Origin of the sequence: Lysinibacillus sp. NPDC093692 (assembly GCF_050280125.1) — a bacterium.
Taxonomy (GTDB): domain Bacteria; phylum Bacillota; class Bacilli; order Bacillales_A; family Planococcaceae; genus Lysinibacillus.
On record NZ_JBNNUW010000007.1, the window covers coordinates 148,036 to 205,706 of the forward strand.

Annotated in this window: 54 protein-coding genes and 1 pseudogene; 40 read left to right on the forward strand and 15 right to left on the reverse strand. The window is 36.9% G+C overall.

What is annotated here, in order from left to right:
• The 8 genes from ACQKN4_RS10160 to ACQKN4_RS10195 form a co-directional block, all read left to right on the forward strand.
• Positions 1-1,199, forward strand: a 1,199-nt coding sequence (locus ACQKN4_RS10160; protein WP_427483590.1) for a BC_2427 family protein, incomplete at its 5' end; no start/stop codon positions are given.
• 145 nt (positions 1,200-1,344) lie between these two features.
• Positions 1,345-2,112: a CsxC family protein gene (locus ACQKN4_RS10165; RefSeq protein WP_170939055.1), complete on the forward strand. Its 768-nt coding sequence runs from the start codon at positions 1,345-1,347 to the stop codon at positions 2,110-2,112.
• Between the two features lie 366 nt (positions 2,113-2,478).
• Entirely contained in the window at positions 2,479-3,828 is a 1,350-nt protein-coding gene (gene mtaB / locus ACQKN4_RS10170) for a tRNA (N(6)-L-threonylcarbamoyladenosine(37)-C(2))-methylthiotransferase MtaB (RefSeq protein ID WP_427483591.1), read from the forward strand.
• 286 nt (positions 3,829-4,114) lie between these two features.
• Complete coding sequence (deoC, locus tag ACQKN4_RS10175) at positions 4,115-4,786, forward strand: deoxyribose-phosphate aldolase (RefSeq protein ID WP_079563484.1); 672 nt, start codon at positions 4,115-4,117, stop codon at positions 4,784-4,786.
• A 596-nt stretch (positions 4,787-5,382) separates the two neighbouring features.
• The gene (locus tag ACQKN4_RS10180; protein WP_079563483.1) at positions 5,383-5,868 is read left to right on the forward strand and encodes a DedA family protein; all 486 of its coding nucleotides are present in this window, start codon (positions 5,383-5,385) and stop codon (positions 5,866-5,868) included.
• A 352-nt stretch (positions 5,869-6,220) separates the two neighbouring features.
• Complete coding sequence (locus tag ACQKN4_RS10185) at positions 6,221-6,448, forward strand: spore coat associated protein CotJA (protein ID WP_079563482.1); 228 nt, start codon at positions 6,221-6,223, stop codon at positions 6,446-6,448.
• Positions 6,441-6,704: a spore coat protein CotJB gene (locus tag ACQKN4_RS10190; RefSeq protein ID WP_079563481.1), complete on the forward strand. Its 264-nt coding sequence runs from the start codon at positions 6,441-6,443 to the stop codon at positions 6,702-6,704. Before ACQKN4_RS10185 ends, ACQKN4_RS10190 begins: the two co-directional genes overlap by 8 nt.
• A gap of 103 nt (positions 6,705-6,807) precedes the next feature.
• On the forward strand, positions 6,808-7,377 hold the full coding sequence (locus ACQKN4_RS10195) for a manganese catalase family protein (protein ID WP_079563480.1): 570 nt from the start codon (positions 6,808-6,810) through the stop codon (positions 7,375-7,377).
• 68 nt (positions 7,378-7,445) lie between these two features.
• Here ACQKN4_RS10195 and ACQKN4_RS10200 read toward each other — a convergent pair whose 3' ends face one another.
• Positions 7,446-8,102 carry a potassium channel family protein gene (locus ACQKN4_RS10200; RefSeq protein ID WP_427483592.1) on the reverse strand — a complete coding sequence of 219 codons (657 nt, stop codon included), beginning with the start codon at positions 8,100-8,102 and terminating at the stop codon, positions 7,446-7,448.
• Between the two features lie 25 nt (positions 8,103-8,127).
• Positions 8,128-9,465 carry a TrkH family potassium uptake protein gene (locus ACQKN4_RS10205; RefSeq protein ID WP_427483593.1) on the reverse strand — a complete coding sequence of 446 codons (1,338 nt, stop codon included), beginning with the start codon at positions 9,463-9,465 and terminating at the stop codon, positions 8,128-8,130.
• Positions 9,466-9,688: 223 nt separating this feature from the next.
• Between ACQKN4_RS10205 and rpsU the strand changes: the two genes are divergently transcribed.
• The 14 genes from rpsU to ACQKN4_RS10275 all read left to right on the forward strand — a co-directional run bounded on the left by rpsU (position 9,689) and on the right by ACQKN4_RS10275 (position 24,067).
• Positions 9,689-9,862 carry a 30S ribosomal protein S21 gene (gene rpsU / locus ACQKN4_RS10210; protein ID WP_004227078.1) on the forward strand — a complete coding sequence of 58 codons (174 nt, stop codon included), beginning with the start codon at positions 9,689-9,691 and terminating at the stop codon, positions 9,860-9,862.
• Positions 9,863-10,193: 331 nt separating this feature from the next.
• On the forward strand, positions 10,194-11,522 hold the full coding sequence (locus ACQKN4_RS10215) for an NfeD family protein (RefSeq protein ID WP_079563478.1): 1,329 nt from the start codon (positions 10,194-10,196) through the stop codon (positions 11,520-11,522).
• Between the two features lie 3 nt (positions 11,523-11,525).
• Positions 11,526-12,530, forward strand: coding sequence for a flotillin-like protein FloA (floA, locus tag ACQKN4_RS10220; RefSeq protein ID WP_079563477.1), 1,005 nt, complete (start codon positions 11,526-11,528; stop codon positions 12,528-12,530).
• A gap of 27 nt (positions 12,531-12,557) precedes the next feature.
• Positions 12,558-13,040 carry a hypothetical protein gene (locus ACQKN4_RS10225; RefSeq protein ID WP_079563476.1) on the forward strand — a complete coding sequence of 161 codons (483 nt, stop codon included), beginning with the start codon at positions 12,558-12,560 and terminating at the stop codon, positions 13,038-13,040.
• Between the two features lie 55 nt (positions 13,041-13,095).
• Positions 13,096-13,356 carry a hypothetical protein gene (locus tag ACQKN4_RS10230; RefSeq protein WP_079563475.1) on the forward strand — a complete coding sequence of 87 codons (261 nt, stop codon included), beginning with the start codon at positions 13,096-13,098 and terminating at the stop codon, positions 13,354-13,356.
• Complete coding sequence (locus ACQKN4_RS10235) at positions 13,346-14,464, forward strand: sporulation protein YqfD (RefSeq protein ID WP_079563474.1); 1,119 nt, start codon at positions 13,346-13,348, stop codon at positions 14,462-14,464. Before ACQKN4_RS10230 ends, ACQKN4_RS10235 begins: the two co-directional genes overlap by 11 nt.
• Positions 14,465-14,466: 2 nt before the next feature.
• Positions 14,467-15,423 carry a PhoH family protein gene (locus tag ACQKN4_RS10240; protein WP_079563473.1) on the forward strand — a complete coding sequence of 319 codons (957 nt, stop codon included), beginning with the start codon at positions 14,467-14,469 and terminating at the stop codon, positions 15,421-15,423.
• 314 nt (positions 15,424-15,737) lie between these two features.
• Positions 15,738-17,858: an HD family phosphohydrolase gene (locus ACQKN4_RS10245; RefSeq protein ID WP_427483594.1), complete on the forward strand. Its 2,121-nt coding sequence runs from the start codon at positions 15,738-15,740 to the stop codon at positions 17,856-17,858.
• Between the two features lie 8 nt (positions 17,859-17,866).
• A complete protein-coding gene (ybeY, locus tag ACQKN4_RS10250; protein WP_079563471.1) occupies positions 17,867-18,340 on the forward strand; it encodes an rRNA maturation RNase YbeY in 474 nt (157 codons plus the stop codon).
• Positions 18,341-18,691 carry a diacylglycerol kinase family protein gene (locus ACQKN4_RS10255; RefSeq protein ID WP_349660389.1) on the forward strand — a complete coding sequence of 117 codons (351 nt, stop codon included), beginning with the start codon at positions 18,341-18,343 and terminating at the stop codon, positions 18,689-18,691.
• 584 nt (positions 18,692-19,275) lie between these two features.
• Entirely contained in the window at positions 19,276-19,689 is a 414-nt protein-coding gene (locus tag ACQKN4_RS10260) for a cytidine deaminase (RefSeq protein WP_079563886.1), read from the forward strand.
• A complete protein-coding gene (gene era, locus ACQKN4_RS10265; RefSeq protein WP_079563883.1) occupies positions 19,676-20,593 on the forward strand; it encodes a GTPase Era in 918 nt (305 codons plus the stop codon). The genes ACQKN4_RS10260 and era overlap by 14 nt, the downstream gene beginning before the upstream one ends.
• 134 nt (positions 20,594-20,727) lie before the next feature.
• Entirely contained in the window at positions 20,728-21,522 is a 795-nt protein-coding gene (recO, locus tag ACQKN4_RS10270) for a DNA repair protein RecO (protein ID WP_079563881.1), read from the forward strand.
• 814 nt (positions 21,523-22,336) lie between these two features.
• Positions 22,337-24,067 (forward strand): HD-GYP domain-containing protein, encoded by a 1,731-nt coding sequence (locus ACQKN4_RS10275; RefSeq protein ID WP_427483595.1) that lies wholly within the window; start codon positions 22,337-22,339, stop codon positions 24,065-24,067.
• 219 nt (positions 24,068-24,286) lie between these two features.
• Here the strand turns inward: ACQKN4_RS10275 and ACQKN4_RS10280 are convergent, their stop codons facing one another.
• The gene (locus ACQKN4_RS10280) at positions 24,287-25,672 is read right to left on the reverse strand and encodes a glycine--tRNA ligase (RefSeq protein WP_427483596.1); all 1,386 of its coding nucleotides are present in this window, start codon (positions 25,670-25,672) and stop codon (positions 24,287-24,289) included.
• Positions 25,673-26,128: 456 nt separating this feature from the next.
• On the opposite strand from ACQKN4_RS10280, the gene ACQKN4_RS10285 reads away from it, so the two are divergent.
• From ACQKN4_RS10285 to ACQKN4_RS10340, 12 genes and pseudogenes are all read left to right on the forward strand, one after another.
• Entirely contained in the window at positions 26,129-26,761 is a 633-nt protein-coding gene (locus tag ACQKN4_RS10285) for a helix-turn-helix transcriptional regulator (RefSeq protein ID WP_079563877.1), read from the forward strand.
• 19 nt (positions 26,762-26,780) lie between these two features.
• Complete coding sequence (locus ACQKN4_RS10290) at positions 26,781-27,593, forward strand: pyruvate, water dikinase regulatory protein (protein WP_079563874.1); 813 nt, start codon at positions 26,781-26,783, stop codon at positions 27,591-27,593.
• Positions 27,594-27,800: 207 nt separating this feature from the next.
• Entirely contained in the window at positions 27,801-29,633 is a 1,833-nt protein-coding gene (gene dnaG, locus ACQKN4_RS10295) for a DNA primase (RefSeq protein ID WP_427483597.1), read from the forward strand.
• A 32-nt stretch (positions 29,634-29,665) separates the two neighbouring features.
• Positions 29,666-30,793 (forward strand): RNA polymerase sigma factor RpoD, encoded by a 1,128-nt coding sequence (rpoD, locus tag ACQKN4_RS10300; RefSeq protein WP_079563872.1) that lies wholly within the window; start codon positions 29,666-29,668, stop codon positions 30,791-30,793.
• A gap of 249 nt (positions 30,794-31,042) precedes the next feature.
• Positions 31,043-31,606, forward strand: coding sequence for a hypothetical protein (locus ACQKN4_RS10305; RefSeq protein WP_079563870.1), 564 nt, complete (start codon positions 31,043-31,045; stop codon positions 31,604-31,606).
• 451 nt (positions 31,607-32,057) lie between these two features.
• On the forward strand, positions 32,058-32,369 hold the full coding sequence (locus tag ACQKN4_RS10310; protein ID WP_427483598.1) for a hypothetical protein: 312 nt from the start codon (positions 32,058-32,060) through the stop codon (positions 32,367-32,369).
• A gap of 325 nt (positions 32,370-32,694) precedes the next feature.
• Positions 32,695-33,045 carry a c-type cytochrome gene (locus ACQKN4_RS10315; RefSeq protein ID WP_079563868.1) on the forward strand — a complete coding sequence of 117 codons (351 nt, stop codon included), beginning with the start codon at positions 32,695-32,697 and terminating at the stop codon, positions 33,043-33,045.
• Positions 33,046-33,386: 341 nt separating this feature from the next.
• Positions 33,387-34,079 (forward strand): tRNA (adenine(22)-N(1))-methyltransferase, encoded by a 693-nt coding sequence (locus ACQKN4_RS10320; RefSeq protein WP_427483599.1) that lies wholly within the window; start codon positions 33,387-33,389, stop codon positions 34,077-34,079.
• Position 34,080: 1 nt separating this feature from the next.
• Positions 34,081-35,202: a Nif3-like dinuclear metal center hexameric protein gene (locus ACQKN4_RS10325; RefSeq protein ID WP_079563864.1), complete on the forward strand. Its 1,122-nt coding sequence runs from the start codon at positions 34,081-34,083 to the stop codon at positions 35,200-35,202.
• A 15-nt stretch (positions 35,203-35,217) separates the two neighbouring features.
• Positions 35,218-35,442 (forward strand): hypothetical protein, encoded by a 225-nt coding sequence (locus ACQKN4_RS10330; RefSeq protein WP_079563862.1) that lies wholly within the window; start codon positions 35,218-35,220, stop codon positions 35,440-35,442.
• 330 nt (positions 35,443-35,772) lie between these two features.
• Positions 35,773-36,022 (forward strand): annotated as a pseudogene (locus tag ACQKN4_RS10335) (DUF2164 domain-containing protein).
• 213 nt (positions 36,023-36,235) lie between these two features.
• Positions 36,236-36,772: an NADPH-dependent FMN reductase gene (locus ACQKN4_RS10340; RefSeq protein ID WP_079563857.1), complete on the forward strand. Its 537-nt coding sequence runs from the start codon at positions 36,236-36,238 to the stop codon at positions 36,770-36,772.
• 144 nt (positions 36,773-36,916) lie between these two features.
• Here the strand turns inward: ACQKN4_RS10340 and ACQKN4_RS10345 are convergent, their stop codons facing one another.
• Positions 36,917-37,108 carry a hypothetical protein gene (locus tag ACQKN4_RS10345; protein ID WP_427483600.1) on the reverse strand — a complete coding sequence of 64 codons (192 nt, stop codon included), beginning with the start codon at positions 37,106-37,108 and terminating at the stop codon, positions 36,917-36,919.
• A gap of 144 nt (positions 37,109-37,252) precedes the next feature.
• Here ACQKN4_RS10345 and lepB point away from each other — a divergent pair, with 144 nt between their 5' ends.
• Together lepB and ACQKN4_RS10355 are read left to right on the forward strand one after the other, a co-directional pair.
• Entirely contained in the window at positions 37,253-37,819 is a 567-nt protein-coding gene (lepB, locus tag ACQKN4_RS10350; protein ID WP_079563855.1) for a signal peptidase I, read from the forward strand.
• 39 nt (positions 37,820-37,858) lie between these two features.
• The gene (locus tag ACQKN4_RS10355) at positions 37,859-38,752 is read left to right on the forward strand and encodes a PhzF family phenazine biosynthesis isomerase (protein WP_427483601.1); all 894 of its coding nucleotides are present in this window, start codon (positions 37,859-37,861) and stop codon (positions 38,750-38,752) included.
• Positions 38,753-38,818: 66 nt separating this feature from the next.
• On the opposite strand, the gene ACQKN4_RS10360 is transcribed toward ACQKN4_RS10355, so the two are convergent.
• The 4 genes from ACQKN4_RS10360 to ACQKN4_RS10375 all read right to left on the reverse strand — a co-directional run bounded on the left by ACQKN4_RS10360 (position 38,819) and on the right by ACQKN4_RS10375 (position 42,752).
• Positions 38,819-38,998: a hypothetical protein gene (locus ACQKN4_RS10360; RefSeq protein WP_079563850.1), complete on the reverse strand. Its 180-nt coding sequence runs from the start codon at positions 38,996-38,998 to the stop codon at positions 38,819-38,821.
• 382 nt (positions 38,999-39,380) lie between these two features.
• The gene (locus tag ACQKN4_RS10365) at positions 39,381-39,920 is read right to left on the reverse strand and encodes a tubby C-terminal domain-like protein (protein ID WP_079563848.1); all 540 of its coding nucleotides are present in this window, start codon (positions 39,918-39,920) and stop codon (positions 39,381-39,383) included.
• 203 nt (positions 39,921-40,123) lie between these two features.
• Positions 40,124-41,386: a dicarboxylate/amino acid:cation symporter gene (locus ACQKN4_RS10370; protein ID WP_427483602.1), complete on the reverse strand. Its 1,263-nt coding sequence runs from the start codon at positions 41,384-41,386 to the stop codon at positions 40,124-40,126.
• Between the two features lie 316 nt (positions 41,387-41,702).
• The gene (locus ACQKN4_RS10375) at positions 41,703-42,752 is read right to left on the reverse strand and encodes a TRAP transporter substrate-binding protein (RefSeq protein ID WP_079563843.1); all 1,050 of its coding nucleotides are present in this window, start codon (positions 42,750-42,752) and stop codon (positions 41,703-41,705) included.
• Between the two features lie 111 nt (positions 42,753-42,863).
• Between ACQKN4_RS10375 and ACQKN4_RS10380 the strand changes: the two genes are divergently transcribed.
• Both ACQKN4_RS10380 and ACQKN4_RS10385 read left to right on the forward strand, forming a co-directional pair.
• Positions 42,864-44,444, forward strand: a complete 1,581-nt coding sequence (locus ACQKN4_RS10380) for an ATP-binding protein (RefSeq protein WP_427483614.1) — start codon at positions 42,864-42,866, stop codon at positions 44,442-44,444.
• Positions 44,445-44,573: 129 nt separating this feature from the next.
• Complete coding sequence (locus ACQKN4_RS10385) at positions 44,574-45,275, forward strand: response regulator (protein ID WP_079563838.1); 702 nt, start codon at positions 44,574-44,576, stop codon at positions 45,273-45,275.
• Positions 45,276-45,318: 43 nt separating this feature from the next.
• On the opposite strand, the gene ACQKN4_RS10390 is transcribed toward ACQKN4_RS10385, so the two are convergent.
• Together ACQKN4_RS10390 and vrrA are read right to left on the reverse strand one after the other, a co-directional pair.
• Positions 45,319-46,287: a 4-hydroxy-3-methylbut-2-enyl diphosphate reductase gene (locus tag ACQKN4_RS10390; protein WP_079563836.1), complete on the reverse strand. Its 969-nt coding sequence runs from the start codon at positions 46,285-46,287 to the stop codon at positions 45,319-45,321.
• Between the two features lie 73 nt (positions 46,288-46,360).
• Complete coding sequence (gene vrrA / locus ACQKN4_RS10395) at positions 46,361-46,903, reverse strand: VrrA/YqfQ family protein (RefSeq protein WP_427483603.1); 543 nt, start codon at positions 46,901-46,903, stop codon at positions 46,361-46,363.
• A gap of 309 nt (positions 46,904-47,212) precedes the next feature.
• Here vrrA and ACQKN4_RS10400 point away from each other — a divergent pair, with 309 nt between their 5' ends.
• Entirely contained in the window at positions 47,213-48,901 is a 1,689-nt protein-coding gene (locus ACQKN4_RS10400) for a methyl-accepting chemotaxis protein (RefSeq protein ID WP_079563832.1), read from the forward strand.
• A gap of 288 nt (positions 48,902-49,189) precedes the next feature.
• Here ACQKN4_RS10400 and ACQKN4_RS10405 read toward each other — a convergent pair whose 3' ends face one another.
• From ACQKN4_RS10405 to ACQKN4_RS10425, 5 genes are all read right to left on the reverse strand, one after another.
• Positions 49,190-49,369, reverse strand: coding sequence for a FeoB-associated Cys-rich membrane protein (locus ACQKN4_RS10405; RefSeq protein WP_079563830.1), 180 nt, complete (start codon positions 49,367-49,369; stop codon positions 49,190-49,192).
• Between the two features lie 10 nt (positions 49,370-49,379).
• On the reverse strand, positions 49,380-51,359 hold the full coding sequence (gene feoB, locus ACQKN4_RS10410) for a ferrous iron transport protein B (protein ID WP_079563827.1): 1,980 nt from the start codon (positions 51,357-51,359) through the stop codon (positions 49,380-49,382).
• On the reverse strand, positions 51,356-51,583 hold the full coding sequence (locus ACQKN4_RS10415; protein WP_079563825.1) for a FeoA family protein: 228 nt from the start codon (positions 51,581-51,583) through the stop codon (positions 51,356-51,358). The genes feoB and ACQKN4_RS10415 overlap by 4 nt, the downstream gene beginning before the upstream one ends.
• Before the next feature lie 121 nt (positions 51,584-51,704).
• Positions 51,705-52,406: a response regulator transcription factor gene (locus ACQKN4_RS10420; RefSeq protein WP_079563822.1), complete on the reverse strand. Its 702-nt coding sequence runs from the start codon at positions 52,404-52,406 to the stop codon at positions 51,705-51,707.
• A gap of 132 nt (positions 52,407-52,538) precedes the next feature.
• Positions 52,539-55,256, reverse strand: a complete 2,718-nt coding sequence (locus tag ACQKN4_RS10425; protein WP_079563819.1) for a sensor histidine kinase — start codon at positions 55,254-55,256, stop codon at positions 52,539-52,541.
• Positions 55,257-55,899: 643 nt separating this feature from the next.
• Between ACQKN4_RS10425 and kdpA the strand changes: the two genes are divergently transcribed.
• Positions 55,900-57,603, forward strand: coding sequence for a potassium-transporting ATPase subunit KdpA (kdpA, locus tag ACQKN4_RS10430; RefSeq protein ID WP_079563815.1), 1,704 nt, complete (start codon positions 55,900-55,902; stop codon positions 57,601-57,603).
• The last annotated feature ends 68 nt before the right edge of the window (positions 57,604-57,671 follow it).

Sequence of the window (57,671 nt, forward strand, 5' to 3'; positions counted from 1 at the left end):
AAATGAATGATCTCCGTAATAAAGAAAAGGCGAATGAAACCAGTCTTGTAGAAGAAAAGGATCTTGCAACACATTTAGATTCTAATGGCGAGCTACACGGCACTTCTGAAGTTGATATAGAGAATGAAATGAATGATCTCCGTAATAAAGAAAAGGCGAATGAAACCAGTCTTGTAGAAGAAAAGGATCTTGCAACACATTTAGATTCTAATGGCGAGCTACATAGCCCTTCTGAAGTTGATGTAGAGGATGAAATGAATGATCTCCGTAATAATGAAGAGGCGGATGAAACCGGTCCTGTAGAAGAAGAGGATCTTGCAGTGCGTTTAGATCCTAATAGCGAGCTACACAGCCCTTCTAAAGTTGATGGAGATATTGATACAGAAGAGATGGAGAAAAACAATTCTACAGGTGATATTAGTGTATCTATTAGTTCAGCGCAAGGACAAATATGTTCTATAACCAAAAAAAGTCTAATCTCTACTCATATAGAAATTGATGATTTTCTTCATGCTCCTATTTGTGGAGAGGTTGTTAAAAATACATTTGATTTTCTTGATTTAAACAATCAACTTACCCCTCAACTTGAAACTAAACTATTTAATACTTCAACCGATTATCCTGAACAGCCCGATTGTCGTTTAGTTCACTCAAAAATTAATGAAATAATATTTTTAATGAAAAATGATACTTATGAAAAAAATAATCAGACGAGTAATCCGTCTAAATCAGTTGTAGTTCCTTTACATAACACACAATCAATTAAAAAAGGAGAAACAAATAATCACTCTTACGCTTCCGATGATGTTATGCATATTAGAGTTCCGGTTGTTGTAGGGGAATATAAGATAGAAATATGTCTTGAAGAATTTATTCAAATTGACAAAGGAATTGTGGGAGTAAAAGATATCTCGAATGAGGTAGTACTAACCAACTGTAGATTCGTACCTAGTCAGTTTTCCCAATCATTAAATAATGGGACATGTACAGCGTTAAAGGGAAAATTATTTATTGAAGGCTTTATAAATCAAAATATTGAATATACTACATTTCAGACTACGGATGCAGTACCTGCACAAGATGAATCAATTATTCATTCAAACCAATTGTGCCAAAATATGGTATTAGAATTGATCATTCATATGCTACAAGTACAGAAAATTCGAGTCCGTTATGACAGTCAAGAGTCTAGAGGGTAATAAAACTTATCTCTCAACTCAAAAATCCCTTTTGTAATATCAGAAAAAAACTAGTATATACGTCCATGTATAGATTTAATAGCTACATATTCTAGCAATATAGAGAGCGCTCTCTAATGACTAAAAAATGAAAAGAGGGAATTTTTTGAGTGAACAATTAGAAAATCAAATGCTACCTTGCCCTGTAGCATCAACTGAACAAATACCTTTAAATAGTGAGGCTACTCCACTAATCGCTACACCAGTTACAGCCCCAACTATTAAAGTTCCAGTTGTACTTGCAGAACCAACACTTCAAATAGTTGTGGAGTCAGATATTACGCTTACTCCTGCAGCAACTGAAATCAAAAGAGTGAAAAAAAATGTATTCCTAAATCAAGTTAAATTAGTGCCGGTTAGATTTGCACGTATTGATAACACTGACTTTTTTAGAGTAACAAGAGCTAAATTATTTGTAGCAGGACATATTCGTAAAAATATTGAATATGCTTCATCAGCATGTAATGGCGCACTTCGTGATAGAATTGCAGACGTTCCGTTTTCTGGTTTTACAGAACTTATTTTCCCACAAACACCTGGAGGCACTACTCCAATCTTAGGGATTTCTGAGTTTGCCGAAGCGAACTTCCTGAATGAAGTTACTCAAATGGATGCTCGATTGGATAAGGCTTTCTTCCAAAATCTCGTGAAGTACAATGAGCAACCATTTGGCGAGTTAGTTGCTGCAAACTTCTTTGAACTAGATTTTTCACCAATTATGGCAGCACCAGAAGGTACTTTCTGCACATTACGTGAAAAAATTGTTCTTGATCTTACAGTAAAAGTACTGCAAGTTCAACAAGTTCGCCTTGGAGCGGGTAGCACTGTAGTAACTCCTGTTCTTTTAGGACTTACTCCTCCAGTTAGTCCTTGATCTAGTTTTTAGAGGAGTAGAACAAATAGTACAAATTAAAGGGCTGTTCTAAGAAAATGTAATTGAAAAAACTGCCCAAAACTATTTAACGGCACTGATAAAAATTTACTATTTGAGTGGGCAGTTGAAAGTTAGAGTGAATCTAATTTTCAACTGCCTTTTTGCAATTTATTTTGAGATTGGACTTTTTTTCTTTTATATTATTTGTATTTTTAGTAGAGCAACTCTTATTAGTAAACAATTTTCATTTATATATTTTTTGAAGCCTAGCCAAAAAGCTAGGCTCATTTTATTTATTTGTGCTATTATAAGACACGTTGATAATTTAATTTATTGTAGTGTACTCTTGAAAGGATGATATATATTATGAGTAACGAGCGATCAAAAATCGTGAGTTTCCATACTCTAGGTTGTAAAGTAAATCATTATGAAACAGAAGCAATTTGGCAGTTATTTAAAGAAGAAGGTTATGATCGTACGGAGTTTGATCGTCAAGCAGACGTCTATGTCATTAATACATGTACAGTAACAAATACAGGGGATAAAAAATCACGTCAAGTTATCCGTCGAGCTATTCGTCAAAATCCAGACGCTGTCATTTGTGTTACAGGATGTTACGCTCAAACATCCCCAGCTGAAATTATGGCGATTCCTGGTGTTGACATTGTTGTAGGAACACAGGATCGTACAAAATTACTTGGCTACATAGATCAATATCTTACTGAACGCCAACCAATTAATGCTGTGCGTAACATTATGAAAAATCGTGTGTATGAGGAATTAGACGTGCCTGCATTTACAGACCGTACACGCGCATCTTTAAAAATACAAGAAGGCTGTAATAACTTCTGTACGTTTTGTATTATTCCATGGGCACGTGGGTTAATGCGTTCTCGAGATCCTCAAGAAGTATTAAGCCAAGCCCAACAACTAGTGGATGCAGGGTATCTTGAAATTGTACTAACTGGTATTCATACAGGTGGCTATGGACAAGACTTAAAAGATTACAATTTAGCCCAGCTTCTACGTGATTTAGAGGCAAATGTGAAAGGTTTAAAACGCCTTCGTATTTCTTCGATTGAGGCAAGTCAATTAACAGATGAAGTGATTGAAGTTTTACGTGAATCAAAAATCGTTGTTAACCACTTACACATTCCAATCCAATCTGGCTCTGATACAGTTTTAAAACGTATGCGTCGTAAGTATACAATGGAGTTCTTCGGTGAACGTTTAACTAAACTACATGAAGCTTTACCAGACTTGGCGGTCACTTCTGATGTAATCGTAGGTTTCCCAGGTGAAACTGAGAAAGAGTTCATGGAAACATATAACTTTATTCGTGACCATAAGTTTTCTGAATTACACGTATTCCCGTTCTCTCCACGTACAGGTACACCAGCTGCGCGCATGGAGGACCAAATTGACGAAAACATTAAAAACGAACGTGTTCACCGATTAATCGCTTTAAATGATCAATTAGCGAAGGAATATTCTTCTCGCTTTGAAGATCAAGTGCTAGAGGTAATTCCTGAAGAATTCGTGCATGATGAAAGCGTTGAGGCAGGGCTTTTAACAGGCTATACTGATAATTACTTAAAAGTAGTATTTGAAGGTCCAGAAAGCCTAATCGGTCAACTTGTAAAAGTGAAAATTACGCAAGCTGGATATCCTCATTCTAAAGGACAATTCGTTCGTGTATTAGAAACTATAAAATAAAAAAAGAGTACCTATGAATAGAAACACCGTTCAAACTTTGAACGGTGTTTTGCTATATTTTAATTTCTTTCAGTGGGTGTCTAAATGCCCGCGAAAGCGGAGTCTTGGAGTCGAATGTGCAAGCACAAACTTGATTCCGGATGCAATTATGCCGAGGCATAATGGATTTGTTTCTAAAATAATTTGAATTCATCTAATTTCATTCAAAATTAGACGGAAACGTTAAAAAATGTTATGATTCCAGAGAGGTACGTACAACTTGTTGATAGAAGGAGAGTCTAATAAAATGGAACAAAATTTCGCACGTATGATTGATCACACATTATTAAAGGCTGAAGCTACAAAAGAGCAAATCGAAAAATTGTGTGCAGAGGCAAAACAATTTAACTTTGCGTCTGTTTGTGTAAATCCAACTTGGGTGAAATATAGCAGCGAGCTTTTACAAGGCTCAGATGTTTTAGTTTGTACAGTAATTGGCTTCCCTTTAGGTGCTAACACACCAGCTGTTAAAGCATTCGAAGCGAAAGATGCGATTGCTAACGGTGCAAAAGAGGTAGACATGGTTATCAATATCGGTGCATTAAAGGATAAAAACTATGACCTTGTGCAAGCAGATATTGCTGCAGTTGTTGAAGCGGCAAAAGGTAGCGCACTTGTAAAAGTAATTATTGAATCTTGCCTTCTAACTGATGAAGAAAAAGTAAAAGCATGTGAGCTAGCTGTGGCAGCAGGTACTGACTATGTGAAAACATCAACAGGTTTCTCTACTGGTGGCGCAACTGCAGAAGATATTGCCTTAATGCGTAAAACAGTAGGCCCAGATTTAGGTGTAAAAGCTTCTGGCGGTGTACGAAGCTTAGAAGATATGCAAAAGATGGTTGAGGCTGGAGCTACTCGTATTGGAGCAAGTTCTGGTGTTGCTATTATGAACGGATTAATTGCAGATTCTAATTATTAATAGTAATGAAAACCCTTATATAGTAAGGGATAAGGGGCTGTTCGTTAAGAACTAGCCCCGTTTTTATTGAAAATTTGATTGATAGTCTAATAATGGAAAATATTCATTTCCTGAAATGATATTTCTATACATAAAAAAATGAGCAAATTGATAAATTCCATTACTTTTTTTGGATGATTATTATCAAAATTTAACCTATTGAACGATTGTTGGTGTTTCATTCACAATACACCTCTTTTTAACTCGTAGTAGATGTTGTATTATGAAGAGTACTTGTAAAAATGTACAGAGAGGAATATTATCATTTTTATGGGTTTGCTTCGAGAATCTTATAATAATCTTGATGATTGGATCATTTTACAAGAACTTTGTATAGATACGAACCGAATTCTTACATAACTTAGTAACATCGATAACATAGGGTATTGAAGATTGAACGCGTAGATTATAATTAGGTCAATCAAATACTATTATTTAATCTTAATTCCCTCGCCGTTTTTAATATTTCCTTCGAGTGTTTTAAATGAAAAAATAGGGGAATATATGATGTTTAATGATATAGGTAACGATTTGTATTAAAAAAGGAGAAGCTATTCGTGGAATTCATAAGCAGTTTTATAAGTCAATATGGATATCTAGCTATATTTTTAATCTTATCTTTAGGAATAATTGGCTTACCCATTCCCGATGAGATCTTAATGACGTTTGTAGGATTTTTGTGTCATGAGGGACATTTAAACTTTCTATTGAGTATTATCTTAAGTTTTTTAGGCACATCCACTGGTATGGTATTTAGTTATGCAATTGGAAGTAAATTAGGAACACCGTTAATAATAAAATATGGAAAGTGGTTTGGACTAAATAATAGACGGTTTACTAAAGTTGAACGATGGTTTCATCGTTTTGGACCGTGGACAATAATTATAGGATATTTTGTTCCGGGGATTAGACACGTTACAAGTTACATGTCTGGAATCACACAGATGAAGTTTAGTACTTTTCTGGCTTTTGCTTGTTTTGGCGCTATGGTATGGGTAATTATTTTTATTTCTATAGGATATTTTCTTGGAGTAACATTTTAAAAAATAATACGGTGTAATTTTTATCTGTGCGTATGATGGGGAAAGAGACCTTGCCAAACTAAACACGTAATAAAGCTCGCATTAAATGCGAGTTTTATTACGTGTTTGTACTTATACATGATGCGCGAATTATTTCCTACGATAATAAAGGGCTACAGATAAAACAGTTTTCTAACATCCTTTACTTTAGATTAGATCAAGTTTTTAATTGCTATGTAAGGGAGGTTTGAAAACGGATTCGATACATAGTTCCGTAACAATGTGACTTTCTCCAGATCGTAACACGTCTGAATAAACATTAAATGTACCTCATATACTCCACTGATGTAATTGATACAGAAGGGAGGATACAATGTTTACTCAATATAAGTATTGGAAGCCTTTTGTTAGTCCGTTCGATCCATGTCCACCTATAAGGGTTAAAAGTTTTTCAACACCGCCCCAATTATATATGGGTTTTCAACCGCCTGGGCTACCGCAATACCCAACCCCTAGAGAAGCTCTCAAATCTGGTACGTTATGGCCTCAATTATTTAGCCCCTATCCAAATCCCCAACAAGGGGGGATAAAGAATGAGTAAGGAGATGCCACCCGAATTTTATACGCTACTTGAAGAAATACAAGCCATTGATTTTGTAATAGTGGAATTAAATCTTTATTTAGATACTCATCCTCACGATTTTGATGCTATTCAGCAATTTAACGAAAACACTGAAATCAGTATGCGACTTAAGGTTGAATTTGAACAGAAATTTGGTCCGCTTATGAATTTTGGGAGAAGTTATTCAAATTATCCGTTTAATTGGATAGATACACCTTGGCCATGGCAAGTTTAACTTTTTAATGTATTAGGAGTTTTTTTGTGCACGCCCAAAGCCGATTCTGAATGCGATTATGATCAAGGCATAATTGATTATGAGTAACTAGGAGGAACTATTTTTGTGGTATTATGAAAAAAAGCTCCAGTATCCAGTAAGGGTGAGTACATGCAACCCTATGCTGGCTAAGTATTTAATTGAGCAGTATGGTGGTGCAGACGGGGAATTAGCAGCAGCACTTCGATATATGAATCAGCGCTATACGATTCCTGATAAAGTAGTTGGTCTGTTAACCGATATAGCGACAGAGGAGTTTTCTCACTTAGAAATGATAGCCACGATGATTTACAAACTGACGAAGGATGCTACTCCAGAGATGCTAAAAGAGGCGGGTCTAGGAGAACACTATGTCAATCATGACAGGGCATTATTTTATCAGAATGCAGCTGGATCACCGTTTACGGCAACTTACATTCAGGCTAAAGGGGATCCGATTGCTGATTTGTATGAGGATATTGCAGCTGAAGAAAAAGCAAGGGCGACATATCAGTGGATTATTGATTTATCAGATGACACTGATTTAAATGATAGCTTAAAATTTTTACGTGAACGAGAAGTTGTTCATTCTCAACGTTTCAGAGAAGCTGTAGAGATTTTAAAAGACGATAGGGATAGCAAGAAAATCTTCTAAAACATATCGAAGGCTGTTTCAAGGGGGAAATCATCTTAGGACACAACCTTCGATATTTTGCCTTTTATCTATTCAACATTTGAAAAAATAGTAAGATCCTTTCTATGGCCAATCATAACTAATAGATCGCTTTCTTCAATAATCTGATCAGGAGAGGGTAAGATGGTAATATTACCATCGCGAACTATGGCAATAACACTGACATTATATTTCGAACGAATGTCTAAATCCCGTAAACTTTGTCCGACCATTTTAGACGGAATCATAATTTCCTCTATACTGTATTCCTTTGATAATTCAATATAATTCAGCATGTTTGGTGAAAGAAGCTGATTAGCTACTCGCTCACCCATATCTCTTTCAGGGTAAATAACCCAATCAGCACCAACCTTTTCTAAAACCTGTCCATGTCTTTTGCCGAGAGCCTTTGCAATTATTTTTTTTATGCCTATTTCCTTTAATAATGAGACCGTTAAAATACTTGATTGCATATCAATACCTATAGCGACGATGACACAATCGAAATTTCTGATTCCGATGGAGTTAAGTGCTTTTTCTTCTGTCGTATCAGCAACTACTGCATGTGTAACATAAGGTTCAGCATCTTCGACTTTTTCCTCATTAATATCGATTCCTAAAACTTCATTCCCAGCTTCATATAATTTGCGGGCTACGCTTACACCAAACCTACCTAGACCTATAACAGCATATTGTTTGATTGTCATTGTATGCATCGCTCCTTTATTATGGTTAGCCAATCATAATCTTACCTTTTGGATGATGGAAAGCCTCCGTTTTTCGACGATTTGTAATGGCAAAAGCAATTGTTAAGGGGCCTAATCTTCCTACAAACATTGTTAATATAATCAGAAGACGGCCACCGGTTGATAGCTCAGGAGTTAGCCCCATTGTAAGTCCGGCTGTTCCGAATGCAGAAGTAGCCTCAAATAAATACATCATAAAACTATGACGTTGTTCAATAAGACTTAAGACGATGGTAACAAGTACGACAATCATCATCCCACACATTGTAACTGTTAAAGCTTTCAAAATCGTTTCATTAACAATTCTACGCCTAAAAAGCACTACATCTTCTTTCCCTTTCATTTGACACCACATCGTAGCAACTAAAACAGCAAAAGTTGTTATTTTAATACCTCCAGCAGTTGATCCAGAACCTCCTCCGATGAACATTAACCAAATGATTAAAAATAATGTTGAATGTGTTAAATCACCAATAGGGAGGGTATTAGAGCCAGCAGTTCTAGGTGTCACAGCTTGGTATAATGAACCAAGAATTTTGCCCCATTCAGATAGTGGGCCAATGGTTTTACTATTGTTGTATTCAAATAAGAAAATTAATAGCGTCGAGCCAATTGTTAAAATAAACGTTGTAGTTAAAACAATTTTTGTATGCACTGAAATTCGCTTCGTCCCGCGGTATTCATATAGTTCATTAATAACAATAAATCCTAAGCCCCCAATCGTAATAAGTGCACAAATAGTGAATACGACGAAAGGATCATCTACATATTCTGTTAAGCTTTTAAAGTCACCCATTATATCGAACCCAGCATTATTAAAATTCGAGATGGCATGGAAAAATCCGAAGTAAAAGGCTTTACCTACAGGCATATCGAACGAAAAACGAATAGATAAAATGAAGCCACCTATCATTTCAATGATTGCAGTAAATAACAGGATCCTTTTAACTAATTTAACTAAACCGGCTATTGTAACGTTATTAAATGCCTCTTTTAACAAAAGTCGTTCTTTTAAAGAAATTTTTTTTCCTAATAGTAAAAATAATAACGTCGCAAATGTCATAAAGCCCAGTCCGCCAATTTGGATAAGAAAAAGAATAACTAATTCTCCAAATAACGAAAATGTATCGCCGGTATCTACAACAATCAGTCCTGTTACACAAGTAGCAGAGGTAGCGGTAAATAGAGCATCTAAAAAGGAAAGACCATTAGTATCGACCGTTGCAATGGGGAGCGTTAAGAAAAATGTTCCGATTAAAATGATGATGGCGAAGCCCAAAACAAGCGCTTTTGGAGGACTTAATTTATTGATAAATGTTTTCATTTTATTCTCCTCATTGAACCTATAATTAATAAAATTTGTATGTTTATTGTTGTCCAAAAGTGAGCTGAAAATTCTTAAGGGAATAAAACCAAAAATTCACCAGATTAATTCGTACACTTTCTATTGACCATTTTTAGACAATACGTTATAATTCTTTAGTACACAGCAAATGGTTAATAGCCTATTTGTGTATTGACGTGTGTTCGGAGGGAGGGAAAGAGAGATGTCAAAAACTGTCGTTCGCAAAAACGAATCGCTTGAAGATGCTCTTCGCCGCTTCAAACGTACTGTATCAAAAAGTGGTACAATTCAAGAAGTTAGAAAGCGCGAGTTCTACGAAAAACCTAGCGTAAAACGTAAAAAGAAATCAGAAGCTGCACGTAAACGTAAGTGGTAATTTAATTTCCCATTAAAAATCCCTACGTTCATAACACGCAATTGTATGATTCACTGAGCAGACAAAAATATACCTGAAATTAATCGCATGTTGATTAATTTCAGGTATTTTACATTAGCTCATTTTTACGTACATATTGGAGAAGCCGAATGTAATCTTTGTGATTCATTCGGCTTTTTTGTTACATACTTAATTGTAGAAGCTATATCCGGTTATTAGGGCTACATAAGTTAATAATTCACTGTATAATAAAATTATTAGGATTTATGAAACTTTTTGCATAGTCAGTCGTATATACAGGAGAGAAGCATGTTAGAAGGGAGGGAAAAAGATGCGAAGACGAAGAATCCTCAGCTATTTAATAGTTATTTGGATGACATTTTTGTTAGCGTTTCCATTAACGTCTGCTTTTGCAAGTAGCAAGGTCTTCCATATACCAATTCATAATGAAGTAGAAAGAGGACTTCACGCATTTTTAGAACGAGCTTTTAAAGAGGCGGAAGAAAACAATGCAGAAGCGATTATTTTAGACATTCATACACCTGGTGGTTTTGTGAATGCAGCAGGTGATATTGCAATGCTTATGGATGCAACGGATATACGTAAAATTGCGTACATTAACAAAGATGCTCATTCTGCAGGTGCCTTTTTAGCCTTACATGCGGATGAAATCTACATGGTGCCAAATGGAACGATCGGGGCGGCTGCAGTTATTGATTCAGCAGGAAATGCAGCAGATTTAAAGGCTCATAGTGCATGGGTTGCTCAAATGGAGGCAGCTGCAGAATCAAAAAATCGCGATCCAAAATATGCACGAGCAATGGCTGATGTATCTGTTGATTTACCAGAATTTCGAGCAGGAGAAGGGAATTTATTAACGTTATCTGCTTCAGAGGCAAAAAAAGTTGGTTATTCAGATGAAACGGTTTCGAATTTCCAGGATCTTTTAAAAGCAACTCAAATAGATGAGCGTGATATCGTTCCGATTGAACCTACTTTTGCTGAAAAACTCGCTCGTTTTATTACAAATCCAATTATCGTTCCGATTTTATTGTCGATTGCAAGCTTAGGGCTTGTAGTTGAGCTATATTCGCCAGGTTTTGGTGTTCCGGGTATAATGGGATTGTCAGCGCTAGGATTATTTTTCTTCGGTCATATGGTGGCGGGCTTGGCAGGTTATGAGACATTACTTTTATTTATTGTAGGTTTAGCGCTTGTTATAGCGGAGTTTTTTGTCCCCGGTGGTATTGTAGGTATTTTAGGTGGTGCGCTAATATTACTAAGTCTAATACTGGCAGGTGCAAACATGATGCAAATGATTATAGCGATTTTCATTGCATTTGTTGTAGCGATAATAGGAATGGTGATCTTGATGAAATTTTTCGGTAAAAAATTGCATGTTTTAAACAAGCTTGTCTTGATGGATGCGACAACGACGGAAGAAGGCTATGTATCTAACGTGAATCGCACAGAGCTGCTTGGAAAAGTGGGTAAAGCGATTACACCACTTCGTCCGGCGGGTACAATGTTATTTGGAAGTGAGCGCATTGACGTAGTATCAGAAGGTGGCTATGTTGATGTTGGGAAACATGTAGAAATTATTAAAGTAGAGGGCTCACGTATTGTTGTGAGACGAACAGAAAAAGAGATGGAGGAATAGCAAATGGGTTTTGATTTAGCTTTATTAGGTCCGATTGCAGGGCTAGTCTTATTATTCATTGTAGTCGCGGTATTCTTTACTTTTGTACCAGTGGCGCTATGGATTTCTGCACTTGCTGCAGGTGTCCGTGTTAGTATTTTCACATTAATCGGTATGCGTTTACGTCGTGTAATCCCATCACGAATCGTGAACCCATTAATAAAAGCACATAAAGCAGGATTACCTGTTACGATCAATCAACTTGAAAGTCACTATTTAGCAGGTGGTAATGTTGACCGTGTAGTAAATGCGTTAATCGCGGCTCATCGTGCAAATATTGAATTATCATTTGAACGTTGTGCAGCTATTGATTTAGCGGGACGTGATGTATTAGAAGCGGTACAAATGTCTGTTAACCCGAAAGTCATTGAAACACCATTTATTTCAGGCGTTGCGATGAACGGGATTGAAGTAAAAGCGAAGGCGCGTATTACTGTACGAGCAAACATTGAGCGTTTAGTCGGTGGTGCTGGTGAAGAAACGGTTATTGCTCGTGTAGGTGAGGGGATCGTTTCGACAATTGGTTCGGCTGAGCATCATACAGAAGTTTTAGAACACCCTGATATGATTTCTCAAACTGTTTTATCAAAAGGTCTAGATTCAGGTACAGCATTTGAAATCTTATCGATCGATATTGCTGATGTTGATATCGGCAAAAACATCGGTGCTGAATTACAAATTGAACAAGCACAGGCTGATAAAAACATTGCACAAGCGAAGGCTGAAGAACGTCGTGCGATGGCTGTAGCGAACGAGCAAGAAATGATTGCACGCGTACAAGAGATGAAGGCAAAAGTAGTAGAAGCTGAAGCTGAAGTACCACAGGCTATGGCAGAGGCTCTACGTTCTGGTAATCTGGGGATTATGGATTACATGAACTACCGTAATATTCAAGCAGATACAGCGATGCGAGACTCCATTTCTAAAGTAGGCTCAGATAAATCAGAAACTAATGAATCTAACCAATAAAAAAACTGAAAGGAGCGGTACTAATAAATGGAACAATTAATTATATTTGTGATAATTGCCATAGTCAGCTCTATTTTCGGTAAATCAAAAAAGAAAGAACAAAAACCAATGCCTCCTTTTAACAAGGATTCACAAGTAGAGCCTCCTGTTATAAAAAAAGCAGAGGTGACGCAACAGCAACAATCTAAACCACAGAGTTTTGAGGATTTTGCACGTGGATTTTTAGGTGAATGGGAAAATGAACAGCCTCAATTCGAAGAGCCGAAAAAAAATGTCGAAAAAACAGTAATTGAAAAAACACCGAGCTATGTAGCTCCCTCTTTAGTCCCGACTGAGAAAATGGGTCGTACTTCGAATAGAGAAAGTATTGGCCGTTTGGCAGCTGGAAAAAAAGTCGAGGGAGTAGCTGAGTCACAATCGGCTTTTCAATTACCGACATCAAAAAAATCATTCATGCAGGCTGTTGTAATGGCAGAAGTTTTAGGCCCTCCAAAAGCAAAAAGAAAATAACTAGCATGTCCTCCTTTTTCGATGCATATATTGCCGAAGAAGGAGGCATTTTTTTATGAGAAAACTATTTCAATTAACGCCACTACTTGAATTATTACAATATGAAACACTAAAAATCATTGGCCCGTATCGTTTTCTACATGCTGATGCTTCATCGTGCTCTTTTATCTATGCAGATTATCATATTACTGTGCGTGGAAAATCAGTGGAAATTAATGCTCTTAAAGAAGATATGCTGCATCTTTCTGTAGAGGATTTACAGGAGCTTCAGATGAAAATGACAAAGAATATGGGTGTGAGCGATAATGTGGAATAATCGGCCAATTATCATACGTATAAAGCGCCATGAAAATGTTCATCCTTTTATTCAAGCATTGCATGCGCAACATGTGCCATTAAAGCGTGTTGTTTTTCGTGAACAAGAGGTTGTCTTTGAAACAACTATGCATTATCTACCAAAGATTCGCCGTGTGCGTAGCCGTTACCGACTTAAAATGGCAATCTATTATGCAGATGAACTTCAAGTTTTTCGAGCGCAGCTTTGGACTTTGCTTGGCCTAGCGTTGATGATATTAATACCATTACTATGTGCGCAGGTTATTTGGCGGATTGATATTAAAGCGGCAACACCGGAGTTAGAGGCACGTCTAGGGAAGACCTTTCAAGATACATTTCAATTAGAAACACCCATTTCTAAAAAAAACTTACCCTCAGATGCAGTTATGCGACAGAAGCTATTAGAAGGGCATCGAGACCTTTCGTGGGTGCATATTGAAAAGTACGGTGGACGAGTGATTTTACGACCTCAGGAGTCACCGAAACAAACTAAACAAACGAATGAAAAGCTAGCGGAACATTTAGTAGCAACAAAAAGTGGTGTAATTACTCACTTTAATATTCAAAATGGAGAACGGAAAATTTCAGTTAACGATACGGCTTACGAAGGTGATGTTCTCGTAAGTGGTGTAATTGAAAGTGGTGAAGATCAAGTCTTTGTTGGAGCAAAGGGAGAAGTTTACGCAGATTATTGGCTTGAATGTTCATTTAAAATTCCAACAAAACTAACGATGGAAACGCTACAACAAAAGCAGTGGCGCGTATTAGTGAAAGGTATTCATGAAGAAAAAGATAAAGTTGACTATGTGCAAAAGAAAGATTTACCTGATTGGCTCGATCCATATGTTTCGGTTGTTGAGGAGCAGTACACAAAAAAAGTGCAAGTAGAGCTTAATGAATCCAAAATAGATTCATTGCTCATACCATTGCTTCATGAAAAGGTACTTCGTTCACTACCTGCGAAAACGGTTATAAAAAAAGAAAACCTTTTACAGGTAAAGTGGGGGAATGGTACAGTTGAAGGGAAAGTTCTATTTTTAGTCAATGAAAACATTGCCAGTCCAATACAAGGCCTACAAGGAGAATGATTATGTCAGAACATTTAACTGTATTACAAGTGGATAATCCAAACGAAGCGGTCATGCTACTCGGAATTTCCGATGCAAATATGAAATTAATCGAAGAGGCTCTAAAAGTCCATATTATTACACGTGGTGAACAAATTCAGCTTGCTGGTGAAGAGGATGCAAAGGAACAAGCAACATTCCTTTTACATGCTCTTTTAAAGGTCATTCGTAAAGGAATTAATATTGATCAACGTGATGTTGCAACAGCAATTGAAATGACACAAAAAGGAACGATTGAATACTTTGCAGAACTTTATGATGAAGAAATAGCTCGCACGACGAAAGGCAAGCCTATTCGTGCAAAGACAATAGGTCAACGAGAATACATACAAGCAATCCGTCATAAGGACGTTGTTTTTGGTATCGGACCAGCCGGTACTGGGAAAACGTATTTAGCGGTAGTCATGGCAACACAGGCGCTAAAAAACGGGCACGTTAAGCGTATTATTTTAACACGTCCTGCAGTAGAGGCAGGAGAGTCTCTAGGCTTTCTTCCGGGGGATTTGAAGGAAAAGGTAGATCCTTATTTACGCCCTCTTTATGACGCTTTAAACGATATTTACGGATCAGAACAAACACAAAGGCTTATTGAAAGAGGCACAATAGAAATTGCGCCTTTAGCATATATGCGTGGCCGCACATTAGATGATGCCTTTGTTATTTTAGATGAAGCTCAAAATACGACACATCAGCAAATGAAAATGTTTTTAACGCGACTAGGATTTGGCTCAAAAATGGTCATTACAGGCGACAAAACACAAATTGACCTACCGAAAAATATGGAATCTGGATTAATCGTAGCAGAACGAACATTAAAGTACGTAAAATCTATACATTTCCAAATTTTAGAACAAGGTGATGTAGTACGCCACCCAATCGTAGCAAAAATCATCCAAGCCTACGAAGAGCAGCAACTTTAGAATTGCGCAAAGCGCAATTCTAAAGTCTGCACCGAAAGTGTAGTGAAACGAAACGGCAGGTGCAACGAGGTTTTAGAAAGTCTGCACCGAAAGTGTAGTGAAACGAAACGGCAGGTGCAACGGCCTTTAAAAAGTCTGCATTAAAATGCTTAGCCACGGATATAAAAGATAGAACAAATAGAAAATGGTTTAAAAATGGAAAAAATTGTGACGGCTATACGATGTGTATAGCTGTTTTTTTACTTTCTTATACATTTTTCGGGAAAAATGTTTTTTGAATTGGTATGATAGAAGGTAGATAGAGGAGGTGCAAGATGGAGAAACAATTAAAAAAAATAACAGAACTTATTGGCTTTCGCTACTTTTTAATTGTCATTCTCATCTTAACAGGAGCCCTACAATTTACTTTTATGTATGGCAATGTTAAAGGTGTTACATATGATTTTAAACCATTACAGCTAGCGCCTGAAACAGTACGATCTACTAAAACGATAGAAGATACTTATAAAACGCAACAGGAACGAGAAAAAGCAACAAATGCAGTTGCACCAGTCTATCAATTTTCTGCAGATGTTGCTAAACAGCGAGCTTCGATTGTAACGTCTTTATTCGACTATGTTCTTGAGGTAAAGGCAGATGTTGAGAGTAGCAAAGAACCTATTTCTGTTGTCGATCAAGTGGCGCAGCTTCGTAAAAAACTTGAATCTATAGATTCAGAGCAAATGCCTATTGTCTTCACTGATTCACAACTAGAAGGATTGTTAGTACAAAGTGAAGCGGATCTAAAAAGAACAAGTACGCAACTATCAAAACTCGTGCAGGAATATTTACAAAAATCCATTCGATCGGAAAATGTGTTTGCGTCTCAAAATGATTTTGAGACAAAAATTCGTGGACAACGAGGCTATCCTGATAAAATATTTAATACGGTAGTTTTAATTGGTCGTACGAGTATTATTGAAAACGAGACGATAAACGAGGAACAAACGAAAATTCGAAAGGAACAAGTGAAGGAATCAGTTGAACCGACTCGAATTCTTCAAGGTCAAATCATCGTACAGGAAGGGCAAATTATTGATAATGAGGCGTTCCGTCAATTAGAGCTTCTAGGTATGGTAAGTAATAAGGCATCCATGAAACCGATTGCAGGGTTGATTATTTTAATACTTCTTGAAATGATGTTCATGTTTGTTTTATTCGAACGCTGGCATATAGATGAGTACAAGAAACGTAATGCCCTGTTGGTAACAGTAATTGTTTATAGTTTATCAATCCTGCTGATGAAATTTATTAGTCTAGTCTCAGGAAGTTTCGATGTTACGATTGCCTTCCTTTTCCCAACAGCATTGGCAACGATGCTAGTACGGTTATTAGCAGATGACCGTGCTGCAGTTCTTATTACGGTTATGACAGCAGCATCTGCGGGTGTTATATTCCAAGAGGGTTATTCATCTGTTATGCAGATGGAAATTACACTGTATATAATTTTTGGAGGATTTGCGAGTTTATTCTTTTTACAAAGTATGGAAAAGCGTTCGCATATTCTACATACTGTAGGTATTATAGGGCTCGTAAATATGTTATTTATTGCATTTTATTTACTGATGACACAATCTACCTACGGCTTGTCAGAGTTAGTGTTTTACTTTATCGCGGCAATGATATCAGCTTTATTATCAGGAGCTCTTACAATGGGTCTCTTACCATTCTTTGAATCAGCATTTAGCTTATTGTCATCGTTGCGTTTAATTGAATTATCGAACCCGAACCATCCATTGCTGAAAAAATTACTAATGGAGGCTCCGGGAACATATCATCATAGTGTTATGGTGGCGAACTTAGCGGAGGCTGCGTGTGAGGAAATTGGTGCGGATGGATTACTAGCTCGTGTAGGATGCTATTATCATGATATTGGTAAAACGAAGCGACCTGCTTTTTTCATCGAGAATCAAATGTCTGGTATTAATCCCCATGATTCATTGTCTCCGGAAAAAAGCGCGGAAATTATAATTGCGCATACTACTGATGGGGCTGAAATGCTAAAACGATATAAGATGCCACAGGAAATTATTGATATTGCTTTGCAGCATCACGGATCTAGTCTGTTAAAATACTTCTACTTTAAAGCGAAGGAAGAAGGAAAATGCTTAGATGATACAACGTACAGATATCCAGGTCCGAAACCACAAACGAAGGAAGCAGCAGTTATTAGTGTTGCAGATAGCGTTGAGGCAGCGGTTCGATCGATGAAGGAACCGAATGCAGAGAAAATTCAAAAGTTGGTACGAGCAATCATTGATGATCGAGTACAAGACAGTCAGTTTGATGAATGCGATATTTCGATAAAAGAGTTAAAATGTATAGAGAGAGTACTTTGTGAAACGTTGAATGGAATTTTCCACTCACGAATTGAATATCCAAAGGCAGATAAGTAGGAGGATCTATGATTTTAACAATTGATTTTACAGATGAAACAAATGAAGTGGCTACTGAGCATATGGAGCTTGTTGAAAAGCTTTTGCAGCTAGCTGCGAAACTAGAGAATATTGAGCCGGAAACGGAAGTGTCAGTGACGTTCGTTACAAATGAAGCGATTCAAGAAATAAACCGAGAATATCGTGACAAAGATCAACCGACAGATGTTATCTCATTTGCCCTGGAGGAATTAGGTGAGGGAGAAATGGAAGTAACATTTGAAGGGATGCCTCGTATATTAGGAGATATTATTATTTCAACAGATCGTACAAAAGAACAGGCAGCGGAATATGGGCATACATTTGAGCGAGAATTAGGCTTTTTAGCAGTCCATGGTTTCTTACATTTACTTGGCTATGATCATATGGTGCCAGAAGATGAAAAGGTGATGTTCGGTAAGCAGGATGAGATTTTACAATCTTTCGGCTTAGGACGAGAATAAATGAATGTTCGCAAATTTGTACGCTCTTTTGGGTATGCCTTTAAAGGTATTATTACAGCCTGTGCGGAGCAAAATTTTAAATCCCACTTACTAAGTGCGGGAATAGTTTTGATTGCTGGCTATTTTACGGGTTTATCACGTATAGAATGGTATATTGTATTGTTATTAATTGCTCTAATGTTTGCACTTGAAATGATTAATACAGCAATTGAACGAGTAGTGGATTTAGCTTCACCTACGATTCATCCGCTTGCTAAGCAGGCGAAAGATCTTGCTGCAGGTGCAGTACTTGTATTTGCGATATTCAGTGCTATAATCGGATTACTCATATTTATACCGAAATGGTTTTAAAAATTATTACTCGGTCATGAAGTGGTAACAAATGTGCTGGAGAATTATGATTATTGGGCTCGTCACCAAAAGTTAAGTGAGGACATTTGTTAATCCATGCAATAAGTTGATGAAGTGGAGGCTGAGCGACTCCTTAGGGATCAGCGTCATAGAGGAACGAAGGCTAAAAGCATCACGTCCTGTGATAACGCCTTCGTGACCAACATCCTGCTGTCGCTGCGCTTTCGCACAAACAAAACCCTCTGCTGCCGCTATGTTAGCACTACGCTTTCGCGCAAAAAACATCTGCTGGCCCGAGACCCTGGAGCGAAAGCGAAGCGGCAGCAACAAATGTTTTCTGTGCGAAAGCGAAGCGACAGCAACAAATGTTTTAACTGTGCGAAAGCGAAGCGACAGCAACAAATGTTTTAACTGTGCGAAAGCGAAGCGACAGCAACAAATGTTTTAACTGTGCGAAAGCGTAGCGACAGCAACAAATGTTTTAACTGTGCGAAAGCGTAGCGACAGCAACAAAGCGCCCAGCCGGAACGGAAATCAGCCCACGTTATGGTGATGAGCTATTTTTTATGTAGAGGTGAACATTGATGACAATTGATATGCAAGCATTACTAGAAGAATCAAAAAAAGCGCGTGAAAAGGCTTATGTACCTTACTCAAAATTTAAAGTTGGCGCGGCGATTTTAACGAAAGATGGAGAGGTCATTCACGGCTGCAATATTGAAAATGCGGGTTATAGTATGACAAATTGCGCTGAGCGTACAGCATTTTTCAAAGCTGTGTCAGAAGGTATTTATGATTTTGAGGCGATTGCTATTGTAGCTGATACAGATGGACCATGTGCGCCATGCGGAGCTTGTCGTCAAGTGATGATGGAGTTTTGCAAGCCATCTATGCCTGTATATTTAACAAATTTAAAAGGTGATGTCACGGTAACGTCTGTAGGCGAATTACTACCGTTTGCATTTACAACGGAGGATTTAGAGAATGCTGGAAAATAATAATGGCTATAAGTCAGGTTTTATCTCCATAATCGGTCGACCGAATGTTGGGAAATCAACATTTTTAAACCGTGTTATTGGTCAAAAAATTGCGATTATGAGTGATAAGCCACAAACAACACGAAATAAAGTACAAGGTGTACTGACATCAAATGATAGCCAAATGATTTTTATAGATACACCAGGAATCCACAAGCCGAAACATAAGCTAGGGGATTTTATGCTAAAAGTTTCTAAAAATACATTGCGTGAAGTGGATGTTATTATGTTCATGGTTAATGCAGAGCAGAAACTTGGAAAGGGTGACGAATTCATCCTTGAAATGCTTGCGGGTAATCCAACGCCTGTCTTCCTGGTAATCAATAAAATCGATCAAATTCATCCAGATGAATTAATAGGGATAATTGAAAGCTACAAAGAGCGTTATGACTTTGCGGAAATTGTACCGATTTCAGCATTACAAGGGAATAATGTAGAAGATTTATTAACGACATTAACGAAATATTTACCAGAGGGTCCGCAATATTATCCAGCAGATCAAGTAACGGATCATCCTGAACGTTTCATTATTTCGGAGTTAATTCGTGAAAAAGTGTTGCATTTAACGCGCGAAGAAATACCTCATTCCATCGCTGTTGTGATTGATAAAATTCGCCGTGATGAAGAAAATGAAGATAAAATTCGTGTGGCAGCAACGATTATCGTGGAAAGAGATTCGCAAAAAGGGATCGTCATTGGTAAACGTGGTGCGCTATTAAAAGAAGTAGGGATACGTGCAAGAAAAGATATTGAGATGCTTCTTGGTTCAAAAGTGTATTTAGAGCTTTGGGTAAAGGTTCAAAAGGATTGGCGAAATAAATCAACGCATTTACGTGACTTCGGTTTCCGTGATGATGAATATTAATAGGATCTGTTATTGAGTTAAGGAGCAACTTTACAACATTCTTATTTGTCGCTGTAGTTTTAAATGGAGCTGTCCAATTAATTTATTGGAGAGCTCTATTTTCATGCGAAACAGTGTAGAAAGGAGGGGGATCGATGCTTCATAAATGGGAAGGGATTGTCCTAAAGGTGCGTGCCTATGGAGAATCAAATAAAATTGTAACATTACTAACAAGAGAAGCGGGTAAGGTTGCGACGATGGCTCGAGGAGCGAAGAAGCCTTCTAGTAGACTAGCATCTGTGACACAGCCATTTACGTATGGCATGTTTATGGTGCAGCATCATACTGGTATGGGAACATTGCAGCAAGGTGAGCATCTTAATTCAATGCGCCATATTCGTGAAGATATTATGGCAACAGCATATGCAAGTTTTATAATGGAACTTGTCGAGCGAGTAGTAGAAGAGGGGAAGCCTGAGCCATATGCATTTGATGTGCTCCTACAAGCATTACAAGCCATTGAGGAAGGTTATGACCCGGAGGCCATTACATTGTTCGTAGAATGGAAAATGCTACCCTATACAGGTGTACAGCCTATTTTACATGCTTGTGCTGCTTGTGGTGCCGTAGACGGTGAATTTGCATTTTCTTTTACACAGGGTGGTTTTTTGTGTCATCGCTGTTATCACCATGATCCTTATATCATTCGATTAACACCGACCCAGCTTAAGCTTATTCGGATGTTCTATACTGTACCAATTGACCAGATTGGGAAACTAGACCTGAAAAAGGAAACAAAATATTTTATTAAAAAAATAATTACAACCATTTACGAGGAACAAACAGGAATTCGTTTTAAGACTAAAAAATTTATTGAACAGCTAGAGCGAACGCCTGAATTTCAGTTAAGAACAAGTACAGAACAAGAAAAAACGCCAGAAGACCATTAACATTGATCTTCTGGCATTTTTACGTTTTTAATAAATGTCATCCGCTACTTTTGGTGAAACATAGGGAAAAGGTGGTTTTCTAAAGTTCCTTATTCGCGTGCTTGATAGTTATTTTGCTAAAATGATATTTATTTTGTAGTTGCATTGATTTTTGTAAATGGCATTAGGACAAAATGATTAATCCTTTATTAATTGTAGAAATATAATTTATGAGAGAAATTTAACTATAACTTATAAATAAAAACTTATACTTTTTAATGTATAGGTCTTTTTATACCTTTTATTTCAAATTAACAAATAATACAAAATGATTCGTTAGGTATAAAATATTAATTTTAGTAGAGTTTTTAATATAAACATAGTAGAAACTATCCATTCAAATGTCATATACTAGTTGAAAAGACATTTTAATCTATGATATTGTAATTGATATAGATGATGATATTTAACTTCTTACAGTAAATATTCTCTGTAGCGAAAGTTACACATGTGAAAGAAGTTAAAGCCTCCCGCAGGTGTCATGGAATCGGTAAGGAGTTAGCATTGGATGTTAGCCTAAAATTATCTCATCCATGTGATAACAGCTAATGGACCTGCATCGGTAAAAAAGCTATGCTATGGCATTATCGAAATGACCGACATCGTATTGTCCTCATATTGCTGCTGTCGCCTTGCTTTATCACAAAAAAACATTTGCAGGCCTAAATAAAAAGCCAATTCCGGACCAATTATGCTGAGGCGTAATTGACGAACAACGAACAACGCAGTCTTACGGGAGAAGGAGGGAGTCACATATTGCTTAAGCATTGTGTATGTGGCAGAAATTATGCTAAGAAAAGTGACGTTAAGTATTGATGAAGTTGAAGCGAATGATATTTTAGCTGAAGATATTTTTTCTGATTATCGTTTATTAGCTAAAAAAGATCTTGTTTTGACGGAACGAATTATTGCATTACTTAAACTTAGAAAAGTTGACGAATTATCTGTTTATTTACCGACTGATTCAGTCCGAATTGTTCATGATTTGAGTGTTCAGCGTTCAAAGGATTACGAGGATGTATTTGCACCGCTAATGGATAAAAATGATGATGTAGATGAGTATAAAGAAACAGTAAGTCAGCTTTTTATGACTACATTAGAGAATGTTGTGCATGAATTACGCTATGGCCAAATTTTAAAAAGCATCCAAGACACTGCATATGTACGAGGTGTTTTTGAAAAAATTTTAGAAAAGAAACAACGCTATGAATTACTCATGCGATTAAAAGAATGGGATGAATATTCTTTTGTTCATTCATTTGATGTTTTCGTTTTAGGTACAATTTTTGCCCGTAATTTAGGTTTAATGGATATTGAAACGCTAGCAAGAGGCTATTTGTTCCACGATATTGGGAAGGTATGTATTCCGCAAAAAATATTAAATTTAAAACGAAAATTATCGGAAGATGAGTTTGATATAGTCAAAACTCATACGACTAAAGGTTATAAGATACTCATCGAAAATGGGGAAGAGGATATTGCCTATTTAGCACGTGATCATCATGAACGTTTTGCTGGTAAAGGTTATCCGAATCAGCTTTGTGAGGATGATATGTGTGAGGGAGTTCAAATACTGCAGATTATTGATGTTTATTCAGCGATGACATCAAAGCGAGTATATCATTCGGGATATGCTGCAACAGATGCATTGGCTGTTTTATATCGTGATCGACATTTATATAACGAGAAATTTATGCATAAATTTGTAGAGAGTTTAGGAATTTATCCTGTCAATTCAGTCGTTCAATTATCAGATAATCGAAGTGCTCAAGTAGAACTTGTCTATGATTTATTCCCGACATTGCCTAAAGTTAAGCTATTAGATGAGCAAAAATCTATGATTTTACCTTTGAATTATAGTGTGAAAATTTCGAAAATGATAGATTATCGTACTAACAGCTTTGAAGAAATTTTTAACTTATTTGTAGAACAATTAATTCGCTGTGACGAAAATAGCTTAAGAGTTTACTATAAAAAATTAATAGATCATTTGCATCCTAAAGAAATTGTTTTAAAAATATTTTTACCTGCTTTTCGAATTCTACGTTTATTAACAAGAGAAATCCAAACGGATATGACAAGGTATAGAAATTCTATTGATATTCTAAAAAAGTTATTAGAAGAGCAAATAAATATATTGTATATGGATTACCAGCATGAAAAAACAACTGTAGTAGTTGTGGAAACTGCACTTCGTGAAAATTTCTTTATAAAACTAGTGCAAAGTATTTTATATATTGACAAAATTGTTCCGTTTTTTATTAATCCAGATGATGATCAACGTATATCGCAATTGATGGAACATTGTAACGTAAATGTAGCTTACTTTATTGAGGATAAAATAACAATCGATAAGAGGGTTCGCCCAATGAGAGAAGGAACATTCCTTTATTATACGCTTGTAGATATCGAGGAAATTCTAATAAGCTTAGTAGGTATGAGTATGAAAAGGTTTTCATTTGAGGAGAAGATGCAAGAGCGCTTGTTTTCATCAATTAAGACCTGATAAAAAATTGAAATGTGATCTATAAACAAATGTAGATTTTCACTCCGAGTAGGCACTTTCTGCAGGCTTGGCCTCTACTTTCCAGAAGGCTTTCAGTGCAAGTTATCTTGCTGGAGTCCGAGGGAAATCACCGGTTCTTCATCAATTGTACGAGTAGTCATTTTTTCGCAGAAAAAGGGAGTCGCTTAAAATGCGACTCCCTTTTTACATCTTACGAATTTAGAATTGAAGATGTTTTTCAATATATGCTTTAACATCTGTAATTGGCATACGAACTTGAGACATTGAGTCGCGGTGACGTACTGTAACTTGACCATCCTCTTTTGAGTCAAAGTCGTAAGTGATACAGAATGGTGTACCAATTTCATCTTGACGACGGTAACGTTTACCGATTGATTGTGACTCGTCAAAGTCAACTGGGAATGATTTACGAAGCTCTGCCCAAACATCAGTAGCCTCATCCGAAAGCTTTTTAGAAAGTGGTAGGACCGCAGCTTTAAATGGCGCTAGAGCAGGGTGGAAGCGTAAAACTGTACGTTTATCGTCGCCTTCAAGCTCTTCCTCGTCATAAGCATCGCAAAGGAATGCTAATGTCACACGGTCTGCACCTAGAGATGGCTCGATGCAATATGGTACATAACGTTCGTTTGATACTGGATCGATGTAAGTGAAATCTTCACCAGAATGCTCCATATGCTGTTTTAAATCGTAATCTGTACGATCCGCTACGCCCCAAAGCTCGCCCCAGCCGAATGGGAATTTGAATTCGATATCAGTTGTTGCATTTGAGTAGTGAGATAATTCGTCTTCTTCATGATCGCGAAGGCGCATAGACTCTTCCTTCATGCCTAAATTTAATAACCAGTTTTTACAAAACTCTTTCCAGTATGCGTGCCATTCAAGATCTTCGCCTGGCTTACAGAAAAATTCAAGCTCCATTTGTTCAAATTCACGTGTACGGAAAGTGAAGTTACCTGGCGTAATTTCGTTACGGAAAGACTTACCGATTTGTGCAATACCGAATGGTGTACGTTTACGCATAGAACGTTGTACATTTTTAAAGTTCACGAAAATACCTTGTGCTGTTTCTGGGCGTAAATAAATTTCGTTACTAGAAGATTCTGTTACACCTTGGAATGTTTTAAACATTAAATTAAATTGACGAATATCTGTAAAATCAGCTTTACCACAATCTGGGCAAACTACGTCATATTTAACCATCGTTTCTTTCATTTGATCAAATGTCATACCATCGACAATGATTTCATCGCCTTTAGCTAGCGCAGCATCCTCGATGATTTTGTCAGCACGATGACGAGCTTTACATGCCTTACAATCGATCATTGGATCATTAAAGTTACCAACGTGACCAGAAGCAACCCAAGCTTTTGGATTCATTAAAATTGCAGCATCGATCCCAACGTTGTGCTCTGATTCTTGGACAAATTTTTGCCACCATGCTTTTTTTACATTGTTTTTTAATTCAACACCTAGTGGACCGTAATCCCAAGTGTTTGCTAAGCCTCCGTAGATTTCAGAACCTGGGAAGACAAAGCCGCGATGCTTCGCTAATGATACAATTGTTTCCATTGATTTGTTAGCCATAAAAATAGCCTCCTTTATAGTTTTCAAAGAGTGAACTTTGATTTTGTTTTAGCGTATTTATATAATTAATAAATTCGCTAAATATTTTTAATTTAGATAGGACTAAATTAAAAATAGCACCCGTCTCCGGGCACAATAAATGCCCAGGGACGAGTGCTAAAACCCGCGGTTCCACCCTGATTGTTTTAAACGAATTGTTTAAAACCTCTTTTCAAAAAGTTAGCTCAAGGAGTGCCTTTTCTCTGTCACTGTGTAGACTTTCACCATCTTCTACTCGCTTTAAAATGGAACAGATACTTTTTTCCCGTCATCGCCTATATAACGCAAATCACTCGAAAATACATCGAGAGCAAGCGTATGTGTCAATATTGTAGCATGTAGTTCTTTTCTTCGCAATAATTATTAAAATAGTATATAATAATTGAGCATAAGTATAACACTATTAGATTTGAGGCGGTGAGTCCAATCGAACTCAATAAACGTCAGGAAGACATTTTACAAATTGTGAAAGAAAACGGCCCTATCACAGGCGAACATATTGCAGAACGTCTCAATCTGACAAGAGCAACTTTAAGACCAGATTTAGCAATACTCACAATGGCGGGCTTTTTAGATGCTAGACCTCGTGTTGGCTATTTCTATTCAGGTAAAAAAACATCCGTTACATTGACGGATAGTATTAACAATTTAAAGGTGAAAGATTTTCATTCAGGACCTGTTGTTGTACCAGAAACAATGACTGTTTATGATGCGATTTGCTTCATGTTTTCTGAGGATGTTGGTACACTATTTGTCGTAGATAAGAATGAATTTTTGACAGGGGTACTTTCTCGTAAGGATTTACTACGTACAAGTATTGGCACGCAGGATTTAAACAAAATTCCTGTACATATAATTATGACACGCATGCCAAATATATCGTACTGTGAAAGATCAGATTCTTTAGTCGTCGCAGCGAATAAACTAATTGATCGAGAAGTTGATTCGCTACCAGTAGTTGAGCCACAAGAAGGTGGATTGACGATCGTTGGACGACTAACAAAAACGACGATTACACGAGCTTTCTTATCACTTGCACAAAATGACTAAATAGTTGAAGGAGAGCAGTATGAAAAGACTACGGGTTTTTGTTGTATCTGATTCAGTCGGTGAAACTGGTGACCAAGTAGCGAAAGCGGTTATTAGTCAGTTCCGACCTGGTTTGGAAAACACGATAATTCGTCGTTTTCCTCATATACAATCAGAGGAGCTCATTCGTAAAATTGTATGCCTCGCAGCGAAACAGAAGGCATTTATTGTATATACACTTGTTCGACAGGAGATGCGATCGTTATTATGTGAACTGTGTGAGCAAGAAAATGTATATGCCGTCGATATTTTAGGGCCTGCTTTAAAAACAATGGCAACCTTTGTGGAAGAATTCCCATTAGAGGCTCCAGGAATTGTTCACCAGCTAGATGATGATTATTTTAAAAAAATAGAGGCTATTGAATTTGCAGTAAAATATGATGATGGTAGAGATCCACGTGGTCTTTTACAGGCTGATATCGTGCTAGTTGGTGTTTCCCGTACCTCTAAAACACCGCTATCACAATATTTAGCACATAAACGCTATAAGGTGGCGAACGTACCCTTAGTACCAGAAGTGGAGCCACCTGAAGAACTTTTAAAAATTGATCCGAAAAAATGTTTTGGTTTAATTATTTCTCCTGATAAATTAAACTTCATTCGAAAAGAGAGATTGATGTCTCTAGGATTGAATGATGATGCTATCTATGCGCAGCATAATCGAATATTAGATGAAATCCAGCATTTTGAAAAAATTGTCTCTAAAATTGGTTGTAAAGTTATTGATGTGACAAACAAAGCTGTTGAAGAAACAGCAAACGTTATTATTGAGCATATTTTAAACTGTAAATAAGAAACGAATGATGATAAACCACCTCGGTTATAAGAGGCGGTTTTTTTGAGTCGGGTTTGAAAATAGTATAGATAAAAACTAATTTATGTTTTATAATAATAAAATTGTGGTAAAAATATTTATTAAGAGAAAAATCCTATTTTTTTGTCGAGAAATAAAGGATTTTTAAATCGGATAGCGAATTGTGTTTTAGAACGTAATTTAAAGATGGTGATGGATTTGGCAGGGAAGATTCCTGAAGAAGTGATTGAACAGATTCGCACACAATCGGATATTATTGATGTCATTAGCGAATACATGCAGCTTACAAAGCGTGGGCGCAATTGGTTTGGACTCTGTCCATTTCATGGAGAACAAACGCCATCTTTTTCTGTGTCATCAGACAAACAAATTTTTCATTGCTTCGGTTGTGGTGCGGGTGGTAATGCTGTTACTTTTGTCATGGATATAGAAGGTATTTCTTTTCCTGACGCTGTAGTGAAACTTGGTGAACGTATTGGCATACATTTAGATGTTGGGCCAAGTTTACCAGAAGTAACGAAAAAGGTATCTAAAGCAGAAGAAAGGATGAAAGAAGCACACGCTTTTGCAGCAGATTTTTTTCATCATTTACTGTTAAATACGGAAGATGGTGAAGAACCTTTAAATTATTTGCTAGAAAGAGGATTTACAAGGGAACTTATAGAATCTAATAGCATTGGATGGTCTCTTCCGAGCTTTGATGCATTAACGATATTGCTTGAAAGAAAAGGTTATAACTTACAAGAAATCGCGGAAAGTGGTTTAGTGATTAAGCGTGAAGGGGAAGAACGCTATTTTGATCGTTTTAGAGGGCGTATTATGTTTCCCATCCGTGATGAGAACGGTAAGATTATAGCATTCTCAGGACGAATTCTTACATCGACTGGTGAAGAGGCAAAATATTTAAATAGTCCAGAATCACCGATTTTTCAAAAGAGTGAAGTGCTATATAACCTAGATAAAGCACGAACCTCCATTAGAAAAAATCGTCAAGTAGTATTGATGGAAGGGTTTATGGATGTTTTAGCAGCAACTTCTGTTGGTGTAACGAATGCTGTAGCAACAATGGGTACTTCGCTTACGAATCAGCATATCACAAAGCTAAAACGCTTAGTAGAGCAGGTTACGGTTTGCTATGACGGTGATAATGCAGGTTTTGATGCGGCAAAAAGAGCGGCACAGTTACTTCAAGTGGAACGTATGAAAGTTAATATTGCGGTGTTACCAGATAAGCTAGATCCCGATGAATACATTCGTAGTTTAGGCGGACAGGCATTTAAAGAACAAATTTTGGAAAACCCTCATGCGTATATTGCTTTTATGATGATGCATGCTAGACGAAATAAGAACTTTCAGTTTGAAAATGATACGCTTCAATATATTCAAGAAGTTCTTGAGCAACTGGTAGGTAGATCGTCACCAGTCGAACGAGATTTGTATATAAGACAGCTATCGAATGAGACAAATATCTCGGATGAAGCGATTTATGCTCAATTCCGAAAGCTAGAGGCAAATCAGGTGCGTTCTACAAAAGTAGAAATGCCAGTTCAGGCGCCTTCGATGCCGGTCACTCAGCAACATAAGCCTATGGACGCAGCAGAACGTGCAGAACGTTTATTACTGGCTCATATGCTTCATAATATAGATGTAGTGGACAGGGTATTACGTAGTGAGCAAAAAGAACCGTTTGTACGAGATGCCTATTTGGCTGTTTTTGTTCGCTTAGTAGGATTTTATGAGGAATTTGGTCATCCTGATTATCAGCGTTTTGTTGAAATATTAGATGACTCTGAATTACGCAAGATAGTAATGGAAGCGGCTTTAACGGAACGGGATCCCGACCATGCAGAGGCAGAGGTCACAGACTCAATACGTCAGCTGCAAAAATATAGAATTGAGCAAGAAATTCAACAAAAGATGCATGAGTCAAAGGAAGCGGAGAAGATGCACGAGTATGCGCGTGCACTTGAAATCGCCCAACAGATTATTCATTTAAGAAAATCGTTATCGGCGATTTAACCCGATTCGGTTGTTTAGAAGGAGGAAGGTTTATGGCGGACAAGTCAGAACGTTCAAAAGAGGTAGAAGTAGAAATTACATTAGATGAAGCAAAAAAGCTACTACAAGAAAAAGCAAAAACAGAAGGTGAAATTTCAATGAAAGAAATTTCAGAGAAACTTGCGCCTTATGAATTGGAGAACGAAGAGATTTTCCACTTTGCTGAGGATCTTGAAAAGGCAAAAGACATTCAAATCATTGGAAAAGAAGAGTTTGAAGAAGAAAGCTTAATGAAAGAAGAAGCAAACGAAGAGACTTTCGATTTAAATGATTTGAGTGTACCACCGGGTGTTAAAATAAATGACCCTGTACGTATGTATTTAAAAGAAATTGGTCGAGTTGATTTACTTTCTGCCGAGCAAGAAATCGCTCTAGCTGAGCGTATTGAGCAAGGTGATGAAGAAGCACGTAAACGTCTAGCGGAAGCAAACTTACGTCTTGTTGTATCGATTGCAAAACGATATGTTGGCCGTGGAATGCTATTCCTTGATTTAATTCAAGAGGGGAATATGGGGCTTATCAAGGCTGTTGAGAAGTTTGACTACCGTAAAGGCTTTAAATTCTCTACTTATGCAACATGGTGGATCCGTCAAGCAATTACACGTGCTATTGCGGACCAAGCACGTACAATTCGTATTCCAGTGCATATGGTCGAAACAATTAATAAATTAATTCGAGTACAACGCCAATTACTACAAGACTTAGGTCGCGAACCATCTCCAGAAGAAATTGGGGAAGAAATGGATTTAACACCTGAAAAAGTACGTGAAATTTTAAAAATTGCGCAAGAACCAGTATCTCTTGAAACACCAATTGGAGAAGAAGATGATTCACATTTAGGAGACTTTATTGAGGATTCTGAAGCCCAATCTCCATCTGACCATGCAGCTTATGAATTGTTAAAAGAGCAATTAGAGGATGTGTTAGATACATTAACTGACCGTGAAGAAAATGTACTTCGCTTACGTTTCGGTCTAGATGATGGTCGCACACGTACGTTAGAAGAGGTAGGAAAAGTATTTGGTGTAACACGTGAACGTATTCGCCAAATTGAGGCTAAGGCACTTAGAAAGCTACGCCACCCTTCTCGTAGCAAACGTTTAAAAGATTTCTTAGAATAAGGTATACAGACTAGGGCTATCTAATTAGTGATGACTAATTAGATAGCCCTTTTTGTGCTACTATTGAATCAGAAAAATACTCGTATAAACAAAGTCTATCAAAAGAAAATATTGTTTCGAAAATGTTTATATCATGTACTAGAATGTGACAAACTAAATATTTTTGCTACTTTATATAGATGTGTTCGGCAATGTTTTGAGATAAAATTGGAATAACAACCATATAAAGCAATGTTTGGAGCAAAAATTATGACAAATCCTCGAAAAAAAATAATCTTGAATGAGATTTTGTTTTGGAAGCAAAATAAGCTATTACCAGAACATTACTGTGACTTTTTAGCCGCTCTTTATGCAGAGGGGGAAAATTTAGAGGAGTTAGAACCAGTACATCATAAACAAGCTATTTTGCCTTCTGAAAAGAGAAAGCTGCTACTTGTAATTGCAGGTATATGTATTGCGATGATTACTCTGCTAACTTTTTATTTTACAATACCATCTTTCATGATCATTTTAACGATAGTCGTTGGAATAGCTGCTATAGTATTATTTCTGACGGCATTTCGAATGGCACGAAAAAATGATTTATTAGCGCCTGTTTTCCATTTGCTAGCCGCTGTTTTATTGTTCAGTATGTCTATTCGAATTTACACTACATATTTTAACGGAAATAATACCGCATTGTTTTGCTTGATTGCAGCGAACTGTGGAGTTTGGCTTTGGTCAGGTTTAAAAATGAAGCTACTTTATTTCACGGTCTCAGGTGTCCTAGGGTTACTAGCACTGATCAGCTATTATATCATAAACTTATTATAAGAACCCATTTTGTAAATTAGTTCGCCAACAAATGACAAGGATCTGTATGCTTTTATATAGCTTACAGATTCTTTTGGTATAATATGTAATCTCGAAATTTATCCATGTAAATTACTGAAGACTAAAAACAATAGTCTGAGTAACTGATATCAGTAGGTATAGAATATTAATGGTTAATTACCGGAAGTTGTGGCTGATTTTTATATAAGTTGATTGGAGTGGAGGCTGGGCGACTCCTCGGGGATCAGCAATAGAGGAACGGAGGCTAAAAACATCACATCCTGTATAACGCCTCCGTGACCAACATCCTGCTGCAGCCGCTACGTTGCACTCACGCTTTCGCGCAAAAGACATCTGTTGGCCCGAGACCCTGCAGCGAGCAGTGCGAGTGAAGCGGCTCATCGGACGCCCCCAGGAAGCTTTGCTCTGTGCGAAAGCGAAGCGTCAGCAAATGTTTTATCTGTGCGAAAGCGTAGCGACAGCAACAAATGTTTTATCTGTGCGAAAGCAAAGCGACAGCAACAAATGTTTTATCTGTGCGAAAGCGAAGCGACAGCAACAAATGTTTTATCTGTGCGAAAGCGTAGCGACAGCAACAAATGTTTTATCTGTGCGAAAGCAAAGCGACAGCAACAAATGTTTTATCTGTGTGAAAGCAAAGCGACAGCAACAACAAAGCGCCCAGCCGGAACGGAAATCAATCATACGTTATGGTGATGAGAGCCATGATAATAGAACTTATTACTATGGCGTATTCTATTAGCAAATATCAATAAGATATTTTAATTTTCTTGGTATATGAATGCGTAAATAGAGGAAAGATAACAACGTGTAATGAATCTTAGATAAACTTCTTCAAGCCGATTTTGGAAAGGCATAATTGATTGCTAAAAAGATAATAGATAGTCCAAATATTGGCGATTTCAAGACATATTTTATCCAATAGATACAGAAATGTCGAATTTGTTACAAACAAAGGAAAACTTAGCGAATGGTCTTTTCGTTTCATGGTTAATGAAGTACAATATTAGATGTTGACTGATTCTATATTATAATAGAAGTAGATTTACAATGAGGAGGGGAAACATATGAAAAACAATCCAGTCGTTCCTTACATCTTAATTCTTGCATTTGGTGTTGGTCTTATTTTCTTCATGTCTTTAACAGGTGCAGATAACAAAAAAGAAATTGCTACTGAAAAAGAGGGCGGTGGCGAAAAGACAGAAGCTACTGATGACGGTTCAGCTTTAGTACAATCTTGTATTGGCTGTCACGCTGCTGACTTAACTGGTTCTGTAGGTCCAAACTTACATGGATTAGATGAGGCTCATATCGTAGACGTTTTAACTAACGGTATCGAAGGCACACCAATGACACCTGGAATGAAAACTGAAGCGGAAGCAAAAGAAATCGCTAAGTACATTTCAACTCTAAAATAGTTTAACTTCTTTCAGAAGTTAAAGCCTCTGGCAGATGTCACGGAATCGGAAAGGAGTGCTTAGGGGATGTTAGCCTAAATTCATCGCATCCATGCGATAACGGCTAACTGACCTGCATCGTGCAGGCCTAAGCACAAAGCCAATTCCGGACGCAATTCTGCCGAGGCATAATTGATAAAAGTAGCTGCACCGAAAGCGTTTAATCGTAATTGGTGCAGCTACAATTTATTTATCTTCAGTAAAATGGAGTTGCTCAAAATTTTTGAGGCAACTCCATTTGTTTTTTTTCTCGACATCATACATACTAAGAATGGACACTATTGAAGACAGGCGGTAAAAAAATGAATGCACAAAAATTATCAAAACGATTAGAAACAGTAGCAAGCTTTGTTCCCTCAGGCGCAGTTGTAGCTGATATTGGGAGCGATCATGCATATTTACCATGCTACTTAATTCATAAAGGTATTGCTTCTTATGCAGTTGCAGGAGAAGTTGTGAAAGGGCCATTTGAATCAGCAGTAGGACAAGTGCAAAAAGAAGGCTTAACAGAAAAAATTACAGTACGACTTGCGAGTGGTTTAGCGGCAGTGGAAGAAACGGACCATGTTGATACTGTTACTATTGCTGGAATGGGCGGTCCTTTGATTGTCTCCATTTTAGAGAAGCATCCTGAAAAATTAAATGGGGTAACAAGGCTTATTTTGCAGCCAAATATTCATGCTAAAGTGATTCGTGAATGGGCATTAGCACATAATTGGGCAATCCAGGACGAAGAGATTTTAGAGGAAGACGAAAAAATTTATGAAATTCTTGTATTGCAAAGAAGTACAATGACGTTAACGGAACCGGAAATTATATTTGGTCCGAGATTAATGCAACGAAAATCACCAGCATTTATAAAAAAATGGGCTCGTGAAAAAGAAAATTGGCAGCGTGTATTACAGTCTATTGAAGGGGCAGATCAAACACCTGAAATTGAAGAAAAACGTGCAGAGTTAGTGGCTCTACTCAATTTAGTGGAAGGGGTTCTGTGAGATGAAGACAGTAAACGGTCAGGAAATTATTCAATTGTTTGAATCATGGTCGCCTAAAAAGCTAGCCTGTATGGAAAATGACCCTATTGGTCTTGCGATTGGCACTTTAAACAAACCTGTAAGAAAAGTATTAGTCACGTTAGATGTAAATGAAGAAGTAGCCGATGAGGCTATTGCTCAAGGATGCGAACTAATCATTGCACATCATCCACCGATTTTTAGACGACTTTCGAATATTCGTACTGACAATCCAGCTGGGCGTTTATATGAAAAGCTTATTAAAAATGATATTGCTGTTTATGCAGCACATACGAATCTAGATGTGGCTGAAGATGGTGTTAACGATTTACTAGCAGATGCTCTCCAGCTTGAAAACCGTTTTATTCTCGAAGAAACATATGCGGAAAATATGTTGAAGCTGGCTGTTTTTATACCGACTGCAAATGCCACTGATTTACGCGAGGCATTAGCAAAGGCAGGAGCAGGTCGTATTGGCGATTATGAAGCGTGTAGTTATACTACAATGGGGGAAGGGCGCTTCCGTCCACTAGAAGGTGCAAATCCACATGTAGGTGCTATCGGTGAATTACATGTTGAAGAAGAAGTAAAGATAGAAGTAGTATTTCCGGAATCCGTAAAAAATCGTGTGTTAAAGGCAATGTTAAATGCACATCCATATGAAGAACCTGCCTATGATCTCATTCGTCTAGACCAGCAAACAAATGTAATGGGCTTAGGGCGAGTTGGTTTTTTACCACAGGAAATGACTCTTCACGAATTCACACAATTTGTCAAGAAGCAGTTAGACGTACCTGCTGTCCGAGTTGTTGGCGATTTACAGTCGAAAGTGAAAAAAGTTGCGCTTGTCGGAGGCGACGGTAATAAATATATCTATTCTGCGAAACGTGCAGGGGCAGATGTATTTTTAACAGGTGATATGTATTTCCATACTGCCCAGGACGCTCAAGCAATTGGTCTGCAAATCGTAGATCCAGGTCATCATGTGGAGAAGGTGATGATTGCCGGAGTAGCTAAAAAGATGACAAGAATGTGTGAGGATAAAAAATATTCTGTTGAATTTGTACAATCTACTATTCATACAGAACCGTTTTTATTCGTGTAAGAGAGGGGAATATCTGTGGCGAATGAAAGACCTGCTGGCAATAAAGGCGGCAAGTTATGGATCATGATTGGTTTGCTAATTGCTGTGTTTGGGGTAGGCATGACAGTTATGACAAATACGATGAATGCCAAAAAAATTGATGCGATGACCGAGCAATGTGAAAAAGATGGCGGCGAAGCCATCGTCTCAAAAGAAAAGAAGTTTCTATCAACAAACTATTCATTTAAATGTAACCAGTAATATTAAAAAGGCTGAATTATAGTATGTAATATAATTCAGCCTTTTTGTGTTGTTGAAAAACTATTGTGTTAAAGAAATTTAGGTGTCCTATTAAATAAAGTATGATCTTCTACAAAACTAGGGGCTGATTTCCGTTCCGGCTGGGCGCTTTGTTGTGCGAGTAGCCTGGAACGGAAATCACCCTCACTGGAAGTGCCATAACATTCACCAAATTTTTTTGCGTATTTTGTTTTCATCACTATAAAATAAAATTCAGTCTTTTTATGCATGGATTAATTTTAGAGTGTTATGATAGGTGAGTATTCATTGCAATGAGAGGAGCGTTTTGGATTGTTTATTCGATTAACAAAAGAACAACAAGAAACAATAATAGCTGATATTCAACGATTTTTCTACAATAATCGAGATGAGGATATTTCTGAATTTGAAGCAGAAAGAGTATTTGATTTTAATAAAGGAAAATATTGCTCCGCATATTTATAATGCAGCTATATCGGATACCAAATATGTTGTAGAAAGACAATATGCTTCAATTGAGGATGAACTTGCAGCATTAGAAAGACCTACTAAATTAAAATAATTTAATTTAAATGAAATAATTGGTATTTTTTATAAATATATGATATTTTTATCTTGGATTAAAGATAATTTAATTCAAAGTAAAAATGGTTTAATTAACTATATGTATATTGAATAAAGAAATGGATTCCTGTACAACATGGCTAAGAGAACCGTTTTTAATGTAAGTGAATGATTCGGTCACAATTTAAGGGATGAATGAAGGAGGAGTCATATGTTGAAAATTGGGGTTATTTTAGGGAGTACTCGTGAAGGGCGTTTAAGCCCACAAGTTGGTGAATGGGTAAAGGCAGTAGCAGAAAAGCGTCGTGATGCGGAATATGAAATAATTGATATCGCTAACTTTAAATTACCATTGCTAGGTGAGCCAGGAGGAGATACTTCTGGAGTAGCTGAGTGGTCGCAAAGTGTTGCTGCATGTGATGGGTTTGTTTTTATCGTTGGGGAATATAATCATTCCATTACCGGTGCACTAAAAAATGCATTAGACTACTTACGCGTGGAATGGAATAATAAGGCCGCAGGTATTGTTTCTTATGGTTCTGTCGGTGGTGCAAGAGCGGCTGAACATTTACGTGGAATTCTTGGTGAATTATTAGTAGCAGATGTTCGCGTGCATCCTGCTCTATCCTTATTTACTGACTTCGAAAACGGCTCGGTCTTTAAACCGAAGGATGTGCAAGCAGATTCAGTAAATCAAATGTTAGATCAGCTTGTTCCTTGGGCAACAGCATTAAAAACGATTCGATAGGGATCTTTAGCAATATGTACAATAAAAAGTACATATTGCTTTTTTATTTGACTCTGTTTAACTTGATTGTTGTTTTTCCAAAATTAAAAGCGTATTCGAGAATTTTCGAATACGCTGGTTTTCGAGTGGCAAATACAAAAAAATTTATAACGTTTCAATCTTTTGAAAAATCTCTTTGTATAGGACATCTAACTCTTTTTCATCTTTTAAATAGAAATACCAAGCATCTTCTTGATTTGCATCGATATCGGATATATAAATTGTCGTATGAGAATCATTATTTAATGCTTCCCAATGAGCTGTTTCATAGGTAAGCCCTTCGTTTGTAAATGGCAAATTACGTTTTCTTGAATCAAAAAAATAATAGGCATTTTAGAATTCAATGATTTTTAGAATTATGGAACTTTTCTGAATGGAATTCGTCTCCATTAATAATGTAATCGGATTGGATTTGAAGGAAAAAGGATTGGAGTGTAAAGTGTGACACAAAAACAAACTAAGAATGAATTTTGGTCATGGTTTAAAGTGATTGGAATGGCAATCATTTTTACAATGAGTGTACGTTATTTTATTCTATCGCCTGTAGTTGTAAAAGGTGCCTCAATGGAGCCGACTTTTGAAACTGGAGATAAAGTTATTGTTAATAAAGTGGGACCACGAATTACCGATTATGACCGCTTCGATGTTATTGTCTTTGAAACAAAGCAAGATAAGCATTATATTAAAAGAATTATCGGTTTACCAGGAGATCGTGTAGCCTACAAAGATGACGTTTTATTTATAAACGGGGAGGCTTTTGATGAGCCCTATTTAACAGAATATAAAGAAGGATTACTTGATAAAGGTGATTTTACATATGATTTCACTCTAGAGGAACAATTAGGGGAAATGACTGTACCAGAGGGTCATTTTTTCGTACTTGGGGATAATCGTCGACAAAGCATAGATAGTCGGAATTTGGATATCGGATTCGTTTCGCAAGATAAAATTTTAGGAACTGCAGGCTTTGTATTGTGGCCGTTTGAAAGGCTTGGTAGTAAACAGTAGTTTGTGCGTAGCTAAGCTTAAATAAAGGAGGAAAAGTATATGAAAACGGTTACCGTAGATCATTATGATGCGTTTAGTGCGATCCCTAATATGGGGAATCCAGCAGGTGTCGTCATTGAGGGAAATCAGTATAGTGAAATGGAAATGCAGGCTATTGCTAAGCAAGTAGGCTTTAACGAAACAGCCTTTGCGCTAAAATCGGATAAAGCAGATTTACATATACGTTATTTTACACCAGAGCATGAGGTAAATTTATGTGGGCATGCAACGATGGCTACGATATATGCATTAAAAACACAAGGTTTACTAGAAGATAAGTCAAAACTAACTATTGAGACGAAAGCAGGAATTCTTCCAATTGAGATAAAAGAGCAACAAGCAGGACAAATTTATATTACTATGCAACATGCAACACCTCAGTTTGAAGCCTTTAATGGTTCAAAATCTAAACTTGTACAATCAATTGGACTAACAGAGGAAGCGATACATCCTGAATTACCGATAGTCTATGGAAGTACAGGAATTTGGACATTGCTAATACCAATTAAAAATTTAACATACTTTGAAAGAATGACGCCGCAATCTGCAGATTTTCCAACTATCCTTGAAGAAATGCCAAAAGCATCCTTGCATCCTTTTTGCTTAGAGGCATTTGATAAGAATGCAAATATGCACGCAAGGCACTTTTCATCACCTTATTCTGGAACAATTGAAGATATAACTACAGGCACTGCTTCTGGTGTAATGGGAGCATATTATGCAAATTATATCGATCAGAAAGCTCAATTGCCAAAAACACTTATTGTAGAACAGGGTCAGGAACTTGGGAAGGATGGGCGTGTGCATGTACATGTAAAAAACAATGAGGGGAAACTGAATATTACGATAACAGGGACTGCGGTACATGTGAAGGAACTAAAAGTGCATATTTAAAAAAGGACCGCTTACAGTATTTTTATTGCTTAAGAAGCGGCCCTTTTTGATATGCCATCCATTCCATTAATGTTTTATTTCTTCAATGACTTTCTCTTTTAAATCTGCATCCATAGAGGAAAGTTTAACGTTATTAGTGAGACGTTCTTTTAATTCTCTATCTGTCATAATACCGCGTTCCTCTAGGATTTGAATAAGTAGATCTAGCGTCATTAAATTTTTGATATCTGCTGCTTTTGTATTCATTGTAAATGCCTCCGAAAGTATAGTATTTCTACTTCTTTAGTGTACTCCTCTTTTTGAGGGATGGCATAAAAAGGTCAAAACAAAGCGAATTTATTTCGTGTCCCGGAATATATTGAATGATTCTAGCAGTAGTGGAAGCCATAAACTGGCTTTTATGAGAAATCAACGACAAGTAGTTGTAAATGCATAGAAGATATTTAATATAATTACTACCATCAAAAAAACTCCTAGCAATAGGAGTTTTATCGTTCATATCTATTTAAACCGAATTTTTATGTATATAAAATGGTGCGAGGCTGGTCGACTCCTAGGAATTTGCGACTGAAACCCCTAGGAAAGTGTCCAATTGGAATGGTAACGAATCACCGTTTTGGTGAGGAGCCTACTTATTACTCATTGAGAATAAAGCCTGATACAGAGTTGCTAGCAAAGCAACAAAGAGCGTATCGTCAGAGTTAAAAAGTTTAAAAGATATCCCAATACGCAAAAGCTCAGTTTCTATAGTACTAGCACTTGCGATTTTTTCATCATTACAATATAAATAGGCGGTTGAAGTAAAATCCTTTTCAAAGCGAAAAGCGAGTCCATCCATTGTAAAGGAGTAGGAGGATTCAAGTAATTGAACCGTCTTCCGTTGTATCGGTAAAATGGATCCATCTGGCATAATAAGCTGATGGCTAACACCCTTTGTTAATGGTGTAAATTGCACTTGAAAAAGCGGTGCTCCTAAAGTAGTACGAGCTTCATAGCGATGTGGCAATGTCTGCTGTGCAGCAACTAACATTACAGCGTTGATTACTTTTCCAACGGATGAACGTTCAACCTTTTGTAGCAAACAAACCGTCTCATTTTGTTCATTCACAATAGGTATATTTGCAAAGCTTTCGAAAGCTTTTGGATAGGTAAGGGTAAATGTAGTCATAAAAAAGCCTCCAATCTACTTATTATACGGGGAAGCTTAACTCCAGGTTTCACCTTCAACAAAAATTTTGATAGACAGTTAGAGAGAGGGATCATAAATGAATGATAAAATGCGTAAGTTTTTTTTTAGATAAAAAAAGTTTAACAATAAAAAAGGCTGACCGATCATGTGAGATTTTCACGTTCGGACAGCCTTTGTTTTTATTATTGAGTTGTGACTTCTCCTGCAAGGGCACGTTTTTCTTGTTCTGAATCGAATTCTTTTTCCATTTTTGACACGACAACAGTTGCTACACCATTACCAATTAAGTTTGTCACGGCGCGAGCCTCAGACATAAAGCGGTCGACCCCGATTAAAAGTGCAATCCCTTCCACTGGAATCATTGGGAATGCTGCTAATGTTGCTGCGAGCGTAATAAAGCCTGAGCCTGTTACACCAGCCGCACCTTTAGATGTTAGCATTAAAATAGCAAGCAATGTAATTTGATGCCAAACATCTAAATCAACTCCATAAGCTTGTGCTATAAAAATAGCCGCCATGGATAAGTAAATGGACGTGCCATCAAGGTTAAAGGAGTACCCTGTTGGAATGACAAGACCAACAATCTGTTTTGAGCAACCATAGTTTTCTAATTTGCGCATCATCGAAGGCAGTGCAGATTCTGATGATGATGTCCCAATAACGATAAAAATTTCATCTTTAATATATTTAATGAACTTAAAAATACTAAACCCGAAGTAACGTGAAATAAGACCAATGATCACGACGATAAAGATAAACATTGTAATATACACGGATAACATTAAAAATCCTAAGTTTCCAAGTGATTTAAGACCAAAATTTCCGATTGTGTAGCTCATTGCACCAAATGCACCAATCGGGGAAACCTTCATGACCATATTAACAATTTTAAAGAATATATCTGCTACTCGTTCGAAAAATGTAATAACCGGTTTAGCTGGTTCACCAATAGCAGCAGCTGCTACGCCAAATAAAACAGCTGAGAATAAAACAGGTAATAACTCTCCATTTGCGAGTGCTCCTACAACATTATCAGGTATAATTTGCATAATGAATGCACCAATACCATGTTCTGTAGCGGCTGCTGCCTCTGTATATTGAGAAACATCTGCACCGTTAGCAGCTGCTGTATTAAATCCTTTACCAGGTTGTACAATATTGACAACGATTAAGCCGATCGCTAGTGCGAAAGTAGAGACAATTTCAAAATAAATTAATGCCTTCCCGCCAATTTTACCAACTTTTTTTACATCGCCCATACTACCAATTCCGATAACGACTGTTAAGAAAATGATAGGAGCTATTAACATCTTAATTAATTTAATAAAAATATCTGCTAATATTTTTAACTTCGCTCCGAACTCTGGAAACGTAGCACCTACAATAATACCTAGCACAATGGCAATCAGTACTTGTACAGTTAAGTTTTTAAAATTTATACGCATAAAGTTCTCCCCTTACACTACTTATGAATATTATGTGAACGCTTTCATGTGGTTATCATAGCTGAAATTTTCCGACAATAGTTTTTATGTCCGTAATGTTTCTATTGTTCATTTTGTTCATTTTTAGTCGGAGGATCAATAAAACTAGTCATAGTAAGAGTTTGGGGCTGTTTTATAGTAGATTTGCAATTTTGGAATCTATTATAATACAAAAGAAAAAATCCCCACGAAGGTGAGAATTTTATCATTAATGAACAAAATTATTAATTTCATAATAACGGGCAGTGAAGAAACCTCACTGTTTAAAAGTTTCACTTTAAGGAGATACAATTTTTTCTATTTCGGATAAAACATCGTTGTTTTGTACATTGTTTCTATAAAAATCATAGACAGGTGCTAGTTTTTCTTTAAAACGTTGTCGTTCCTCATTGCTCATCGTATAAATCTCAAAGTTATCTTGCTGCTCAAGCTTTTGTAAATCTTCTTTGTTCATTTCTACAGCTTGTTCAAATTGCCAGTCTGTTGTTTCCTTCATAGCCTCCATAATCTGCTTTTGGATTTTAGGAGGTAAGGATTTCCAAAACTTATCGTTTATTAAAACAGCGTATCCTAAAATGCCATGCTTAGTTAATGTCATATGCTTTTGCACCTTATAGAAACCTTTAGAATAAATGTTTGACGCTGTGTTTTCCTGAGCATCAATAGTATTCGATTCTAAATCAGTAAAAACCTCGCTAAAGGAAATTGGAGTTGGGGTAGCCCCAACAGCCTCGAATTGCTTTTCAAGCGTTTTACTTGGCATTGTACGGACTCGTAGGCCTTTTAAGTCTTCAAATCTATGAATAGGGTGATTGACAGTAGTTAAATGTTTAAAGCCATTATGCCAAAAACCTAGTCCTTTTATATGAAAAGGTTCAAGCTCATTTAACAATTCTTCACCAATCGAACCTGTAAGAACTTCGTGGACTTCATCATCCGTATTAAAAAGATAAGGTAAATCAAGAACCTGCAAATTTGGTATATAGGATGTCATCTTTGAAAAAGTAGGGATAATCATTTCTACTTCTCCATTTTCTAAAGCCTGAAACTCATTTTCATCATTAAACAAAGAAGAGTTTGGGTAGACGTGTACCTTCACCTCACCATTTGTTTTTTCCTGAACAAGCTCGGCGAATTTACTTGCCGCTTGTCCTTTTGGTGTATTCTCAGCTACTACATGACTTAAATGAATCGTTATTTGTGTATCCAAGCCTTTTTGCTCATGGTCATAGGGAAGAGGCTTGGCGAATAGTAAGCCTTGTTGAACACCAATCGCTATCGTTAATAATAAAACGGTTACTATTGTTCCAATAATAAATTTTTTCATCAATTACACCCAATTTATTCGTATTTTCTGATGTTTTTGTTATTCTAACATATGGAGTAAGCTAAAATATAGTAAGAGGAGGCGTACATCTTGAAATTTCAAAAATTATCGATGAAGAGAAAAATTATGTCTCTGACTTTTTTTATTCTCATGCTCTCCTTTAGTATAGGTGGTACATTTTTGCTAGGGTATGTCATGAATGAACAAAAGGATAAGCTTGGAAATCAGGCTCTGCTTGTCGCAAAAACAGTATCACAGCTTCCTGAGCTAAAAACGTACATTGCAAATAATAATTTTAATGAGGCTACGGAACACATTAATCCTGTAGTGGAAGAAATACGTGATATAAATGGAGCGCAGTATATTGTTGTCCTTGATATGCAAAGGCGCAAGTATTCACATCCAAAAACAGAAGAGATCGGTCGTGTTTCGCAATCAGGTGATCTAAATGCAGCGTTTTCTGAGCATTATTATACATCTATTGCACATGGTGAACATGGAGATATGGTACGAGCATTCGTCCCGATAATGAGTAAAGAAGGAAGACAAATAGGTGTAGTAGTAGTAGGTTATAGTGTTTTAACTATTGCGGAGTTACTACAATCGATTCAAACAGAATTAATCATTACAATCTTATTGTCTCTTTTCTTTAGTGCATGGGGGGCTCATACGTTAGGCCTTCATATGAAAAAGCAAATGTTTGGGTTAGAGCCTCATGAAATTGCTAAAATGTATGTAGAAAGAACAGAAACCTTTAACGCAATGCATGAAGGGATTATTGCTATAGATAATGAATTGACAATCACAATATTTAATGAAAAAGCGTGTGAAATATTAGGTGTACATAAACAACCATCAACATTAATAGGGAAGAAAATTTTTGATATATTACCGGATACACGATTACCGGAAATTTTGGAGCTAGATCAACCTATTTTCAATCGTGAGCTCTATATAAATGATCACAGTATTATGAGTAATCGTATTCCTATACAAGTTAATGGAAAAACAGTTGGCGCTGTGGCCATGTTTAAGGATCGTACAGAAGTGAAAAAACTTGCAGAGGAATTAACGGGTGTTAAGGCATTCGTACAAGCATTACGCGTACAAACGCATGAGCATAAAAATAAATTGCACACAATTGCTGGTCTTTTGCAGCTTGGACATCATGAACAAGCACTCACTTACTTAACGCAAGTAAAAGAAGAACACGATGAAATTACAAATTTTTTAAATGAACGGATTAAAAATGAAAATATTTCAGGGCTTCTCCTTAGTAAAATTTCTTATGCGAAAGAGCAGGGAATTCTACTGGAGATTGACAGAGAAAGCCGTTTGACAACATTTCCTAACAATTTAGACCACCATGATTTCGTTATTTTATTTGGTAACTTAATTGAAAATGCTTTTGATGCATTAAAGGATGTACAAATTGAAGAAAAAATGATCCATGTTTCTGTTGATGAGGATGAGGATGTGCTTGCAATTCTAGTAACAGATAATGGTATAGGCATGACAAATGAAATAAAATCACATATTTTTGATAATGGTTATTCGACAAAAGAGAAAAAAGGTCGGGGCATTGGACTTTATTTAATAAAAGAAATTGTACAAAAAGGAAAGGGAGAAATAGAAGTCATAAGTGAGCCGAATAAGGGAACAAGCTTTTTAATAACTTTTTACCATACTTAATAGGCATATTACCAAAGGCTGAGAGTAACAATTGTTTTTTGATTAGAGTAAAGACTGGACGACTACTTATGGTTCATTTGAGAAAATTTACACATATAGAGATAGAACAGAGTGTATGGAGGGCTAACAGTGACACAAACAAAGGTTTTATTAATAGAGGACGATCCGATGGTGCGAGAAGTTAATCGCCAATTTATTGAAAAGATAGCTGGATTTGAAGTAATTGGACAAGCCTCAAATGGAGTAGAGGGGATTGCTCAAATTCGAAAACTTAAACCAGAATTAGTATTTATGGATATTTTCATGCCAGAGCAGGATGGAGTGACAAGCTTACGAAAAATTCGTGAACTTGAATTACCAGTAGATGTAATTACGGTAACCGCTGCTAATGATATGGAAACGGTCAAACAGGTCCTGCATCTTGGCGTCTTTGATTATATTATGAAACCTTTTTCATTTGAACGAGTGCAAGGCACGCTTGAAAATTATTTGCGCTTCAAAAAGCAAATACAAACAGGGCGTGAGCTAACACAGGGGGAGCTCGATCAATTATTCCATTACCATGATGGGCATAATGAGGTGCAGCAAACAAATGTCGTACGCCCGGAAAAAAGTTTACCTAAAGGGTTTAATCGTGCAACACTAGAGAAAGTTGTGCACTATTTGCAATCTGTAGAAGGAGCATCGGCCGAAGAAGTTGCCAGTGGTATAGGTATTGCACGCGTAACAGCAAGACGATACTTAGATTATTTAGAGAAGCAAAAGGAAATTACGATGGATGTACATTATGGTGGCATTGGTCGTCCGGTCAACTATTACTTTAGTAAATAATGAAAAATCCTGATTGTCTGTTTCAACAATCAGGATTCTTCAATTAGTCCGGCATAATTTTATCAACAGGCTTTGGCGTTTTAATTTTAGGTAAAATTTTATCTAATGTAACTGTACGCTTAATGCTATGTGTTGATTCATCATTTTCATCGAATTGATCAAGGAATGAAATAACCTCTTTTACAATTGGTGTTGGCGTTGACGCCCCTGCAGTGACAGCGACGGAATTAATGCCTTTTAACCATTCAATTTTTAGCTCAGAAACGTCTGCAATTCGATAAGATGGCGTACCTGCTATTTCAACAGATACTTGTGTTAAACGATTTGAGTTATTGGATTTTGGATCACCAACAACAATAAGTAATTCTGCTTCCCCGGCTTGCTGAGCAACTGCCTCTTGACGTACCTGGGTTGCTAAACAAATCTCTTTATGCACTTCAATATGTGGGAATTTCTCTTTTAAACTATCCATTAAATGAGCGACATCCCATTGACTCATCGTCGTTTGATTCGTTACTAGTAATTTATCATTCGTTAAATTTAATGCATCAATATCAGTGGATGATTGTACTAAATGCACGTGATCTGGTGCAACGCCAATTGCTCCTTCTGGCTCAGGATGGCCTTTTTTACCGATATAAATAATATCATAGCCATTTGATGATTTTTCACGAATTAAATCGTGTGTAACTGTTACGTCAGGACATGTAGCATCAATGGATACTAAGCCTTTTCGCTTCGCAATTTCACGAATTTCAGGTGAAACACCGTGCGCTGTGAAAATAACAGTGCCAGTTTCAACTTGTTCAATAATTTCTAAACGATTCTCGCCATCTAATGTGATGATGCCATCTTCTTCAAATGCATCCGTGACATGTTTATTATGCACAATCATACCTAAAATGTAGATAGGTCTTGGTAATGTTTTATCTAATGCGGCGTTTCGAGCGATGACCATCGCATCAACAACACCGTAGCAATAGCCACGTGGATTAATTTTTAATACTTGCATGGTTGTGACTCCTTTCAAGCTTACCTATCTACATTATAACGGACAAGAACGGCGAATACAAAGAAACCTTCATCTACATAGGCGGCTGGAAAATACGAGGCTTAGACGGAAGTGGGTTAGCTGGTGTATAGGATGTATTTTCTCGAGACGCTTTTCGACTTTTGCTAGAACCTCCTCCTCCGCTAGCTGCTGCTTCAGCTGCTACTGCTCCAGCCCCTGCGGCAGCTCCAGCAGCAGGAAGACCTTGAAACCCTTTATACAATTTTAAAAGTGATGGAATATTTTTCACCATTGGCATTGCTTGCTGAATGTAAGGCGTATATGTTTTCGCTGAGTTAAATAAGCTATTCGCCTGCTGCAAAAATGAACCTATTTTTGATGGCTCCTGCATAGATGGCATTGGCATTTGTCCTCCAAATGATCCTATTCCACTAGACATTGGAAAGCCACCCGGCATTCGTGCTTGATTTGGAAAGCCTCCGGGCGGGAAAAAGGACTGTGGTGACATCTGTGGAGGCATTTGCATTGGCATTTGCATCGGCATTTGCATGGGCATTCTTGGCATTCCCATGCCACCAGGATACATTGGGAACTGATAAGGTGGTCTAAATACCATAACGATCTCCTTTCAATAGTGATTTATCATTGATGACATACCTGATTATAAATATGATATGCAGAAGGGTAAGTTAGCGTTCGACACCCACAAATAAATAACTAAGGCGATTGTAAAAGTATCTCACTATAGCCTGTCAGGATTACTTATTTCATATGTAGTCAATAAGTGGTAAAAAATTCTTGAAAACTACACATTTTTTCACTCTTTCGGTCGATAAGAAAGGTATAATGTATCATTAAGTTTACAAAAAGATGATTTTGAAGTTACTAGATTAAAATAGCAGAGGGTAAAAATAGGGGGTATTCTGTGACAATTAAAGTGAGAAGTATAGTGTCGTTTGGTCTTATCGTCGTATTAGTTTTAGTGATGGGGATTTTTCAGCAACAAAATGCCAAATCCCAACTAGAGCAAGTTCATTTGATAAAAGAAAAAACACTTCAAACGACGTTATTAGCAGATGAAATGAAACTAGCAGTCGTACAGGTTCAGCAGTATTTGACGGATATTAGTGCCACAAGAGCACTTAATAATTTAGATGATGGATTTGAGCAAGCAGATAAATATAGCAAAATTTTTCATGAAAATTTGGAACAAGTGAAAAAAATGCATCCGGAAGAGCAGGAAAAATTAGATGCGATTAAAGTAGCGTTTGATGAGTATTATAGTTCAGGTCAGAAAATGGCCCATAGTTATATTCAAGGAGGGCCTGAGCTAGGGAATAAAATAATGCTGAAATTCGATACGACTTCAATTGAGATTAATGACAAAGTAGATTTGTTGCAACAAAAAAACATTACAGACACGCAAAGTTCATTAGCGCATGTTGAAAAGCTTATTGATAATAATAAGCAGTGGTTCTTATGGATGTTCTGTATTATTGCAATGATTTGTGTAGTAGTTGGGTTACTATTTGTACGTTCCATAATTGTTCCTGTCAATAAGTTAACTTCTGCAGCAAAGGTAATTGCTGAAGGAGACTTATGCCAAAAGGATATCGAAGTTAGAACGAAGGATGAAATTAAAGATTTGGCAGATTCTTTTAATTTGATGAAGTCTAATTTACATTCATTAATACATAGCATGACTGCAAATGTTGAGCATACAACATCAGCAGCTGAAGAGTTAGCAGTAAGTACAGATGAAATTTCAAATTCCTCTCATGATATTGCAAATCTTGTGGAGAAAATGGCAATTAGTGATAACCAAGCAGCTATTACTAGTCGTGAAAGTACGATAACAATGGATGAAACTGCCCAAGGTGTTCAACGTATTGCAGAGGCAACTCAAATGCTTCATTCTAAAGCAGTCGACACGCAATCTATTGCAAATAATGGTGAAAAAACGTTGCATGTCGCAGAAGACCAAATGTCGATTATCCAACAATCTTCTAATACAACAAATGAACGTATTAAGAAGCTAAGCACACAATCAGCTGAAATCGTTAATATTACAAAAGTAATTACTGAGATTACGGAACAAACAAATCTTCTAGCACTAAATGCTGCGATTGAGGCGGCTCGTGCAGGAGAGCATGGTAAAGGCTTCGCTGTAGTGGCAGATGAAGTACGTAAATTAGCAGAGGAATCCAAAGCATCTGCCAATCAAATAGTCGATGTAATAGCGCTTATTCAGCAAGAAACGAGAGAAGTAGAAAAGGCTGTAAGTGTAACTGTATTGAATGTGGATGAGGGTGTCACATTTATTCAGAATGCCCAAAATGCCTTTGAAGGAATTTTAAAATCGATTAGTGATATGACATCTCAGATTGAGGATGTGTCTGCTTCTACACAACAAATTTCTGCAAGTGTTGAAGAAATAGCAGCATCGGTCAATGATATGTCTACTACTTCCAGTAATACTGCACTACAATCTGAAACAATAGCATCGACAATAGAAGAGCAAGCAGCGACTATTCAAGAAATTAACGCTGTTGCAAAGGCATTAAGCGAAGAAGCGGTGTCCGTGAAGGAAGAAATCAATAAATTTAAAGTTTAAGGCTCATTACCAAAACGTGAGTTGTTTTTCGTTCCGCTATGGCTGATCCTCCAAGGAGTCGCCCAGCCGAAACGGAAATCAACTTATATATAGAATATACACTATAAAAATGTCATCACTAACTTTTGATGATGAAACATTTAAAATCGTTGGCTGTAAAGTAATCTTTCTCTAATACGTTTCTTAATACTTAAGCTTTAGAACAAAGAAAGTCCTCTATGTCTAAAAGTGCACAAAAAAGCGAGATAATCTCCAACGAAATAACAGTTTGGAAATACCTCGCTCTATTTATTTAGTAGTAAAATCTTTCAGTTGAGAAGGAGGGGCACAAACGTTAGAGGAACAACTTTTCTGTAATGAGCATGATGCGCACTTGCCCTTCTTCTGCTTCTTAATGCTCTTATATAAGGTAATACCAGCATAGCCAAATATAATGCTACCGAGTAAGATATTAATTAATAAAGACATTCTATACACCTCACATCAATAAATTCCCAATACCATAAATCATAAGTGCAATTAGATATGCTACAACAAATGGATAGATAGTTGCGAATAATGTCCATTTCACAGACTGTGTTTCTCTTTTTATTGCACCTACTGTGGCTAAACAAGGCATGTACAGTAAAACAAAGGCCAAGAATGTATAAGCACTTAAAGCTGTAAAATGAGTTGTCATTGTAGATGATAAGACACCTTCACTTACGCCATAAATAATCGCCATCGTCGAAACAATCACTTCTTTTGCCAGGAATCCAGCAATTAGGGATGCACCGGCTTGCCATGTTCCAAAGCCAAGTGGGATAAACAACACACCGAAAGCGCCTCCAATAATTGCTAAAAAGCTATCATCCATATTGACATTAGCGCCATGTGGTCCTAAATAAGAAAGAAGCCAAATAATCACGGAACCGGCAAAGATTATAGTACCAGCTTTACGGAAAAATCCTTTTCCTTTTTCCCAGGTAGAACGCCAAAGTGTTTTTAGCTGTGGTACATGATAGGCTGGTAATTCAACAATAAAAACTGAAGTTTCATTTTTTAAGATCGTCATCGATAATAATTTTGTTACAATAAGCGCTACCACTATACCCATTACATATAGGGAGAATACTACTAAGGATTGATGTGCAGTAAAAAATGCTGCACCGAACAAAGCATATACAGGTAACCTTGCTGAACAGCTCATAAACGGAGCAACAAGAATAGTTAATAGTCGTTCTCTTGGCTGTTCAATTGTTCTCGCAGCCATTACACCCGGAACATTACATCCAAAGCTAACAATCATCGGAATAAAGGCCTTGCCGTTTAAGCCGAAAAATTCCATAAGGCGATCCATAACAACAGCAATTCTCGCCATATACCCGGAATCTTCTAATAGTGAAATAAAGAAAAATAGTACAAAGATTTGTGGAATGAACACTAAGACGCCACCAACCCCTGCAATGATCCCATCACATATTAAATTAATAATAAAAGGGGATGCACCAATAGCTTCTAAGCCTTGCGTAACAGTATCTGTTAGCGGGCCGCCTACAAATCCATCCAGATAATCAGATATCGGGGTACCAATCCATGCAAACGTTGCCTGAAACATTAAAAACATAAGTGCTAAGAAAATTGGAATACCTAAAATCGGGTGTGTTAGAATTTTATCAATTTTCTCTGTCCATTGTGTTTCACTTTTCTCTTGTATGATTACTTCGCTGTAAATGTTAGCAATATATAAATCACGCTTTTTAGCAATAGCTTTATTTAATGGTTCACCTATTTGCTTCTCTAAAGCATCACGTACTGCAGCTAGCTGTTCAAAATATTCATTATCTTTCAAATAAGCATCAACAGCTTCATTCCCTAATAAAAATTGAATAGTACACCATCTTTTTTGTTCCTCAGGTATATGCTGTAATAATGCTTCAATTTTTGCGATACCTTCTTCAAGTAGGTCATCATAGGTTAATGTAAAATGTTGTTGGGTACGATCTGAGTCTTGAATCGCGGCATAAATACCTTCAACACCTTTCCCAGTACGAGCACTTATTGGAATAACAGGTACTCCCAAAGAACGCTGTAATTTCTCGACATCAATTGAAATGCCTTTCTTTTTTGCAACGTCTATCATATTTAAACAAACGAAAACAGGTTTTCTAAGTTCTAGTATATCTACAGTTAATTGCATATTTCGTTCGAAATTAGAGGCATCAATAATATTTAAAATTCCATCTACCTGATCTTCAAGTAAAAATGAAGTCACAACACTTTCATCTCTTGAAATCGGGTTAAGCGTATAGACACCAGGTAAATCAATAATTTCCTTTTGTAGTTTTTTTACTTGTCCTACTTTTTTTTCAACGGTTACGCCACTCCAATTGCCAACGTATTCATATGAATTTGTTAACGTATTGAACAGTGATGTTTTACCGATATTGGGGTTTCCTATTAAAGCTAATCTACTCATAATTGTTCGACCTTTATATCCATTAAATCTTTTTTTCTAAGCCCGATTTTCTGTCCTTGACATTCTAAAATACAAGCGCCAGAAAACCATCCTTTTTGGACCATACAAACTTGACAGCCTTCCTTTATACCGAAAGCATTTAATCGTTTACATAAAAGAGTGTCAATTTGCTGAAGATCTTTCACTTTAACTTTTTCACCCAATTGAACCGCATGAAGGTTCATGAGATCTACCTACTTTCTTGTAGTGATAATCATTATCGGAAAAATCTTATCACTTTTTGGCGGGTCTATCAATAATAAGTTTACTATATAAAACAATACTATTTAGCAAAGTTAAAGACTTTTATTCTTCATGACAACGCAGCATTCTGTACCCAACGCGGACATGTGTCTGGATTAACTTCGGGTTAGCTGGATTGTCCTCTATTTTCTTTCGAAGAGTAGCCATAAAAACTCTTAGACTGGGAACGTCCGATTGAAGTGCATTGTGCCAAATTTCCTTTAAAATAAAATTATGTGTTAATACTTTGCCGACATGCTTTGATAAAACAACCAAGAGCTTATACTCAATAGGGGTCAAATGCACTTCTTTACCATTTACAAACACAGTATTTGCCGCGTAGTTTATTTGTAAATGACCATTTACAAAGACAGAGGGTTCGTTTTCTAGCTGATGCTCGAACGACATTCTTCTCAAAGCTACTCGAATTCGGGCTAAAAGCTCTTCAACGCTGAAAGGCTTTGTAACATAATCGTCTGCTCCAGCATCTAAAGCATTGATTTTATCGTGCTCTTCGCCACGTGCACTAACTACGATAATAGGTGTTTGAGTCCAGCTTCTAATTTTCGTTATGAGCTCTACACCGTCTATGTCCGGTAGTCCTAAATCCAATATAAATACGTCTGGGTTCATGGCAAGAGCCTTTTGTAGAGCACTATTACCATCTCGTGCAATGTCGAATTCATACTGCTGAGTAGCTAATGTCATTTTAATTAAATTGCCAATGGCTATATCGTCTTCTACTACTAGAATTCGTTTATTCATCGAATTTCATTACTCCTTTTTCGGCTCTTTCCCATAACATGGATGGGAGTTATTTCTGTTCCTAATGGGCGATTACAAAGGAGGGCTGATCAGAATCCCGCCTATGACGTTGATCCCAAGAAGTCGCCCAATTTAATAAATGTCATCCTTAACTTTTGGTAAAGAGCTTTTTTTCAGTGAAAAATTAAAAATCGTTCCGTTTGGTTTATTATCTGAAACTGTTATTTCGCTCCCATGTAATTTTAAAATAGTTTGACATAGAGCCAAGCCTAAACCCAGGCCTCTTCGACTATCACTACGCTGTACTTTTCCAGTTGTAAATGGCTCAAAAAGGCTTCCTTTTATAGCATCATCAATGCCAGGTCCATCATCAGAAATGCTGAAGTGTACTAAATGTTCAGATTCTTTTACCCGTATAGTAATAACACTACCTGATGGTGTATAGGTCAATGCATTATCAATAATATTAATGAGAACTTGAATAATAAGTCGCGCATCCATTAAAGCAAATACAAATTCAGGTTCAATTTGATAGGTTATTTCATGGGTATTATTTAGACGAACGACATGTGTTAGTGCCTCTTGAATAATTTCTTCTACTAGTTCCATTTGTAACTCTAAAGCAAATTGTCCATCTTCTAACTTAGACACAGCAAGTAAGTTTTCAACCATTTGTACAAGCCATTTGGAATTTTTATAAATATCCTCATATATTCTGCTTTTTTCATCCTCTCGAATTTGGGATGCATTTGATAGTAATATATCTGCATTACCAGAAATAGCAGTTAGCGGTGTTCTTAAATCATGAGAAACTGCACGCAAAAGGTTTGCTCGTATTTGTTCCATCTCAGCTTCTCTAGCTACTTCTTCATTGAGTTTTTGTAAATACCATTTATCAAGTGCGAATGAAAAATCATTGATAATGGCATGCAAAATATTTCGTTCAAATGCAGGTAACGGTGATTGCTTTGACAGTGCAATACCAATCACGCCCTTAACACGCCCGTTTGAAATAACCGGTACGTAGTAGGCATTCACTTCGGGAAATATATCAGTGGACACACCTGCTACATGCTTATTATTGATAACCCAGCTTACTACACCATGTTCATTCGGATTCTCAAAGAAGGAAGCTATTTTATTATTTTCAATACTAGATATGCTCTCAGCTCGGAAAAAAAATGAGTTCTCAATTAAATTATTTTCTATTTCAAAAAATTGTACGGGTCTTTCTACTAACTTAACGATTTGTGACATGCCTTCCGTAATAATTTCTTCTATCGATTTAGCATGTTGAAGCCTGCGATTCGTATCAAGGAGCACTTCCATTCGATAAGATTTACGAACAGCTACAATGGTTTGCTCCTTTATTTTTTTTGTTAAGCTACTTGTAATCACTCCTGAAAGGAACATGATAACAAAGGTCATCGGATAGTCGCGATGATAGGCGTTAAATGAAAAACGTGGTTCTGTAAAAAAGTAATTAAAAAGCAGTACGGCTATGATGGAGCTAATAATGCTCATCATCCATCCTGATGACCAAATGGCAAGAATTAAGACACCTAAAATGTAGATAGTGATGATGTTCGAGTCGCTTACACCAATTCTGTAAAAATATAGCCCAACAACTGAGACGATGCCAAATACTATAGCCATTTTTAATAAGTCAAGCCATTCAAATGACAACTTATTTTTTACAGTAGGGAAGTAGAATTGTTCGTTTTCCTGATCAGGCACTATGTGAATTGCTAAATTCGGTACAAATTCGTTGAGCCGATCACTAATTTTTGTACTTGGTCGCCACCATTTTTTTCTCATACTAGTTCTACCGATGACTAATTTGGTGACACCACTAATTTGTGCATAGTTGGCAAGGGCAGCAGCTACATCATCTTCTTGAACTATTACGACATGGCCGCCAAGCTGTTCAACAAGTTTCAGATGTTGCTGAAGTCGTTCTGAATTTGCGTTATTTTTATTATGCTCCTGTACGTTTTGTACATAAAGAGCGGTGAATTTTCCATGTAATGCCTGTGCAAGTCGAGCGGCAGTTCGAATAACCTTAGCATTAGTGGGAGAGCTACTAATACCAACAAGTAAATGCTCTTCGATTTGTACAGGATTTTTCATAGATTCACTGCTGTTTACCTGCTTATAGTTAATCGTATCTGCAGCTCTTCGTAGTGCAATTTCTCGAAGTGATACTAAATTCTGTTTGCGAAAAAAAGATTGCACTGCTTTTTCAGCTTGTTGTTTTACATAAATTTTACCTTCTTGTAGGCGCTGAATTAACTCATCTGGTTCAATATCGACAATTTTTATTTGTGCAGCTTGATCAATTAAATAATCTGGAATACGCTCCCGTACTTTTATTCCGGTTATTTCCTCTACAATATCGTGTAGACTTTCAATATGTTGAATGTTTACTGTTGTATAGACATGAATGCCCTTTGCAAGTAATTCCTCTACATCTCCAAAACGTTTCTTGTGACGCATCGTTGGAACATTAGTGTGTGCCAATTCATCAATAAGGACAATTTCCGGTTTACGCTTCAGTACTTCATCAATATCTAATTCCTGAAAAGGTTTACCCTTATAAATTATTTTTTTCGTAGGGATTTGTTCAAGTCCCTCAAGTAAAGCTAACGTATCTGGACGAGGATGTGGTTCTACATAGCCAACTACCACATCTTTACCAAGTTTTTGTGCTTGATGTGCTGCATCTAGCATTGCATAAGTTTTACCTACTCCAGCAGCATAACCAAGAAAAATCTTTAACTTCCCTACAAATTGTTCTTCCTGTTGAAGCCTCGCTAAAAACGTCTCTGGAGTTGGACGTGTATTTTCCATCCTCTTTCACCTCATTTGTATTATAGCGCTATCTTCCATTAAGAAAGTATTAAGATTTTCTCTCTTTATAGTTTCTTAATAGAAAAAACGATTTCCTAACACTACATTAATTTGAAAGTCAGTATGATGAGAGCATCCAAAAGAGAGAAGGGGTGTTTCGAATTGATGGACTTTTATATGACTGGCGTACTCATCATAAGCTTTGCGTGTCTTTATGCGTTAACCGCATGGTGCTTTAAGCTAGTCGAAGAGAAGTAAGGGGGAATAACAGGCGTATTGATTAAGAAAATGTAGGTTTAATTATTGGCTGATAAAAGAATGTTATTGTTGATATTTTGCTCATGTAAACCCATTTTAACTGATTGTAGCGTAGGGCTACTCGACTCCCGCGGGAAAGCGAGACCCTGCACGGAGCGAATGTTTTCTGTGCGAAAGCGAAGCGTCAGCGACAAAAAGAGTAGCCCGTAGCGGAAATCAGAGCCTTCTAAATAAGTAGAGTGGGTAAAAATGGTTAATCAACACATTAGGGGGAATAAAAATGTGGATTATTATGGGGATTGTACTTGTGTTCCTTTTCGGTTATCTAGGGTATGCATTACTTTATCCTGAAAACTATTAATAGGCTAGTAGGAGGTATTGCGGTATGTGGCAAATTGCCATCGTATTAATTATTTATTTACCGATCGTTATTTTAACTGGGCACTATCTATTTCGGGTGACAATGCAACAAAAAACATGGCTTGATCCAATAATGGATAGATTTGATGCCGTTATTTATAAATTAAGTGGCATTAAGCAAGTGGATATGACTGGTAAACAGTATGTACTTTCATTAATTTTGTCGAATGCTTTTATGGTTTTTATTGGATATATTCTATTGCGCATTCAAGCTATGCTGTTTTTAAATCCAAATAATATTGACAATATGGAAGCAACACTTTCGTTTAATACCATTATTTCATTTATGACGAATACGAATCTTCAACATTATAGTGGCGAATCAGGACTTAGCTATTTATCACAAATGTTAATCATTATCTTTATGATGTTTACATCTGCAGCTACTGGATATGCCGCTTGTATGGCGTTCTGCCGCCGCCTTGTTGCTAAAACTGATACTATAGGGAATTTCTTTATAGATTTTGTTCGTGTTATTACACGTGTGTTAATGCCTTTATCTATTGTTGTTGCCATTATTTTAGTATCTCAAGGTTCTCCGCAAACCTTAAGTGCGAATCAAACTGTTCAAACAATAGAAGGTAAAGTTCAAGATATTGCACTTGGGCCTGTAGCTTCTCTTGAATCCATTAAGCATATAGGCACTAATGGTGGTGGTTTTAATGGAGCGAATTCAACGACGCCTTTTGAAAATCCAACGGTCATTTCTAATATTGTGGAAATGCTATCTATGATGTTATTACCTGGTGCTTGTGTAGTTGCATTTAGTTTAATGGTCGCACATAGAAAAGAGAAAACGATATTCGGCAAACAAGGTCTATCCATTTTTGTGGCGATGAGTGTGCTGTTTCTAGTCGGATTGGTGACTGTGTATGTGGCTGAGAGAGCGGGTAATCCAATCATTAGTGAGCTCGGAATTTCGCAGGAGCTTGGAAGTATGGAAGGAAAAGAGATGCGCTTTGGGGTAGCTCAATCAGCGTTGTTTACAACAGTGACTACTGCTTTTACAACGGGATCTGTTAACAATATGCATGATACATTAACACCGCTTGGTGGTCTTATCCCAATGTTTAATATGATGCTGAATGTTGTGTTCGGAGGCAAAGGAGTCGGCCTGATGAACATGATGATGTATGTGCTACTGACGATTTTCATCGCCTGTTTAATGATTGGTCGAACACCTCAGTTTTTAGGCAAGAAAATTGAGGAAAAGGAAATGAAATTAATTGCTCTTTGTATCTTAATCCACCCTGCTATTATCCTACTATTTTCAGCACTTGCAGTTACAACAACAGCAGGGGTAGCGGGTATAACGAATCCAGGTGCACATGGTTTATCCCAAGTTTTATATGAATTTGCATCGGCCTCTGCGAACAACGGCTCAGGTTTTGAAGGACTAGCTGACAACTCAACATTTTGGAATGTGACGACAGGACTTGCCATGTTCTTTGGACGGTATTTGACGATCATTATTCAACTAGCCATAGCGTCTTTACTTGCTAAAAAAATGTTTCATAGTGATTCGGTGGGCACATTGAAAACAGATAATACAATTTTTACATTTTTACTTGTTGCTATCGTTTTAATGATTGGTGCTCTTACGTTTTTACCAGCATTAGCACTTGGGCCAATTACAGAGCACTTACAACTTTATCTTCATTCAGCTTAAGACTCCTACCTTTAATGTGGTGAGATGAATTTGAAAGGAATAAATGTGCGTGCACAATTCAAAATCCG

Bases quoted from the DNA above. Each gene is read 5' to 3' on its own strand.
- mtaB (WP_427483591.1), top strand. From the start codon at position 2,479: ATGAGTAACGAGCGATCAAAAATCGTGAGTTTCCATACTCTAGGTTGT.
- deoC (WP_079563484.1), top strand. From the start codon at position 4,115: ATGGAACAAAATTTCGCACGTATGATTGATCACACATTATTAAAGGCT.
- ACQKN4_RS10185 (WP_079563482.1), top strand. From the start codon at position 6,221: ATGTTTACTCAATATAAGTATTGGAAGCCTTTTGTTAGTCCGTTCGAT.
- ACQKN4_RS10190 (WP_079563481.1), top strand. From the start codon at position 6,441: ATGAGTAAGGAGATGCCACCCGAATTTTATACGCTACTTGAAGAAATA.
- ACQKN4_RS10200 (WP_427483592.1), bottom strand. From the start codon at position 8,102: ATGACAATCAAACAATATGCTGTTATAGGTCTAGGTAGGTTTGGTGTA.
- ACQKN4_RS10205 (WP_427483593.1), bottom strand. From the start codon at position 9,465: ATGAAAACATTTATCAATAAATTAAGTCCTCCAAAAGCGCTTGTTTTG.
- rpsU (WP_004227078.1), top strand. From the start codon at position 9,689: ATGTCAAAAACTGTCGTTCGCAAAAACGAATCGCTTGAAGATGCTCTT.
- ACQKN4_RS10215 (WP_079563478.1), top strand. From the start codon at position 10,194: ATGCGAAGACGAAGAATCCTCAGCTATTTAATAGTTATTTGGATGACA.
- floA (WP_079563477.1), top strand. From the start codon at position 11,526: ATGGGTTTTGATTTAGCTTTATTAGGTCCGATTGCAGGGCTAGTCTTA.
- ACQKN4_RS10225 (WP_079563476.1), top strand. From the start codon at position 12,558: ATGGAACAATTAATTATATTTGTGATAATTGCCATAGTCAGCTCTATT.
- ACQKN4_RS10230 (WP_079563475.1), top strand. From the start codon at position 13,096: ATGAGAAAACTATTTCAATTAACGCCACTACTTGAATTATTACAATAT.
- ACQKN4_RS10235 (WP_079563474.1), top strand. From the start codon at position 13,346: ATGTGGAATAATCGGCCAATTATCATACGTATAAAGCGCCATGAAAAT.
- ACQKN4_RS10240 (WP_079563473.1), top strand. From the start codon at position 14,467: ATGTCAGAACATTTAACTGTATTACAAGTGGATAATCCAAACGAAGCG.
- ACQKN4_RS10245 (WP_427483594.1), top strand. From the start codon at position 15,738: ATGGAGAAACAATTAAAAAAAATAACAGAACTTATTGGCTTTCGCTAC.
- ybeY (WP_079563471.1), top strand. From the start codon at position 17,867: ATGATTTTAACAATTGATTTTACAGATGAAACAAATGAAGTGGCTACT.
- ACQKN4_RS10255 (WP_349660389.1), top strand. From the start codon at position 18,341: ATGAATGTTCGCAAATTTGTACGCTCTTTTGGGTATGCCTTTAAAGGT.
- ACQKN4_RS10260 (WP_079563886.1), top strand. From the start codon at position 19,276: ATGACAATTGATATGCAAGCATTACTAGAAGAATCAAAAAAAGCGCGT.
- era (WP_079563883.1), top strand. From the start codon at position 19,676: ATGCTGGAAAATAATAATGGCTATAAGTCAGGTTTTATCTCCATAATC.
- recO (WP_079563881.1), top strand. From the start codon at position 20,728: ATGCTTCATAAATGGGAAGGGATTGTCCTAAAGGTGCGTGCCTATGGA.
- ACQKN4_RS10280 (WP_427483596.1), bottom strand. From the start codon at position 25,672: ATGGCTAACAAATCAATGGAAACAATTGTATCATTAGCGAAGCATCGC.
- ACQKN4_RS10290 (WP_079563874.1), top strand. From the start codon at position 26,781: ATGAAAAGACTACGGGTTTTTGTTGTATCTGATTCAGTCGGTGAAACT.
- dnaG (WP_427483597.1), top strand. From the start codon at position 27,801: ATGGTGATGGATTTGGCAGGGAAGATTCCTGAAGAAGTGATTGAACAG.
- rpoD (WP_079563872.1), top strand. From the start codon at position 29,666: ATGGCGGACAAGTCAGAACGTTCAAAAGAGGTAGAAGTAGAAATTACA.
- ACQKN4_RS10305 (WP_079563870.1), top strand. From the start codon at position 31,043: ATGACAAATCCTCGAAAAAAAATAATCTTGAATGAGATTTTGTTTTGG.
- ACQKN4_RS10310 (WP_427483598.1), top strand. From the start codon at position 32,058: ATGTTTTATCTGTGCGAAAGCGTAGCGACAGCAACAAATGTTTTATCT.
- ACQKN4_RS10315 (WP_079563868.1), top strand. From the start codon at position 32,695: ATGAAAAACAATCCAGTCGTTCCTTACATCTTAATTCTTGCATTTGGT.
- ACQKN4_RS10320 (WP_427483599.1), top strand. From the start codon at position 33,387: ATGAATGCACAAAAATTATCAAAACGATTAGAAACAGTAGCAAGCTTT.
- ACQKN4_RS10325 (WP_079563864.1), top strand. From the start codon at position 34,081: ATGAAGACAGTAAACGGTCAGGAAATTATTCAATTGTTTGAATCATGG.
- ACQKN4_RS10340 (WP_079563857.1), top strand. From the start codon at position 36,236: ATGTTGAAAATTGGGGTTATTTTAGGGAGTACTCGTGAAGGGCGTTTA.
- ACQKN4_RS10355 (WP_427483601.1), top strand. From the start codon at position 37,859: ATGAAAACGGTTACCGTAGATCATTATGATGCGTTTAGTGCGATCCCT.
- ACQKN4_RS10360 (WP_079563850.1), bottom strand. From the start codon at position 38,998: ATGAATACAAAAGCAGCAGATATCAAAAATTTAATGACGCTAGATCTA.
- ACQKN4_RS10365 (WP_079563848.1), bottom strand. From the start codon at position 39,920: ATGACTACATTTACCCTTACCTATCCAAAAGCTTTCGAAAGCTTTGCA.
- ACQKN4_RS10370 (WP_427483602.1), bottom strand. From the start codon at position 41,386: ATGCGTATAAATTTTAAAAACTTAACTGTACAAGTACTGATTGCCATT.
- ACQKN4_RS10375 (WP_079563843.1), bottom strand. From the start codon at position 42,752: ATGAAAAAATTTATTATTGGAACAATAGTAACCGTTTTATTATTAACG.
- ACQKN4_RS10380 (WP_427483614.1), top strand. From the start codon at position 42,864: ATGAAGAGAAAAATTATGTCTCTGACTTTTTTTATTCTCATGCTCTCC.
- ACQKN4_RS10390 (WP_079563836.1), bottom strand. From the start codon at position 46,287: ATGCAAGTATTAAAAATTAATCCACGTGGCTATTGCTACGGTGTTGTT.
- vrrA (WP_427483603.1), bottom strand. From the start codon at position 46,903: ATGGTATTTAGACCACCTTATCAGTTCCCAATGTATCCTGGTGGCATG.
- ACQKN4_RS10405 (WP_079563830.1), bottom strand. From the start codon at position 49,369: ATGTCTTTATTAATTAATATCTTACTCGGTAGCATTATATTTGGCTAT.
- feoB (WP_079563827.1), bottom strand. From the start codon at position 51,359: ATGAGTAGATTAGCTTTAATAGGAAACCCCAATATCGGTAAAACATCA.
- ACQKN4_RS10415 (WP_079563825.1), bottom strand. From the start codon at position 51,583: ATGAACCTTCATGCGGTTCAATTGGGTGAAAAAGTTAAAGTGAAAGAT.
- ACQKN4_RS10420 (WP_079563822.1), bottom strand. From the start codon at position 52,406: ATGAATAAACGAATTCTAGTAGTAGAAGACGATATAGCCATTGGCAAT.
- ACQKN4_RS10425 (WP_079563819.1), bottom strand. From the start codon at position 55,256: ATGGAAAATACACGTCCAACTCCAGAGACGTTTTTAGCGAGGCTTCAA.
- kdpA (WP_079563815.1), top strand. From the start codon at position 55,900: ATGTGGCAAATTGCCATCGTATTAATTATTTATTTACCGATCGTTATT.